This is a genomic window from Coprococcus sp. HPP0074 (genome assembly GCF_964238105.1).
Lineage (GTDB): Bacteria > Bacillota > Clostridia > Lachnospirales > Lachnospiraceae > Faecalimonas > Faecalimonas umbilicata.
In genome coordinates, this window is sequence record NZ_CAXSKS010000002.1 from 312018 (window position 1) to 356145 (window position 44128).

Consider the following 44128-nt stretch of genomic DNA (forward strand, 5'->3'; position numbering starts at 1 on the left):
TACAAATGCCCTTGACTCTTCAAATTCTTCTTCGGTCTCTCCTGGGAATCCGACGATTATGTCTGTAGTCAATGCCGGATTTTCAAAATATTTACGGAGCAGCATGCATTTTTCAAAATATTCTTCTGCTGAATATCTTCGGTTCATCCGCTTTAAAGTCTCCTCGCAGCCACTTTGCAATGACAGATGAAAATGCGGACAGATTTTTGGAAGTGCAGACAGCGCCGACGCAAATTCTTCTGTGATAATGCGGGGTTCCAACGATCCGAGTCGGATTCTCTCGATTCCTTCGATTGCATGAACCGCCTGGATCAGCGAAAGTAACGTTTCCTTTTCTTCAAAGTCAACTCCGTAAGAACTCAGATGAATTCCTGTGAGCACAACTTCCTTATAGCCATTGGCCGCAAGTGCACTCACTTCTTCCACAACTTCTTCTTTTCTTCTGCTTCTGACACGACCTCTCATGTATGGGATGATGCAGTATGTACAAAACTGGTTACAGCCGTCCTGTACTTTAATATATGCCCGTGTGTGTTCTGCAGTCTTGGTCAGATAGAGTTCTTCGTATTCTTTCGTGTGATTGATATCAATGACTTCCTGCTGCACAAACACACCGTCTGCTTCTTTTCGTTTCTGCTCATACTCCTCAAGAATCTCGATCAAATTCTGCTTCTTATTATTTCCGATGACAATATCAATACATTCATCGATCTTATCGCTGTTTTCCTGCGCCTGCACATAACATCCCGCCGCCACAACGATTGCATCTGGATTCATCTTTTTTGCCCGATGGATCATCTGTCTTGACTTTCTGTCAGCCATATTGGTCACCGTACATGTGTTGATAATATAGATATCCGCCCCTTCCTGAAACGGAACAATCTCATAGCCATTCTGCTCCAACAGTTCCTGCATCGCCTCTGTCTCGTATGCATTGACTTTACATCCAAGATTATGTAATGCTGCTTTTTTCATCTTTTTTCCCTTTCTTTTTCTGCTTCTATGTAATTGTTATCCAAAATCACGAAAATTTCTCCATTTCTTTGGCACTTTGTTTCTTGACTTTTATACCCCCAAACTTTAAGATAAGGGTAGAACAAAATTCAAGGAGGATTATTCAATGAAAACAGTACAAATTTCATTAAATTCAATCGACAAAGTAAAATCTTTCGTAAACGAAATCACAAAATTTGATCACGATTTCGACTTAGTATCCGGAAGATATGTGATTGACGCAAAATCTATCATGGGTATTTTCAGCTTAGACTTATCAAAACCGATCGACTTAAACATCCACGCTGAAAAAGACCTTGATACTATTTTAGAAGCGCTTGCTCCATACTTAGTATAAGTTTTCAACAGTCACCTACGACTTTGATAAAGAAGTATACAGATATTCTCCGGAATGTCTGTAAGAAAATATAGATATGTTCCGGCCGGCTCCGGTCAGGAACATATCTATTTTTTTACTATTTTACAACAATCGTCTCCACAGTGTTCACAGCTGCCTCAAACAGTTCATCAATCTTTTCTGCAAGATTTTCTTCTGATCTGCGGATCACATTGATATTCGGTTTTGTCACCGGATGTTTTGCGACAAAGATCGTACAACAATCCTCAAACGGAAGAATAGACGTCTCGTAAGTATCGATTTTCTCTGCAATCTCCACGATTTCCTGCTTGTCAAATCCAATCACCGGACGGTATACCGGCAGTGTACATACATCATTGGTTGCTGCCAGACTCTGCATCGTCTGGCTCGCCACCTGTCCGATACTCTCCCCTGTGATCAACCCAAGGCATCCGCTCTCTTTTGCAAAATGTTCTGCAATCTTCATCATATAACGACGCATAATAATCGTCAGCTCATCATGCGGACACTTATCATAAATATACAGCTGAATGTCTGTAAAGTTGACAATGTGCAGCTTAATCGGTCCTGAATACTTTGCCACTAATTTCGCAAGATCGATTACTTTCTGTTTTGCACGCTCACTTGTATACGGTGGTGCATGGAAATAAGTTGCCTCCAGCCCGACTCCTCTCTTGGAAATCATATAACCTGCTACCGGGCTGTCAATCCCACCGGAGAGCAGAAGCATCGCCTTTCCGTTTGTTCCCACCGGCATTCCACCTGGTCCCGGAATGATTTCTGAATAAATGTAGATCTGTTCGCGGATTTCGATATTAAGCTTGATCTCTGGCTTGTGCACATCTACCTTGATTTCTGGAAATGCCTCTAAAATAGCCTCTCCAAGATCGCAGTTGATCTCCATAGAATTCTTCGGATAACTCTTCTTGCCTCTTCTTGCCTCTACTTTAAATGTTGTATTTTTATCTGGATACATCTGATCCATATAATCTACAACATCTTTTTTTAATTGTTCAAATCCCTGGTCTTCCACATGGACTACCGGACAGATTCCCACGATTCCAAAAACTCTCTTTAAACTTGCGACAGTCTCCTCGTAGTCATACTCTCCTTCACATTCTACATAGATTCTCCCCTGAGATTTGTGGATATCAAAAGTTCCATCCACATCTTTCAGCGCATAACGCATCTGACGGATCAAGGCATCCTCAAAAAGATATCTGTTTTTCCCTTTGATCCCGATTTCTCCGTATTTTATCAAAAATGCATGAAATATCATTTTTCTTATCCTTTCTTTTGCATATTATATCAATGTCTTGTATACCTTCTCAGCATCGGTACACAATTATATAATGTTTCCAGTGTATAGTCAATTTCCTCTTCGGTTGTAAATTCGGAAAGACTGAATCGAAGCGTCGCATCGAGGTATTCTTTCTTCACACCGATTCCTTTCAGCACACCGCTGATTGCCGGATGATTTGATGCACAGGCAGAACCAGAGGACACATAGATTCCTTTGTCTTCCAACGTATGAAGCAGCACTTCACTTCGGATTCCAGCTACACCGACACTGATAATATGCGGCGCACTCGTCTCATCTGTCACTCCATGGATTACTACATCATCGATTTTCTGGATTCCTTCAATGAACCGATTTTTCAGCGCACGCATCTTTGCGGTCTTTTCATCCAAATCCGTATAAATCTCTTTGACGGCTCTTCCAAGTCCAGCAATCCCCGGAACATTCTCCGTGCCGGAACGAATATTTTTCTGCTGTTCTCCTCCGAAAATAATCGGATGGATCTTCACCTTCTCGTTGATATAAAGCGCTCCGATTCCTTTCGGTCCGTGGATTTTATGTCCGCTCACAGACATCATATCAACCCCGATCCGCTTTGGATAAATCCGATATTTTCCAAATCCTTGAACTGCATCCACATGAAATAAAATTTTATTGTTGTACCCCTTAATGATACGCGCTGCTTCCTCAATTGGTTGAACCGCTCCCATCTCATTATTCACATACATGATCGATACGAGGATTGTCTCCTCACAGAGCGCTTCCTGCAGTGCGGAAAGCTTCACCTTTCCTTCTGCATCCACAGGAAGATACGTCACGCGAAATCCTTCTTCTTCAAGATAATGCATCGTATTTAAAATTGCCGGATGCTCGATGGACGAAGTGATCAGATGTCTCCCTGCCCGATGATTTGCCCTTGCAGCACCGATCAGCGCAAGGTTATCGCTCTCAGTTCCTCCGGAAGTAAAAAAGATTTCTTTTTCCTGCACTTTCATCGCCTTTGCAATGATTTCCTTTGCTTCCTTGATATATTGTTCTGCCTCGACTCCTTTTCTGTGCATAGAAGATGGATTTCCGTAATCTTCACACATTACTTTTCCAACAATGTCCCGCACACATTCATAACACTTTGTTGTCGCCGAATTGTCCAGATATATTTCCATAGTTTTCTCCTGTTTTCTTTTACTATCAGATTATGTCATTCCTGTTCCAGATGATACATCAGCACAGACAACATCGTCATCCCCGCCGTCTCTGTGCGAAGGATCCGCCTTCCAAGCGTGATCGGATATGCTCCTGCCTCCATGGCAAGCTTCACCTCTTCTTGCTCAAATCCGCCTTCCGGACCAATAAAAATCCCAACCGACTGCCCCGGCTGTATCGCTTGGATCCGCTCTTTTGTAGCCTGCATTCCCTCCGCCAATTCATATGGGATCAGAAGAACATCAAGGCTTTTCGCATAAGAAAGCGCTTCCTGAAAGTTCATCACTTGTTTTATTTCCGGGATCACATTTCTCCCAGCCTGTTTTGCAGCGCTCTCTGAGATCCCGCTCCACCGTTCTCTCTTCTTTGCCGCCTTTTTCTGATCCAGCTTTACCACTGCCCTCTTTGTCGCAACCGGAATCACTTCCCATACCCCAAGTTCTACCGCTTTCTGGATGATCAACTCCATCTTATCGCTCTTTGGGAGCCCCTGAAACAGATAAAGTTTTGATGGAAGTTCATTTTCCGCTTCCCGTTCCTCCAAAATCCGAGCCGTTACCTTGTCTGCCTCCAGTGATTCGATCTCACAGAGATACTTCTTATTGTTGCCATCACTGATTTCCAACTGCTCTCCCGTCTTCATACGAAGTACATTCTTCATATGATTGACGTCCGATCCGGTAATCTCAATGTATCCATCCCTCACTTGATCTGGCACTACAAAAAAATGCTGCATGTTCTTCTATCCTCTTTCTTAGAAATTTTTTCTTGCGGTAACAGATACCCACTCTCCTTGATAGGTCACTTCCAGCACTTCCAGCCCCGCTGCCTTCACTGCCTCTACAACAGTATCTTCCTTGTCATCGATGATTCCGCTTGTAATATAGACACCACCTTTTTTCAGCTGGTTTAAGATCACTGGTGTCAGTGGCACAAGAACGTCCGCAAGAATATTTGCCACAACAATGTCATACTTATCATAGCCGACTTTATCCTGCACTTCCTTATCATCAATAATATTGCCAATCATGACTTCATACTGGTCTCTAGTAATTCCATTGACTTCCATGTTTTCATAAGTAGCATCGATTGCACACGGATCAAGATCTGTTCCCACAGAATAAGCTGCGCCAAATTTTAAGGCAAGCATGCCAAGAATTCCGCTTCCACATCCTACATCAAGAATTCTTGTCTCCTTTGTCACATGTTTCTTCAGCTGACGAATACAAAGCTGTGTCGTCTCGTGCATTCCTGTTCCAAATGCTGTTCCCGGATCGATATGAATGATCATCTTATCCTCATCTTCCGGTTTTACCTTTTCCCAGGATGGAATAATTAAAATGTCATCGACATAGAACTGATGAAAATACTGCTTCCAGTTATTTACCCAATCCAGATCTTCTGTCTGAGACTCTTCGATCGTCCCTTCTCCTACATTCGCATAGGCACGCATCGCTTCAAACTCATTTCTGACCTTTGCAAGCATCTCCTCTTTATCCACATCCTCCTCAAGATAGAAGCTGAGGTAAGCAATTCCATCATCACTCTCGATCTGCGGCAGGATGTCTACAAACATCTGCTCTTTATCAGCCTGTGTAAGCGGCACTTTATCCTCAATCTCCACACCTTCAATTCCCAGATCCATCAACATACTGCTGACAAGGTCTTCCGCCTCTGTTGTTGTCTTTAATCTGAATTTGTTCCATCTCATAATCATTCACCTCTTTAAAAATCTAATCTGCATCTTCTCCCAATAACAGATTTCTTATCTTCTCTGCTCTGCCTATTTTTACTTTACTGTATTAGAAAATCCCCAGGTGCTCCAGAAGAATCTTTATTCCCATTAAAATCAGGATCAATCCTCCTGCCAGTTCCGCTTTGGACTTATATTTTGCACCAAATACATTCCCAATCTTCACCCCGCCTACGGACAGTAAAAATGTTGTCACTCCGATAAATGCAACTGCCGGGATGATGTCCACCTGCAAGAATGCAAATGTGATCCCAACTGCGAGTGCATCAATGCTGGTCGCAACCGCAAGCACAAGCATCTCCTTCACCTTAAGAGAATCTTCTTCCATCCCGCACTCTTCGCCGTCTTCCCGCGATTCTTTGATCATGTTCAGACCGATGATCCCAAGAAGTACAAATGCAATCCAGTGATCGATCGAAGTGATCACATGGCTGAACTGCACACCCAATGCATATCCCAAAAGCGGCATCCCCGCCTGAAATATACCAAAATAAAGTCCGACAATGCCAGCCTTTGTCCATGTACATTTCTTCATCGCCAATCCTTTGCAGACTGACACTGCAAACGCATCCATGGAAAGACCTACCGCGATCAAAAATAATTCTATGATTCCCATTGTTTTCTTCCTCTTCTTTTGTTTGCTCTGCAAGGTCTTCCAAAATCTATTTTTAGACCTATCAATTTATCATAACATAAAAAGGAAGTTTCTTCTACACTATTTTGAAGCTGTTGCTACTCTTCACAGATCTCCCGAACTTCATCATGCATCTCTCCCGCATATTGTTCTTCTGTCATCGTCACAAGAACATCTCCTGCTCTGATCATTGTGTTTCCTCTCGGAATAATCTCTCTTCCGCTTCTTTGAATCGACACAAGCAGGCAGTGATCCGGCCACTGGATTTCTCCAACCTCATGATCCGCTGCCGCTGAACCAAACATCACAGACTGCCGCATCAGTACTTTCTCCCTGCTTCCTTCTTCTTTCAGTTCTCCTCTGCCCGCGAGCAGGCGTTCCAGAAGGCTTTCGTAGATCGGATCAGACTTTAATAACGTCGCCACAATATATGCCACGATCGAGATGATCGAGAGTGACAGCATCTGGCTCACTGACCCAGTCATCTCAAAGATCAGGATGATTCCGGTCAGCGGCGCACGCACGATCGCGGTGAAATAGCCTGCCATTGCAAGTAAGACAAAATTATTGATATAATCCGGGTCCATTCCAAAGTAATTGACACCGATCATTCCAAAGATTCCCCCAGTCAATGCTCCAAGCACAAGCAGTGGAAAGAAAATCCCTCCCGGCGCCCCGGAACCGAAACAGACTGCCGAGAACACAAATTTCGCTGCGAGCAAAAAGATTGCTCCCCCTAGCAATAGCTTATGATCTGTCATCAGATCGATCAGTTCATGTCCGCTTCCAAGTAATTCCGGCGCTGTAAATGCAAAAATTCCGGCAAGCGTAAATGGAATAAGCAGTCGTGTCACTTCATTTAACCATGAGACTTTTTTATACATTGCCTGCACCGTCAGCGTAAACCAGTTGTAAAATGCACCGAAGCATCCAAGAATCACTCCAAGCACAACGATCATCCAATAATAATTCTGTGGAAGTACATTTCCGATATCAAACTGAAATACCGGTTCTATCCCGATAAACTGAGAAGAAATATAATCTGCAGTAATCGATGCGGTCATCACCGAAATCAGCACAGATACCGAGAAATTTTTATGCACTTCTTCAAGTGAGAACATCACCCCCGCAAGAGGCGCATGAAATGCCGCCGACAGCCCGGCGCTCGCCCCACAGGTCAACAGAAACTTTTCTTCCGTCCGATCCCGCTTTAACAGTTTTGAAATCCCTTTTCCCGTCATTGCTCCAAGCTGGATCGACGGGCCTTCCCTTCCAAGCGATAATCCCGCCAGCAGTGACAGAAATCCTCCTGCAAATTTTGCTGGCAGCACACGCCACCATTTCTGCGATAATTTTCCCGCCATCTCTCCTTCCAGCTGTGGGATCCCGCTCCCTGAGATCATCGGCTCCCACCGGACAAGCAATCCTACAAGAACTGCCAACACCATTAAGACAAGCAGCCATCCTGCCATCCGCACCGGAGACTGTCCCGCAAAGGTGATGATCTCATCCATCCACTTCCCGGCATACTTCAATGCAATGCGGTAGGCAAGGACGATCAGACCGCCAATCATCCCGACAAGCAGCCCCTCTCCGATCAAAATGACCGGGAGATGCTCCTCTCTTTTAATCATCTGCGATGTATCATGCTTCATCTTTTTCCTCCTTACATGCTCATTTTCCTGTCCGCCGTCTTACTTCCTTGAAACAGACATCACTTTTCAATTTCCTCAAAACTATTTAACTCCAAAATTCCGCCATTGTCTACCCTGAAAATGCGATCGGCATTCTGGATTGTCGATAACCGGTGTGCGATCACGAAGGAGGTTCTTCCTTTTAATAACACTTCAATTCCTTTCTGCACAAGAAGTTCTGTATGCGTGTCAATACTAGATGTCGCCTCATCCAGTATGAGTATTTTAGGTTCTGACAGCATCGTTCTTGCAAATGCGAGAAGCTGTCTTTGTCCCGCTGAAAGTCCTGCGCCGCGCTCTTTTAACTCTGTATCATATCCCTTCTCCATCTTCATGATGAATTCATGGGCATGGACTGCTTTTGCTGCCCGGATGATTTCTTCCTCACTGGCTTCTAACCTTCCATATCGGATATTTTCCCGAATCGTTCCCGAAAACAAGAAGACATCTTGTGTCATAATTCCCATCTGACTTCTAAGACTTTCAATCGTCACACTCTTTACATCCCTGCCATCAATACAGACCTGCCCGTGCTGAATATCATAAAAGCGGCAGATTAGATTGACAATCGTTGATTTTCCTGCTCCGGTCGGTCCGATCAGCGCCACTGTCTGACCAGGCTCAATCTCAAAGCTGACATCCTTTAATACTTCCTTTTCTTTCTCATAGGAAAAGGTTACATGCCGAAAGCTGACAGCACCTGTGATCTCCGGCATCTCGCAAGCTGTCTCCCCGTCAGTCAGGTCCGGCTTCGTGTCAAGAATCTCAAAAATACGCTCTGCTCCTGCAATATTCGTCACAAGCTGATTATAGAAATTACTGAGGTTCATGACCGGTCGCCAGAACATTGAAATGTATGTTCCAAATGCGATCAGCGTTCCGACCTGCAGCATTCTGTCAAGAATCATATTGACCCCGAAAAAGTATAGTACCATTGTTCCAAGTCCCCAACAGAAATCTACAATTGGACCAAACGCATCTGCATAGCGCACTGCATCTACAAAGGAGTCCTTATGCTCCTGTAATAATTCTTCAAAAATCTGTTTCGTTTCCTGCTCCGCCCCGAAGCTCTGCACAACATACATCCCTGAAATATCTTCATGGACAAATGCATTCATATTCGATCCTTTTTTTCGGTGGATCTGCCACCGTATATGAGATTTGCTCTGCACAAAGGCAACTCCGAGGATCATAAGCGGCAAACTGGAGAGCGCTGCCGCTGCCAGCTTCCAGTTTTTGACAAACATGATCCCGACCACCGACAAGATTGTGATAAAATCCGGAATCAGTGTCGTGACACTGTTTGACAGCACCTCCTTCAAAGAATTGACATCCCCAATGATCCTTGCAAGAATCTTCCCGGTCGGTCTGCTGTCAAAAAATTGAAAACTCAGTGTCTGGATATGCGTATACAATTCTTCACGAATTGTGAGAAGCACCTCATTTGACACCTTCGCCATAATATACATACGCATTTTCACAAGCAGGACAAGTGTCAGGTTCAAAAGAACTGCCACAATGCCAAGCCTTTTTAACCCATGCCAGTCTTCTCCTGCAATATAAACGTCGATCGCCTGTTGGATGATCAGCGGATTGATCAGTGTGATCACAACTGATACAAGCATAATCGTCAGCACTGCCACGACCTGCTTTTTATATGCGAGCAGATAATAGAACATCCGCGCCAGAGTCTTTCTCTTTGACACTGTCTGGACCTGCTCATCTGTTCTCGTTGCATTTACCGCCATCGTTTTTCTCTCCTTCCTTTAAATAACTTCCCCCTGTATCTGACAGGTCTGATAATAAATTCCCTTTTTCTCCCATAATGTTTCATGCGTTCCCCGCTCTGCCACTTTTCCATCTTGTAAAATCAGAATTTCATCTGCATCTCGCACTGAAGAAACCCGGTGTCCGATGATAATCTTTGTCACATCTGTCACATTCCGTAGGTTCTCTTGGATTTGACGCTCGGTATCCATATCGAGTGCAGAAGTCGAATCATCTAATACGAGGATCGGCGCACGTTTTGCAATCGCCCGGGCAATGCTGATTCTCTGTTTCTGACCACCGGAAAGCCCTACCCCGCGCTCACCGATCAGCGTGTCATACCTGCTTTCCATACGCTCTACGAAATTTTTTGCCTCCGCACAATCAAGAGAGGCAACCACTTCTTCCCGCAAAACTTCTCCCCGCTTTCCAAACCGTACATTTTCTTCCACCGTATCTGAAAACAAGAAGACATCCTGCATAACAAGCGCAATGCTTCTTCTCAACTGATGAAGTGGGAGTTTTCGAATATCCTTCCCATCCAAAAGGACCTTTCCTTCCGTGACATCATAAAACCGCTGAAGTACATGGATGACAGAAGTCTTTCCCGCACCGGTTTCTCCCATAATCCCGAGCGTCTTTCCTGCCGGCAGATCAAAGGATATGTCTCGCAAAATGGAATGTCCGTCAAGTTCCAAAGAAACATGTTCAAATGTGATATTCCCCTTTACATTCTCCAGTCTTTCCGGGCTCTTAGGCTCTGTAATTTCCGGATATTGTCGGTAAATCTTCTTCAGCTTTTCATTGGATGCAACTGCCGCCGCAAAGTCATTGAACAGCCATCCTAGCATCTCCATCGGCCAGACGATGTTCATTGAATATTCCACAAATGCCCCGAGCGTTCCCAGTGTGATTTTTCCCTCTATCACACGGTGTCCGCCAAAAATAATAACAATAACTGGAAGCAGCTTTGTGATTGCCTGAAATAATGGCTGGTATCGAACCAGCACTTTAGACTGCTTCATATTCAGTTCGTAATAACGCTTGTTGTGAGATAAAAATTTTCTGATCTCAAATTTCTCCCTTGCAAATGCTTTGACGGTACGCACTCCGGCAAGATTTTCTTCCGCCACCGTATTCAGAGCAGCATTTTCTTCACTAATCTCCTCATACACATTTCCAAGCTTCTTTTCCATCATAATTGCAAACAGCGCTACCATTGGCATTGCGATCACCGGAATAAGAAACAAACCTCTGTCAAGGCGATACATACAAACCAAAATCACACTGGTATGAAAGATGACTTCTACGAGCAACATGCTGATATAAGTCAGTGATCCCCATATTTTATCTACATCATCTTTGACCCTCGACATCAGTTCTCCAGTATTTGTATTGTTAAAATACCGCATGGACAACGACTGGATATGATCAAACAGCCTTCTTCTAATATCCATCGCGATCTCCGATCCCACCCGGTCAAAAGTAAATTCTTGAAGATATCCAAAAACACATCTTCCTACTCCGATGAAAAAGACCCCAAAAAGTAGCATTGGAAAAATTTCCTTCTGTCCCTTTCCAATCACATCATCAATCATACGCTTTGTAATCTGTGGAGACAGCATGTCAAGACTGACCTTGATGACCAAGCAGCCGATTGCAAACGCATACACATACCACTTTTCCAACAGATATTTTGATATTTTTTTCATAAGTTTCCCCGTTCTCCTTTCCTCTCTTATACAACAGACCTTTTTCGCTCCTAAGAATCTTTTTCTCTTCCAAAGCGCCACACTTCTGTGCTCCGCCAGGAATCTACTGAAAATTTTGATTAAAAGATGAAATTTCCCACAAAAAAAGGACATGCCTGGTGCACATCCTGATTTTCCCTATTGCGGATCAAACTTCCTCTATAAGATGTGCTTCTTCTATGTTTTCTGCAAGATTCTCCCAGAACAGATATCTCTCCAAAGATATCCACCCAGAAACGCTTCTTTTCCAGGAAATTCCTGAAAAAAGAAAGCTGTGGCACGCATACCACAGCTTTTGCACAAAAAGAAAGCACTATCTTTCTATTCTTACTTTACTCTAAAAAAGATTCTCCTGAGGTAAACGTTCCAAACGGTTGCTGTATATTGTTGTACAATCCATTGAATTTATTGTTCTCTTTGCGTTCATAGTTTTACCTCCTTCTTTTTCTTATTTAACGCTGTTTTTATTATAAAACTGTCGACAGTATCTGTCAATATTTTTTATAAAATTATGGAAATTCACAAAAAATCATGCTCTTTTTGATCAATTTGCATAATACGACTCCATGATGGCATTGACTTTTGACACAACATAATTACTTCCACCTTTTTTCTGTACATCTTCTACCATTCCGATTACAGACAGCGGCCGCTCTTCCCCCTCTGTCGTTTCACATGCAAACCATCCATATTCAAGAGCTCCTGCATCCTCCTGACTTCCTTTTGTCTCGGCTGTTCCGGTCTTTCCAAGCAAGGAAACTCCCTCGATTCTTCCGCCTGCTCCAGTTCCAGTCGGATTCTCAATAACCTGCACAAGATCACTCTGAATCTGTTTTGCCGTCTCCTTCGTAAATACATCTTTTTTCCAATACTCTGCTTGCTGTCCTTCCTCCATCTGTAGTACCGGAAGAATCATATTTCCCTCATTGACAAATGCAGAGTAAATGGACGCAAGATGAATTGGATTGACAAGTAATTCTCCCTGCCCATATCCTGTATCTGCCAGCTGAATTTCAGAAGAAATCTTACTGTCTGTTCCAAATGTAGATACTTGTGCACCGATGTCAAATGGCAGTTCTTCTTCAAATCCTGCCTGGCGCATGCCCTCGATCATCGTATCCGCCCCAATATCAAGCGCTGCACGTGCAAAGTAAATATTATCCGAATAGACAAGCGCATTCTGCAAGTTGACCTCGCTTCCATAATCGGTCAGTGTTGTAACCATATATTCTCCCCAACTTGCATCTTTCTGCCAGCTTAGTCCCACATATCCTTTGTTTTCATTTGGATCAAGCTTCCCTGCATCCATGCCAATTGCTGCCGTGATCGGTTTAAACGTAGATCCTGGCACAAGAGCCGCATAGAATCGGTTCAAAAGCGGTCGGTTTGGATCTTCATTTAATTCTGTCCATCTCCGATCGGAAATTCCATAGACAAACTCATTCGGGTCATATGCCGGCGTACTCACAAGTGCCATCACTTCCCCGGTTTTTGGATTTATGGAAACAGCCATCGCAGCATCTCCTTGAAACTGTTCGTACGCTTTCTGTTGGATTGCAGCATCGATAGTCACCGTCACATCTTGTCCATCTTCTTTTTCCTTCGCAGCTAAAAGAATCTTTGTCTTGCCATTCTGATCTGCTGTGTAGATTTCATAGCCATCGGAACCCTTTAGTGTTTTCTCATAGGCAAGTTCCAAACCTGATTTTCCAATCACACTATTTTCATGATACCCTTCCGACTGTTTTTCTTCCAGTTCCTCTGCACTGATCGGCTGCACATAGCCAGTCAGATGTCCTCCTGCTGCTCCAAGAGGATAGACTCTTCCTTCCGTCTCAGAGATCATAACTCCTTTGATTTCCAGCAGACGCTGTTCTTTTTCTTCATTCCCTTTTGCCATCGACTTTAATGGCACAAACACGTCATCTGTCACCCACGCAGCGCTGAGCTTTGTTTCTATCTCTTCCTCTGTCATATCCATTTCTGCTGCAATTTTTTCAATTGCTCCCGTCTTATCCTCATCCATCTTTCCCGGGACCACACCGACTTGAAGTACAGTTCCATTGACTGCAAGCCCATTTCCATTCCGATCCAATATATTTCCCCTGCGTGCCGAAACCGTGGACACGACAATTCTGTCATCTTCCCTCAATTCCGGGAAAATCAATGACGGTTCCCATACAAGTTTCCAGTCACCGCCTTTTTCTTTGACCAGACTTGCTTCATTGTAAAATGCTTTTTCTCCTGCCACAGTTTCCATCTTCGTCTGATAAGATACTACGGCTGTCTTCTCTTTGTCCTTCTTTTTCTTCTCCTTGTCAAACTTCACTTGAAGTCCACTCATCTGGATCCCTTCATAAATATTTTTGTTTTTCTCAAGGAAAGCTTTCTTTTCTATTCCGCTTGTGTCACTGACAAACGCATACATCTCTTCATACTTTCCTTTGGAAAGTAATTCAAAATATTCTTTCATAACCATCTTCGGAGTCTGTCGGATGTCTGCAACATTCAACATCACCCCGGTTGCGATCACTCCAATAACCAAAAGTACAGAAACCCCGAGCCACACCCAATTGAAGCTTTTCTCTTTCCTTCTGTAATTCTGTATCTCTTGTTGTTTTTTTGTACCCTTATTTTGTGTTCTCTTCTCTGACATGAATACTCCCTTCTACTTTTTCTCAGCCTCTTCCATATAAGTTGGAAGCATATTCTCCTCCGACTGAATAATCCTATTTCCAATATACTGGAAACTTCTCTCCCCTCGTTGCCTTACGGTCACTTCATGTACGAACGCACAATCTGTCATCCGTTCTTTCCAGACCGCCTCCACCGTTATGGTCAATGTTCCATCTGGATTTTCCTTATAAGCCGTCACCTCCGGCACCGGCACATTTGTAATATTATATCTTCGATACAACATTTCTTCCCGTTTATAACAGTTCTTTTCTTTCTGATACTCCTGCCTTCCCCCAAGAATTTCTACCGGAACCGAAAGGTAACTCTGCACTACCGACTCAAATTCCTGCGCCGGAATCCCCTCCGGATATACGTCATCTGCCGGATAATTTCCATTCTGTATCCGGTAAAACTCTTCAAACAACGACCGAAAATCCAGTCTGTCATAATTCTTCTCATTCCACTCCTCAAAAAATAATCCTCCGTTGTAGTACCCACTTTGTGGAACATAACGTTTACACAATTCTCTTAACTCATCCGGAATCGGTTCCATCCGAACTGCATCGACTGCATCCTCTCCATCATAACCTGCCGGACGATATTTCTTATAGATTAAATATCCTTTCTCGGTTACCTTCCACTCCTTTGCTGCATAACGCTCCATATACGAGATAAACTGATCTTCTTTCTCTCTGCTTAGGACAACATTCGTTATGATCAGGTTTGTTCCATCAAAAGTCAGATCGGTCTGCCGGATTCCGTTTCTTTCCAGCGCCCGGTAAAACCGTACGGTTCCCTCTCTGCCGGATGCTATCTCTTCGCAGAACTTTCTTAGCTTCTTCGGATTCTGCAAATTGGTCTGATTATTTTCATCTATTATAATATACCCCCGTTTCCCCATTTTTTCTACCATCTCTTTCAAAGAAATCTCCGGCTTTTCCTTATAAATCTTCTGATAATCTTTTGCCGCTGTTTCCGCTTCCGCAAGCAGGATCTCCTGCTCTGATTTCGGAATCTCCCCGGACACTTCTACTTTTGCCTTCTCATCTGTGCGATCACATCCCTGCACGCAGGCAGACAGCAGAAGTATTGTCAAAAACAGTAAAACACACTTGCACACACACCGCTTCTTTCTCTCTTTTCCTTGTCCTGTCTCCATTCCTATCTCCCCTTTCTTTTGCCTCCGTCTTTTCAGAACAAACCACCGCTACCAGCTCCTTTGACCCTATACGGTTATTATTCTTACACTTGTAATATTTTGCCGTAAAAAGATAAGAAAGCGCTCCGCTTTCCTTTCTTTTATATTACATTTGTAGTATTTAATTGTCAATCCCTTTTCTGCAAACTCTTTTCTCTATTCTGCCTGCGTCAGAATCTCCTTTTGCTCTTCCTCCGTGAGCATCTCATTTTTTACCATCGTCTCTAACACTTGCTGCTGTCTCTGTTTGGCGAGTTCCGGATTTTTAGTCGGCGCATAGACCGATGGTGCATTTGGGATTCCCGCCAGCAACGTACTCTCATAGTCATTCATCTGTCCGGGTTCTTTTTGAAAATATCCAAGACTTGCCTCTCTTACACAGTCATATCCATCCCCAAAATAAATATGATTTACATATAGTTCTAAAATCTCCTCTTTTGTAAATTCTTTTTCCATCGCAATTGCCATAAATATCTCGGCAATCTTCCGCTCAACTGTTTGATCCATGTCAAAATAGAAATTTTTTGCCACCTGCTGAGTAATCGTGCTTCCTCCCTCCAAAAGCTTTCTCGCACGGATATTGTGATAGAATGCCCGCGCAATTCCAATAGGATCAATTCCTTTATGTCTGTAAAACCGTTTATCTTCCACTGACACAACTGCTTTCTTGTAAATATCCGGGAGCTGCTCTGCCGATACGAAATTTTCATCTTCCACTGTTTCCTTCCGGATCTGCACAAGACTCTTCTCTTCCAGCGCCTCCTGATACATCCGATATCCCTTCCCGGCAACAAATCCCCCTGCACAGACAATGATCAGAAGCATCCCTACCAGTATTCTGCGAATCCGTTTCATACGCCTCTCCTCCTTTGTATGTCCTGCTTTTCACTTTCTTACCATGTCACCTTCAGCTTAAAATCTTGATCAATTTTGCACTGTCCCAGAGACAGACGCACCCCCTGGGTACGCAACAGACGGCAAATTTCATGAAAGATCCGCAACACACTGTTCTCATTTGCCATGTTCTCCCTATATTTTTCGTAATAAGAACGCTTTGTGAACATCGTAAGTTTCGGCAGTGATGTCTTAATATTTCGAGCCACGATCTTTTCCTGCCCAATAAAATGAAACTCATTGATCCATCCTTCATGAGAACCATTATCAAGATTCCTCGGTATCTCCCCAATTTCTTCTTTCGTCTCCTGGATCAGTTCATAAATTCCGTATACAGTATCTCGATCCACCTTAAACATCTGCATCAGCTGAATATCATCAAACAATTTATAAGTACAATATCTCAGATTTCCATTTCCAAAAAGTTCCAGAGAAAATCCACCGTACTCGCCTTCCCAACCCACAACCGGACTTGTCTGATAGGAAAAAATCTTCATCTCCTTTGTCAATGTCGCCATTTACTTCTAACCCCTTTTTTATTCTGCTTTACTTCTCAATCTATACTATCGCCAGAAGCGATAACAGATGGAACGATTTTTCTTTCTGAAAAAGTTCTTCCAACCGTTTTAAATTCGTATCTGAGTGCTCCACTTCCTTGGCATACCTGTGTGCAATCTCTGCCACCTCTTCCACCTGTGGAAATTTCCCATGTGAAAGGAAGGAGGCAAACACCATCTCCTGAATCAACAGTGTGCTGGCGACTGCAAATTTCGCCTTCTCGTATACCATCTCATCATAAACAGCTCCGCAGAAATATGTGAAGAGAAAATATACCATCAGCTGTTCCAGATAAATTTCCCAGCGCTCTTCTTTGCAAACTTCTCTTTCAAACCGCGCAAATGCTTCCTGATAAAATGCCTCACCTTGTCCAAACAGCTTCTGCTCCACAGATTCTATATAGGGCTTCCAATCCGCCTTTAACACTTCCAGTTTTCCAAAGACTTGGAACATCTGACTCATTATCTCATAACGTGATCTGCTTTTTGGTCTAATTTTCTCTAATTTTTCTCTGAATCTCTCACGATTCTTCTCCTTTTGATAACGCTCAAGCAGCTGATCGATCTCAAAAAGAGCTTCTCCCCGGATTCTTCGCTGTACATCATGGGCGATCGCCAGCACCTTCCCGATCCGAACTTCCATTGACTCCTTCCGATCTTGGAGAATACCGATCATCGCCTCCCGAACATCCATCAGTTTTGTAAATAAGAAAAAGTCAAAGGATTCATACGTTTCTTCTCTGTCATCTTCTTTGTTCAAAAAACGAACCGGTTCTTTGCCGCCAAGTATAATCTTTGCTGCTTCCACACATGAGAGGGAAAGAGAGATTTCTCGGATCCCCTCATATTCCTCGATATGACGGGGATACATTCTGCAAGTCCGGCAAAGCATCTTCTCTCCCTTCTCCGCGTACAGATCACACAGATTTTCCTCATTTAAAAAAGCGCACCTTCCCTTATATTGTAAAAAAGCGCCTTCCTTCCAGTCCACAGAATTTTTCATACGGTTTCCAAATACGCCTGGTATCTTTTTATATTTTCTAAGTGACTTGTCATCGATCATAATCTGCCATCCGGCACAGCAGGTGTCTGTACACGCAGATGCGATACACTGAAACTTTCTATAATAATGCGGCACGGTATATAACATGTTTCCTTCTATCCTTTCCATTCATTGCCTTTCCTCTATCTTATTTCCCTAAAAACTAAATGTCAAGCAAAAAGGAGAGTGTTAAAATTCCACTCTCCTGCAATAACTCCAAAGTCCCGCTGCAATCAGGAACAGCACCCCTGCTTCTGCCACTCCAAGAACTCCCACCGAAACATCTCCCACAAAAAATATGAGTCCCATAAACAGAATGCTCACAATGATTCCAAAAATCAAGGCAAAAAAGGAAGCTGCACTCTGCTTGACTACGGTTGTCTCATTTGTCCAGTTATAAACCGGCAGCTTCAAATTGATAAACAATCCCCACACGGTCCCCGCAAAAGCTGCCGCCACCGGATAGACAAACAGTGTGATAAGTGTCATTCCCGTAACACGAAACCGCACTGCGAGAAGTGTAGAACTAATCAGTGTTGTCGGAATCTGAAGCAACAAATTGAACAACATTTTTCCTTTATAGATTTCTTCCTTCGTAATTGGAAGTGATTTGAGAATCCACAGATTTTTCCCTTCCAGGGACAGGGAAACACTTGTCGTACATGTCATCATGATCAATGCCCCAAGAATCAGTGGGAGGATTCCCTTCAACATCTGTTCTGGAATCTGCACTCCGAGCATCCGCTTTAGATCTGCATCTGACACAAAGAATGACGCCACTGCCAACATCAGACTCATGAGCACACCGATTCCCATATTCACACAGTAAATGGTAGAACCAAAAAACCGCCTTATCTCCTTTTGGCAGATCGCCGTCACCGGATGTTTTGCTGTAATTTTCTCTACTTGATAATTCCCCTTTGTCCGATGTGTCATCAATGCGGTATTTATTTTTTTGTAATTTTTTGATACAAGCACAACAAAAATCAGATACACTCCCACTGACAAAGCAACAAACAGAAAGAAATCCATCAGCCCCGCCCCTGTCACGCCTCTGAAGAACCAATTCGCCGGGGGATACATTTGATAGATACTGTCTCTCAGTGCTTTACCGATCATCCCAATCTGTTCTGGTGTAAATCCTTCCTCTGGAATCACAGCTGTACTTCCAAAAGAGGCAATCAGTACTGACATAGTAAGCAATACTGTAAGAACTGTGGACACTGCATTTGCACGGCGAAATCTCGCTGAAATAAATATAATTCCGGCTCCTACAAGTGTCGCTGCCGTTGTCGGAATCAGAGGAATCAAAAAGATTCCGGTAATCCATATCAGAACTGCCATGACAGAGCTCTCTGCCCAAAGAAAATAGCCAATCCCCATCGGTACAAGCACAAATGCTGTCATCCCCAGATGAAACAGATACATGAGGAGAAAACGGCTCGCGATCACTGTCCGTGTCGGCACTGGAAGGGACATCAGCATCTCATAATCCTTATAAGCAAACAATATCCCGTTCGTCTTCAGCATCGAGAAAAAGAATGTCACGATCCCCGGCAGTATGACCGCACATCCGGGAACCAGTTCTTCCATTCCAAGGAATCCAAGACCAAATGCCAACCCAAAAGAATAAGACGCCAACATCACAAGAAGCATCACATATATAGCTGCCAGAAAGATCTGTTTTACTCCCCACTTCTTTTTTAGACCTAGATTCTGAATCTGTATTTTCACTAACAGAAGACATTTACTTCTCATGCTCCGTCACCTCCATAAAGAGATGTTCGAGAGATGCATCTTTCAGGATCGACTCCATCTCTCCAGAAACAACCAGTTTTCCATCTTTGATGATCGCAACCTTGTTGCAGAGTTTCTCCGCCACATCCAGTACATGGGTGGAGAAAAAAATAGCCGCTCCTCTTTGACACATCTCGTGCATCGTGTTTTTCAAAAGCAGCGTTGCCTTCGGATCCAGCCCAACAAATGGTTCATCCAAAATCATTAACTTTGGCTCATGAATCAACGCCGAGATAATTGCCAGTTTCTGCTTCATTCCATGAGAATAGGATGCCACCGGGTCTCCGAGCGCACCCGTCAATGCAAACTGATCCCCATACCTCTGAATCCGCTCTTTTCTCACAGACGCTTCCACCTCAAAAATATCCCCGATAAAGTTCAGATACTGAATTCCTGTCAGATGTTCGTAAAGATCCGGATTGTCCGGAATGTATGCCATACACTTTTTGCAAGCAACCGGATTCTCTTTGATGTCTATCCCGTCAATCGTGATCGTTCCCTCCTCAAACTCCAGCACACCTGCCACCGATTTGATCGTGGTACTTTTCCCGGCTCCGTTATGTCCGATGAACCCATAAATATCTCCTGCTTCCACAAAAAGATTCAGATCATCCACCGCCTTTTTTCCACCTTTATATCTTTTTGAAAAATGTTCGATCCGCAACATACTTTCTTTTCCACCCTTTCTCTCTAGTCTCCCATGCACTCTCTGTCACTCTTACTTTGTTTGTATTATTGTTTTAATACAATATACCTTCTTTCTTTTCGGATGTCAAGACATGATTTCCCTCCAGGTATTTCCGCGGAGATACTCCGGCAGCCTTTTTAAATGCTTTACTAAAATGATATTCATCACAATATCCGACTGCCGCCGCAATCTCACTGGATTTCATCGTTCCTGTGAGCAGAAGCTCCTTTGCTTTGTTGATCCGTATCCGATTCAGATACTCAAAAATTGTAATTCCCGTCTGCTTTTTAAACATTCGATTTAGATAGTCAAAACTCATACTGCACAAATTCGAAATCCGCTTCCCGGTAATCTTCTGTCCATAAGCGCCATATAGAAAATTTAGGATCAACTGAACTTTCTCTCTGTGCTGCACTTGAAGCGGGTCATCTTCTCTTTCATTGAATACCGTATGCGAATAGTATGCGCCCACTTCAGTAAGTACCTCAATCAATTTGCAGGAACAAATTAACTTAAAATGTTCTTTCCGATAGACAAATGCATCGATTGCCTCCTCGATCAGCCTCTGAATCTTCTGCCGGATCCCCGGACTGTCTATTCGCATTGTCTTCGGAAAAATCAATTTTGATTTTTCATAAAATTCATATCCAAGCGGATCGCATTGATAGAACAACTTGCGGTTTTCTGATAATACTTCTCTGATTTTTCCTTCTTCCGTACAGGAAAGTTCCTGTAACGTTTCTGCCCCAAAATGAATATAGTAATAGGAACATTCTGATTCTCTGTAACCAACATGAGTCATACCGGGCTGCAATAAAATATATTCCCCTTCTCGGATTACATACTTTCTGTCTCCCTCTTTTAAATACATCGTCCCACGTCTGACAAAATACAAAATATATTCCTCTGCTGTCCGCAGAAAATGTATCCAGCCTTCCTGCATATCGGTTTTGTTCATGTATGATATCTTCGGAATCTGATCTGTTTTCAGGCAAAAATACATGTATATCATGCTCCTTTCAATTTTTCTCCATGTGATTTTCTATTTCCAAGGATATCTAAAATATCGCTATTTTACAAGAACTATGCGTTATTTTACATGTACAAAATGAAAACTTTGTTCTATTCTATCACTTGCAATACCAATCATATCATTCAGAAAGGAAATTTTTATGGAAAAAGATCTGACAACCGGAAATATTTTTCAACGTATTTTAATTTTTGCATTTCCGATTTTCATCGGGAATGTATTTCAACAGCTCTATAATATGGCAGACAGTATTATCGTCGGCCGTTTTGTCGGAAAGGATGCCTTTGCCGCAGTAGGTTCCACAGGTTCGTTAAACTTTCTCATTATCGGATTTGTGCTCGGGTTAAGCAGCGGTCTCTGCATCCCCGTTGCACAACGCTATGGTGCAAATAAATTATCGGACATGCGCAGAAAGATCGCTGCCGCAGTGCAAATTTCTATCGTGCTCGGCATTGGGCTGACTATCGTCATCGCCTGCTCTACAGGAGCACTTTTACGCTTGATGCAGACACCGGACAGTATTTATAAGGATGCTTACACTTATATCTTTATCATTTTTCTCGGGATTCCTGCCACGCTTCTTTATAATGTACCTGCAAATATTTCTCGTGCACTGGGCGACAGCAAAATTCCACTGTACTTTTTGTTGGTTTCCGCATTTATGAATGTCATTCTGGATTTGATTTTTGTCTGTATCTTTCATATGGGCGTTTCTGGAACCGCGATCGCAACCGTGATTTCTCAGGCATTATCCGGTATTCTCTGCATCGTCTATCTGAAAAAGAAGTACGACATCCTCACATTCCAGAAAGAAGAATGGGAAATTGACCTCCATTCCATCCGTCAGTCCACGATCATCGGAATCCCAATGGGACTGCAGTTTTCCATCACAGCAATCGGAAGTGTTGTCCTCCAGAGTGCAGTAAACCTGCTCGGCGCCGATGCCGTTGTGGCAGTCAATGCTGCTATGAAGATCTTGATGATCTTTACACAGCCGTTTGAAGCTCTTGGCGCAACACTTGCGACCTACTCCGGCCAAAACCTCGGAGCCGGCAAAATTGACCGAATTCAAAATGGCGTGAAAATTTCTATAATTTTCTCTGTCGTCTGCTCTATCGTGCTGATGATTCTGATCAATCTTGTCTGTCTGCCGATGTCTCTGCTCTTTATGAAGCAAAGTGATATGACTCCGTATATCACAGAATGCATCCAGAAGCTTCTGTTCTTTAACAGCTGTACTTTCTTTCCGCTTGCTTCCCTGCTGATTTTCAGAAATACGCTGCAGGGACTTGGACACAGTGTGATTGCTATGGGAGCTGGGCTTTTTGAAATGCTTGCCCGGACAATCGTTGCATTCTTGTCATCCGCTTTCGGTTACACTGCCATCTGTTTTGCGAATCCGGCAGCATGGATCGCAGCAAATATCATCCTCGTTCCTCTTTACATTTCTACCATGAAAAAATTAAAAAGGCAGAATTTCTCTTAGCATCGCAGCAAAACACCGTTCCTATTCATTCAAAAAAGGATTTTGCAAAATCTTCTCAATGAAGATCTGCAAAATCCTTCTTTCTCTTTCTATTCTATTTCTTCTTTCCATTTTTCCGAATGTACTCACGAAGGTCTTCCAATGCATCTTTGTACTTTCTAGACTCCAGCTTCGGAAATGCCCGGATGATTCGCTTCATATGCGCCGGATTTCTCAAAATCAGCTCCCGATAATGTTTCCGCAGTCCAATGATCTGCTCCCGCATATCTTCTGAAAGATCCTTTCTTCTCTCATGGAACTCTGCTGCCCGCTCTTTCAGACGGTCTGCCATCTCTTCTTTCAGTTCCAATGCCTCTGTGACATCTTCGTAAATATTTTCCCCAATCTCATCTGAGATCCGATGAAGTTCTGTGGCAATTTCATTCATCTTGGCCAGCTTTCGATTCATCTTCAAAATATCTGTCACTGTCACATATAAATCTACAAACAAAGTTACCCCAAACAACACAATGCATGTCCAGCCCACAAATTCCGGCAAAAAGTCCAGTGCTTTATGGATCAACGGATGTAAAATCTTCACGATCAGTACACATGCCACACCCCAGATCAAAGAAAACAAAAGACACACATATCCATTCAGATTGAGTGGCATGGAAGAATAATCCCACCACTTATTATGAAACAGTTTATCCAAAATAAATCCAGTAAACCACTCCAATGCTGTCACAAGTACAACGGAGGAAATATATAGCAGGATCAGATTGTCTTTGAGCCCATCCAGACAGGACACAACAACAGCCACCCCTACTCCATAAATCGGACAGATCGGACCATTTAGAAATCCTCTGTTGACAAACTTTCCTTCCTTGACACCTGCAAATGCAACTTCCGTACACCACCCAAGAAATCCATATACAAAAAAATATAGCAAGATAAAATAAACCGACATACTCTCACCCTTTCTTTTCCTTCTGCTACTTACCATATCACATGTTCAACATCATTCTGCCTTAAAGATAAATTTCATTATATAGAGGAACTTCTTCTCTGTAAATATCTTTTTGCAATTTCCATTCAGAAATTCTTGTACTTTCCCCGGTTCTTTATTATAATGATAATGAATAATCATTATCATTAACACAATTACAAAAGGAGAAACATGATCCTATGCAGTTAAAACAAGGAAAAGATAACACGACTTACATTGTAGAGGCGATGGATCTCGAACTTCCACTGGAACGTCGGCTGGAAGCACTTGGTCTGACCCCCGGAACCCGCATCACTATTTTAAATAATCAAAAACGTGGCTCCATGACTGTAAAGTTCCGCGGCACAAGATTTGCTGTCGGAAAGCGGATTGCAGACCATATCACAGTAAAGGAGGCAGCTTCCCATGAGTAAAACGATCAATGTCGGATTCATCGGCAACCCAAACTGTGGGAAAACCACACTTTTTAATGCCTTTACCGGGGCGAACCTCAAGGTGGCAAACTGGCCTGGCGTCACGGTCGAGAAAAAAGAAGGCTATACAACTTATGAGGGAGAACAGTTCAAACTGGTAGATCTCCCGGGAATTTACAGTCTAACTTCCTATACAATGGAAGAAAAAGTTTCACGCGAATGCATCATGAGCGATGAGATTGACGTCATTGTGGACGTAGTAGATGCCTCGTGTCTCGAGCGCAACCTGTATTTGACGCTTCAGCTGATCGAGCTTGGGAAACCGGTCATTCTTGCGCTGAACATGATGGACATCGTCGAAGAACGTGGAATGGAAATTGATCTGCACAGACTTCCGGAAATGCTCGGCATTCCTGCCATTCCGGTTTCTGCACGAAAAAAAAGCGGGCTCTCTGTTCTGATGCACGCAGTATCCCATCATGCAGACCATGCGATCCAGAATCCTCTGATTCATCATCATCACGACAAACAGAGCCGGCATGAACACAATCATCATACAGAATATGCGATGGTCTATTCAGATGCGCTTGAAGATAAGATTGATGTGATCATGGATGCACTCGCCTGCTCCTACCCAACGCTTGAAAACCCTCGATGGCATGCAATCAAACTCCTTGAGAAAGATGAATCTGTCACAGCGGCCTTTCCTCTTCCAGATCTTGAGAAGATCATCGACCGCAGCTATGAACAGGAGATCATCAATCAAAAATACGATTTTATCGAGGAGATCATTCAGGAGATATTGGTCAACAAATCAGAAAAAGAAGCTTTTACCGAGAAATTAGACCACTTTCTCACACACAGGATCTGGGGACTTCCGCTCTTTCTCGGAATTATGGCACTTGTCTTTCTGCTGACCTTTACCGTCGGCGACTGGCTCAAAGGATATTTTGAAATCTTTCTGGAATCCTTCTCGGCAGCAGTGACAAGCGGACTTACCTCCCTACATGTAGGCGACATGATGATTTCCCTAGTTGTAGATGGTATCATCTCCGGTGTCGGCGGAATTCTGACTTTCCTGCCAAACATTTTCATCCTGTTTCTCGCGCTTGCCTTTTTGGAAGACAGCGGCTACATGGCTCGTGTCGCCTTCGTCATGGATGATATTATGGGACATCTCGGACTTTCCGGACGTGCTTTCATTCCGCTTCTGCTCGGATTTGGATGTTCTGTTCCTGCTGTCATGGCCTCCCGTGCACTGGAACACCGCAAAGACCGGTTGAAAACTATTTTGATCACACCGTTTATGTCGTGCAGTGCAAGACTTCCAATCTATGTATTGTTTTCGCAGATGTTCTTTCCAAAACATGCGATGCTTGTATCTTACTCTATGTATCTGCTCGGAATCATCGTTGCGATCACTACTGCTTTTGTCTTATCCAAATTAGATGGAAGCAAAGCCGAACATGCACTTTTAATCGAACTTCCGGAATATAAGTCTCCAAATGCCAGAACAATCGCAATCTATGTTTGGGAGAAAGTAAAGGACTACCTCACGAAAGCCGGAACAGTCATCTTTGTTGCTTCCGTTATCTTATGGGGATTATTAAACTTTGGTCCTTCCGGATATGTAACAGATATTTCAAACAGCTTTGGATCTATCATCGGGAAAGCAGCTGTTCCTCTCTTTGCACCAGTCGGACTCGGATACTGGCAGATTGTCGTTGCCCTGATTGCAGGAATTGCAGCAAAAGAAGTCGTTGTATCAAGCTGCAGCGTTTTATTTGGGGTACAAAACATTACAACTACAGATGGTATGAGTACCATGGTTGCAACACTCGGCGCTCTTGGATTCGGGGCAGCAAATGCCTATGCACTGATGGTATTTTGCCTTCTTTATATCCCGTGTACTGCTACCATCGCAACGATCAACCGGGAAGTAGAGAGCAAAAAACTGACAGCACTGATCATTTTCTTCCAGTTTGCTGTCGCATGGGTTATGAGCTTCCTCGTATACCATATCGGACTGTTATTTTAATTTTTCAAAAATATGGAAATTTTCTAGATAGGTGTAGTTGAAATGACAGTCCATCTGATAAGATCAGATGGGCATGCTCCACAGATGGTATAAGATTCCAGCACAGAGAAATGGTCCAAATGCAACAACTGAATTTCGTTTGATCTTACCATTTGCCATCCCGGCAAGAATATAGATCCCACATAGAATAATGGCAGCAGTCAGGGAATACAGGCTTTTTACAGGCCCCAGCAAACTTCCCACTGCTGCCATTAATTTGATATCTCCTCCTCCAAAGGCTCCTGGACTTAAAATCGTAATCAGCACAAGCACCCCACTGGCAGAACACACTCCGGAAATCACATAAAAAAGAAGTCTTCCCCATTCACCTTGATCCAGGCAAAAGAATAACTGCATGAGACAATAACAGAACAATATTGTGACATCCTGATTGAAAATCTTCTGTTCTTTCCAGTCTGTAACTGCAATTTTGGTCAGCATCCCTGTGATGATCATTTGATTAAAAAACTTCATCGTCCCTCCTTGCAAACGATTGATCTGACTTTCCGAACAAAAGCTTTATTTATTCAAATAATGGAGCTCGATCGGATCGATCGGATCGATCGGATTCTCCTCTTTTCCTTTTACTTTTCTTTTATAATATTTCAAAAGCCCTCCGCCTTTGTTATAAATCCAAAAAGAATACGTGAGAAGTTTTCCAGCCTTTCCCATCTTTTCTTTTGTCGTCTTATTATAGAGTGTTCCACCTGCTTCTAAAGGACCTTTCTTACGGATCAAAGAAATCAGCTCTGTCTCACAAGTAACCCTCTCCGGAAGAATGGTCGCTCCTTTTCCGACACATTCTGGCTTGTGGGCATCACTGCCTCCGATTCCCGGCTTCTGATACTTCTGCGAAAGCCGCAGTGCTCCCTCATTTGACTCCACCGATTCGCACGCATTAAACGCTTCCATAAAATCAAACCGCTTGATCAGTTCCGGATTCTTAAAATATCGTTTCGTATTCGTAAAACTCAAATATTTTCCTCCGCACGGGTGTGCCGGTCCCAAAATTCCACCATTTCGATGTACAAAATCAATCAAGACTGCTGCCGGAAGTCCTCTCATCTCCAGCATCCGCATCTTAACTCCTTCCGGCATGATTACAATAATATGTCCCGCATCACTTGTATCATATTCAATTCCTTTCAGGACAACAAAATCTGTATGTTTTTTCCCTTTGATATGTTCCTTCCAGTATCGGTACCCCTTGTATGTGTTGTGATCCGTGATCAACATCCCGTCAAAACCTTTCTCTTTCAACAGGGTAATATATTCTTCCAGACTTACCTTACTATCCACAGAACCTTCTTTTACGTGACAATGCATATCAATCTTCATAAGCCTGCCTCCTTGTCTTACTATCTACTTTTATTATACCCTTTTTTCTGTAAAGTTCAATGATAGAACAAAAATATTAGAAAGATTAAAAAATTAAAAAATCAGGATAAACTGTTCTGTCTTTTCCCAATTTATCCTGATTCTTATTAATATTTTTATTGGTTGAATGTTATGTTCCTCACTCGCATCCTAATTGATCACAACTCCACTCTATCGCACCATATTCTGATACTGTTCCGCAATATTCAACACATGATCGCCGATTCTTTCAAAGTCTGTCAACAGTTCCGAGAACAGAATTCCCGCCTCTGCATTGCAGGATCCTGACTTCATTCTCTCAATCTGTTTCTTAAGGTACATTTCTTCAAGATCATCGATCTTTTGCTCATTCCGCGCAGCCTTCTCAAGAAATTCCTTTCTGCTTCCATTGTGCATACTGATATCTGCCAGCGCTTTCTCGCAAATTTTCTTCATCTGTCTTACTTCCTCCAAAGCTTCTTGTGACAGATGGATTCCCCATTCGTTCAGATTCTTTGCATATCCTAAAATATTCATTGCATGATCTCCGATCCGCTCAATATTGCCTACAATAATATAGTAACTACTCATACTCTTAGATCCTGCAACCGACTTTTCTCCGGACATCTGGCGAACAATGTATTTTGAAATTTCTGCATTCAGATAATCAATATACTCTTCTCTCTCTTTTAAAGAATCCCATGCTCCTAAATTTCCAGTCAAGACTGCATCGTAACTTTCCTCTATATTTTGAGCAACCATTCCGCGCATCCGATCCACTTCCTGCTCCAATTCTGAGAGCGCAAGAGCCTCATTTCCTACTGAATAGCTGTTTTCAAATACTTTGATATGTTTGAGTCCTCGTTCTTCTATTGTCTCTTCTTTTCCCTCCGGAAGGATCAATACTGCCAATTTTGCCATATAAGTTCCAACTGGAAGTAAGATCAGTGTTGTCACAATATTAAAGATTGTATGAACATTTGCAATCTGAGCTACCGTGTTGCCCGGCGAAAGTGCCTCCACCCATGACACAAACGGTGTCAGCATACTGATAAATGTAAATAAGATCGAACCAAAAATATTGAACATCAAATGGATCACGGTCGCGCGCTTTGCATTTGTCTTTGTACCGATAGATGCCAGAACTGCTGTAATACAAGTTCCGATATTCTGTCCAAATAATACATAAACAGCACTTGACAGCGGAATCACACCTGTCCCTGCCAATGCCTGTAAAATTCCTACCGAAGCAGAGGAAGACTGGATGACCGCCGTAAAGATTGCTCCTACTAAAATACCTACAACCGGATTACTTGCTTTTGTCATAAAGTTGACAAATGTCTCGGACTGCTGGAGCGGCTGCATTGCATCTCCCATCATTCCCATACCGATGAACAACACTCCAAGTCCGGCGAAAATCTCACTGATATGGCGTACTCGTTCATTCTTCACAAATGTAATCGCTGCGACACCTCCAAATGCGATCAGCGGTGCGATTGCTCCGATGTCAAGTGCGATCAGCTGTCCTGTGATCGTTGTACCGATATTGGCTCCCATAATCACCCAGACTGCCTGATTCAGTGTCATCAGACCCGAATTGACAAATCCCACCACCATAACAGTTGTAGCAGATGAAGACTGAATCACGGCTGTGATCACAGCCCCAACTACGACACCTTTGATCCTATTGGATGTCAGCTTCTCCAAAATACTTTTCATCTTATTGCCCGCTGCCGTCTCGAGCCCATTACTCATCATCTGCATTCCGTATAGAAACAGCGCCAAACCTCCAAGCAACATTAAAATATCTTCCATTCTCATTTCTTTTGTTTCCTCCGAATATATCTCATTTCTTTTCTCCAGACATTTCTAAAATGCCTGCAAATCTCTTTTCCTATCTATTCATCGGAATCCTGATTTTTCCATCTCCCAAATGTATGATCTCCATCCGCGTCTGATGATACCAGACTTTTCTCTTCTGAACCCCTATAATATCGGGAATCACCCAGACACTGCACATGGACCATAAAAGAACTCCTGTGAGCCATTGTTGTAATGGTATATATTGTTGTAAAAAACTTCCTTCATTGCTTTTCTTCTGTTTCATATCTTTGGTACAGAGTACCGCCCGGTACAAGCTGGCATCAAAGACTTCCTTCTGCTCCATCCACACACTCTGTACAAAAGACTGACCATGCTTTGCCGGATATGCCGACATGTTTCTGACACTTCTCGCCTCTACATTTATTTCCACAAAAAAAAGCAATGACAAAAAGAAAATTGTCAAAACAGCTTTTGTTCTTTTCTTCATGGCACTGCCTCCCTGTCACTGACTCTCTATGATTCTCTATGACTTCTGTAATTCAAGAGTATCATAATTAATTTCACACTGTCAATTACAAGTTAAATCGATGTAAAATTTTAGTAAATGTGTAGATTTGTCTTTATAAAATCTGCTGCAAATCATTCATTTTTTCTACTTGTTTCCAAAGATAACCTTTTGTCTCTTCATCCGGAAGTGTCAGATCCGGTATCATAACTACCCGGCAGCCTGCCCCATACGCCGATTTCACTCCATTAGGGGAATCTTCCACAGCCACACATGCTTCTGCTTTCACCCCAATCTGATCGCAGGCATACAGATAAATATCCGGCATTGGCTTCCCGTTCTCTACCATATTGGCACAGACAATCCGGTCAAACATTTCTGTAATTCCAATTTCATCCAGATATGCTTCTGCCCGTTCTCGATCCGTCGCAGTTGCCACTGCGAGTTTGTATCCTTTTTCCCTTAAATAGTTCAAAGTCTCTTTGACTCCCGGCTTGATCTCCACCCCATTCTTTGCCAAATGCTCCGCCATGATTTCTTTTCTTCTCTCCCTCACAGCAACGTAATCAAATGTCTCCCCATATATTCCTTTTAACCACGGCTCTGCAAATTTTCCCGAAAAACTGCGAATCATCAATGCATGCTCTCTCTTCATCGGCATTCCCAATTCTTCCGCTGCCTGACACCAATATTTCACAAGATATTTTTCCGTATTGATCAACACGCCATCCATATCAAATATAACTGCTTTTATCATCGTTCCTTCTCCTGCTCTCATTTTTACATAGTAAGAGTAGGTATCAATCACTTTGCTAATCAATACCTACTCTTACTTTGATTCTTCAATCATTCATTTTACCTCATTTTCTGAATACTGTGTAGTCTTAATCCTTCTTTTCTTTCGATAATGCGTCATACAAATCTTCTATTCATACAGCACACCATCCAAAAATCTGAATCTTAACTGATACATAGCTTCCATTCTTTTGTGTCTGACTTTCTGATCTTCTTTCGGGTATACATCCAACTTTTTATCATTTGTCAGATTTTCTTACTCTTTCTGGTGGTCCGTACCTCCTTATCTTAGATTGTGCAAACATCTTTGCTTCTACTATTATATAACTCCGTCCGTTAAAGTTATATCCGTTCCACATAAGAAATAAAAATAATGACAGGTCTTTCAATTTCCTTTCTGTTTCTTATTTATATTTGTTATGTTTATGACTATATAATAACATACTTTTCAGATTTGTCAATACTTTTTTCAGATTTTTCGAATTTATTTTCTATTTTTTCTATTTTTATAGTTTTTCTTTCATTGTTTTCTATTAAAAAGGACATATCTGCTAAAATCACTTTGCAGATACGTCCCACATTCTAAAAAGGAACTGCTCCTGTATCGATTCCATTGATCACGTAGTACACCGCATTTTCCTCTGGTTTTACATAAAGTGTCATTGTCTTGATCTCACCGATCCGACGTCCAGATTTTGTCCACGCTTTTTTCACTGCCGCGATCATATCTTTTTCTTCTACCTGTTTTCCCTTGTATTCTACTACTACAGAAGTCTTCATCTCCTTTTTCGGAGCTGCTTTTTTTACTGCTTTCTTCTCTTCTGTCTTCTTTTCTTCCACGGCATCTTTTTTCTCTACTGTCTCAACTGCTTTTTCCTCTACTGTCTCTTCCTCTGTTGCCATCACAACTTCTTCTGCACTCTGTACTGCAGCTTCCGTTGCTTTTTTTGCAGTCGCTTTTCTCTGTTCTGTATTGTTCTTATTGTTCATTTTTCTTGCTGCTTTTCTTGCTACCATTTTGATTTCCTCCTAATACATATCTAGCGACATTTTTACAACAAAATTTATTATAGCACAGGTTTTTCCACTTGTCATCTATTCCTCAAATTCTACGAGAAGATAAAATCCTCTGTCATTTTGCTGAATTTCCCGGATAATCCCTTCTCTGGATTGAATCCTGGCATTGCTTCTGTAAATACCAGACATTGCCACCGCCGGCTCCACTACATAGCTGTACAGACTTCCATTGACCCTCTCCGTCACTTTCACTTTCTGACCTTCTTCCACAAGTCCTTGCCGTTCCATCTTGAATTTTTCCTGTCTCATAACCACTTTTCCTTTCTGTTCTTGTCTAACGTCAGATCAACCTCTTTCTCTCCCATTTTCCAGTCAGATATCTCGCAAAGGATATGATGTAGTTTGTCATCCATCCAAGCGGAACCGCATACCACACTGCCTGAACGCCCCAGAGCGGCGCACAAATAAAGGCAATACTCACGCGGACTGCAAGATTGCAGAGATTAGCAAGTGTAAATACAACCACATCTCCTGAACCTCGCAACACCCCATCCGTCAGCGCTTTCAGCCCAATACATACAAAGAAATATGCGATAAAAGACAGATACGAACTTCCTGTCTGAAATGCAAGAGAGCTTTCATTGCCTCCCACAAACATGGAAATAATCTGCTTTTTCAGCAGAAGTAATGTCACACAGATTACTACTGCAAATGCAAATACAATCCCGTGTGCTATCCGATATCCTTTCTTTACATGATCGGTCTGTCCTGCGCCGATATTTTGGGCAGTAAAAGTAGAAATAGCATTTCCCATTGCAATCATCGGCACAATGCAGATGGACTCAATCCTCATCCCCGCGGAATATCCTGCCACAACGGATGATCCAAATCCATTCACAACTGACTGCACAAGTAACATTCCGATAGATACGATTGACTGCTGAATAATGGAAGGAATTGCTATTTTTACCATATTTCCAAGAATTTTCATATCGTATTTTTTCGGAGTATCCTCCCCCTCATATTCTTTCAGTCTGCGGAGCAGGATCCAAAAGGAAAGCACCGAGGCAATTCCCTGGGCAAACACGGTTGCCACTGCCACTCCCGCGACTCCCTTCTGGAATACAATTACCGCCACAAGATCCAACGCAATGTTCAGTACTGTAGAAAACATCAACAAATACAGCGGGATATTTGATTTTCCCAGCGCATTGAAGATTGACGAAAGTACGTTGTACATAAATAAAAATGGAAGCCCCATAAAATAAATATTCAGATACAACACAGCATCTTCCAAAATGTTTGCCGGCGTCTTTAACGAAGACAAAATCGCCCTGTTCGCAAACAATCCAAACCCTGCAAGTATCACACTGATTGCAAGAAATGTCAAAAGTGCGGTAGAAATTGCGGTCTGCATCTTCGTATATTCCTTCGCCCCGAGATATTGGGAAATAATGACTGAGGCTCCTACCCCGCCTCCAATGGCGATCATAATGAACACGGTCGTCAATGAGTACGAGGCGCCAACGGCTGCAAGTGCATCTTCCCCGACAAATCTGCCGACAATCACAGAGTCCGCCATATTGTAAAACTGCTGGAGCAGATTTCCCAGGATCATAGGCACCGCAAAAAATATCAGCGCCCTCCCAGGATGTTTTCCGAGCATATCAAACTTTTCCATCTGTTTTCTTTTTTTCTGTTCTGTTTCTTTCTGCATGTTTCCTCCTACACTACCAATTCCGCCTGACTTCCCTGGTTTGTTTTATGAATATAAATTTTTTTATCAATACGCTTTCTAAGTTCTTCCACATGGGAAATAATACCGATCAGGCACTTTCCTTTTGACATTTGATTCAAAGTGCGAATTGCCTGCTCCAGTGTATCCGCATCCAGAGAACCGAACCCTTCATCAATAAACATAGTCTCCAGCTTCACCCCTCCATTATGCTGCTGCACAATATCAGACAGTCCCAACGCCATCGCCAGAGATGCTACAAATGACTCTCCGCCGGACAGTGTCCGCACATCTCGGTTTTTCGCAGTTCGGTAATCATAAACAAACAGATCCAACCCTCTGTTTCCCACAGTTTTTTCCCCGCGTTTCAACTCAAACTGCTGATGCATCATCATGGTCAGTCGCTTATTTGCCTGCGCAATGATCTGGTCAAAATATACCCCTTGAATGTACGTCTCAAATTTGTAATTTCCATTTGCCGCTGCATGGATCCGACGAATCTGGACAAACGCTTCCTCCGCCTGTCCCAGCTCTTTTTCCCGCTTTTCCAGTTTTCGGACACACTCCGCATTTTTATCGGACCGAAGTAAGTAAACCTCATACGCTTCGTGGAACTGTGCACAAGCTTCCTTCATAAAAGCTTCCTTCTCTGCTCTCTCCCCTTCCTGTTCTGTTCCGGATAAGATTTCCAACCGGAAGAGCTCTTTCTCCTGTTCCTTCAAGAGATTTTGCAGACGATCTCCTTCTTCTTTCGCCACCCGAAGTTGTCCTTCTGTCTTATCCGCCAATTCTTTCGATGCCAAATACTGCTTCTGTGTAGCTTCGGTATCTCTTCGGATTTTCTCCAGCGTTTTGATACACGCAGTAAGCTGGGACTCCAACTGCTCTTTCGCGGATGTCACCTGCTTTTCCATCACTTCCAGTGTGCTTTTATCAGACAAATACTTTCCAAGCAGCCGCTCTCTGTCTTCCTGCAGCTGTTTTTGTCTCTCTTCCTGTCCTTTTTGCCTTGCTTCAATCATTTCCAGCTGTGCGTTCCATGCCTCTTGTTTTTCTTTTTGCTTCTCTAATTCCTCATGTTCCTTCGTTAACTCTTCTATCCGGTTTGTGATTTTTTCAGTAAGCTGCTCTAGATATTCCGCAATCTCTTCAAATCTTTTCGTCTCCCACGATGCTTTTGACAATTCACTCAAACGCTGTCTCAGATGATTTTTCTCGGTTTCCACCGCCGCCTCTGTTCTCTGAATCTGTTCTTGTGTATGATCGCAGGCTTCCTTTGCCCGCTCAAGTTCTTTCTGCGCCCGCTTCACTTCCTCCGCAGTCGGCACACCACTCACCCTTCCTGCCGGAGATGGATGAGAAATAGAACCACAAACAGGGCAAGGACTTCCATCTATCAATTCTGCTGCAAAAATTCCCGCCATATGCGCCCTGCTCTTCGTATCCAATTCATTGTACTTCTGATTTGCCTCATCTTTCCTGCAAAGTTCTCCTAGCAATCGTTTGCGAACTTTTCCTAACTCTGTCTCCTTCTTGTAGATTTCTTCCTGCATGTATCGAAGGCGTTTTAAAATTTCTTCCTGCGCCTTCCACTGCTCTCTGCGCTGTCTGTTTTGTTCCTGACGGATTGGAAGTGTTTCCCACAATTTCAACTGTTCTATAATCTTCTTCTTTTCTTCTGCCATCTTTTCCGCTGATAGTTTTTCCTGCTGGATCTGTGCTTCCTTGTTCTTCCAGTCTGCCTCGCTTTTTTTACAGTTGCTTCTAATCATTTCTAATTTTCCATGGATCTCTAGCTGCTTCTGAATCTGATCTTTCTCTGCGATCCACGGTGTCTGATCGATACCTGCCGCTTGCTGATAAGCTTCCTGTGCAGACTGTACCTGCACGGCCAGACGCTCCCTCTCCTGAAAAAACTTCTCACAGTCTTCTTGATTTCTCCTCTGGCGTCCTTTTTCTCTGTCATAATCCTGCAGTTTTGTCAGATGCTCTCTCATACGTTCTTCCGCAGCACGAAGTTTTTTTAATTCTGCTACATCAGTGGCATTGACTACTTTCAGATCACGAATAATCTCGTCTAGCACTTCCAGTCTTCTTTCCTTCACATTCCTTTTTAAGCGCTCCCAACATTCTTCTGCCTCTGGCTGCTTCTTCTCACAAGTTTCTTCCTCCGGAAGCCGTATTTCTCCTAATTGCTCCTCTGCCCCTTGTCGGAGGCTTTCGTATCTCCGTTTCCTATCAAGATAAGTTGCAGAAATCTTTTCCTGAAGATCAAAGAAAATCTGTGTATTAAAAATAGTCCGGAAAATCTTTTCCCGCTCTTTTGTCTCTGCATGCAGCAATTTCAAAAAATCTCCCTGTGCAAGCATGGCAATTTGTCTGAACTGTTCTAGTGAGATTCCAAGCAATTCCCGTATCTTCCCAGGAAATAGGATAGTTCCTCCCTTTGTCTCCCCATCGATATCTTTTGCCGTCTTTAACCGAGTTCCATCTGGAAGTAGCATCTCCACCGTGGCAGCAGTCTTTGTCGCATATCCATCCCGAAAATATGCAGGAGAGCGCGTGATCGTATATTGCTCATTCTGGTGTTCAAATGTCAGGCTCACATACGTTTTGTTTTTCGCATCTGCATAATCACTTCGCAGCATCTCTGGCTTCCGCCTTTTATTTCCGCTGCTGGTCTCCCCATAAAGCGCATAGGAAATGGCATCAAAAATCGTTGTCTTCCCCGCACCGGTATCTCCCGTGATCAGAACAAGTCCGCTCGTCCCAAACTGCTCAAACGGAATCGTCGTCTCTTCCAGATAAGTTCCAAATGCATTCATCGTCAGTGTGATCGGTCTCATTATCAGCTTTCTCCTCCCTCTAAAAGTTCTCTCATCATCTGCTCCACAAGCATCTGGTCTTCTTCCGCCAGCTTCTCCCCGCTTCGCTCTTCAAAAAACTCCGCAAACAACTCCATCGGCGAGCGGTCTGCAATCTGCTCTGCATTTTTGATCCCTTCTAAAGCGGCACGCATCCTTCCTTCAAATTCTACTGTCAGCAGGTTCGGATATTTCACTCGAAGTCTTGGTACTACATCCACCTGATCTTCCCCGTCAGTCAGTACTACCTTCACATACTCTTCGCACCCTTCTCCACCAAGAACCTCCTGCAATGATCCAGATACTGTACAAAGTCCATGGCGTGGATGGATTGCAAGTGTATCCACCACAATCTCTTTTCCTTGTTCGATTGTGAGCATTGTCACTGATTTTTCGCCCTCATTTTTATCAAATGAGTACGGGAATAATGTCCCGCAGTACCGGATAGTCTCCCGTTTTACTTTTTGTGCCCGGTGAAGATGTCCAAGAGCCACATAGTCAAACAGATCAAATGCATCGGCACCGATATTGTCAAGCCCTCCAACCATCACAGTCTCCGACTCAGAAGAAACTGCCCCGGTAATAAACTGATGAGCGACAAGAACATTCACAGCCTCCGGGTTGACATCTACATGAGAAAGAACTGTTCGCACCGCCCGGTCATAACTGTCAATCTCTTCCTCCGGATAATACGGACGCACATCAAATGGCTTTATATAAGGAAGTAAATAAACAGAAACTTTCTGCCCATCCTTGTTGAGTTCTACCGGCTCCAGTTTCCCGTCAAAAATCCCCTTGATAAAAATATTTTCTTTCTGTAAAATCCGGCTTGCAAAATGGATCCGCTCAGACGAATCGTGATTTCCGCTGATCAAAAAGACGGAAATCCCCCGGTCAGCCAGTTCACTTAAAAAAGTGTCAAATACTTTTACCGCCTCTGCCGACGGCACTGCCTTATCATAGATATCTCCCGCGATCAGGATTCCATCCGGCATATGAAGATCCACAAGCGCAAGTACTTGTGCCAGGACAATTTTCTGTTCCTCCAGAAGATTGACCTCATGCAGAATTTTTCCGATATGTAAATCTGATATATGAAATAATTTCATCTTTTGCCACTCCATTTTCCTCATACTTATTACACATACTTATTATTTTGCCCATTCTATTATATTGGATTTTTCTTGCAGTTACAACTGTTGTCTGCACTTCTCCCTTACTGACTTCTCAAAATATTCTATTCTGATCAGATCACAACCGTCCCTATCTGCAACTGATTTATAATCTCTGCTTATTATTTCTCTTTAAAAATAATTATCCATTTCCCAGCATCCCCCTTTGCTTTCCTTTCTGAATCGTGCTAAACTTATTCTGTCAATGAAACATATTTCAAATTTACACATAGAAAAGGAGACGAACACATGGGAGGATTTTTTGGTGTTGCCGCAAAATCAAACTGTACGCTTGATTTATTCTACGGTGTTGACTACCACTCACATTTAGGAACACGACGGGGAGGAATGGCTACTTTTGGTCCAAGCGGTTTCAGCAGAGCCATTCACAATATCGAGAACTCACCATTCCGTACAAAATTTGAACGAGATGTAGAAGAATTACAGGGAAATTTAGGAATTGGCTGTATCTCTGATTTCGAACCGCAGCCGCTTCTAATCCAGTCTCATCTCGGAAGCTTCGCGATCACAACGGTCGGCAAAATTAATAATATGGACGAACTTTTAGACAAAGTGTATGCCCATGGACATACACATTTCCAGGAGATGAGCGGCGGACAGATCAACGCAACTGAATTGATCGCTTCCCTGATCTGTCAGAAAGATTCTCTTGTAGAAGGAATCCAGTATGTACAGGAAATCGTAGACGGCTCTATGACACTGCTTCTGATGACAAAAGACGGTTTGTATGCCGCAAGAGACAGACGCGGGCGTACTCCGCTTGTCGTAGGACATAAGAAAGATGCCTACTGTGTCTCCTTTGAAAGTTTCGCATATATCAATCTCGGCTACAGCGACTACAAAGAATTAGGACCTGCTGAGATCGTTTACATCACACCGGATAGTGTCGAGACTGTCAGTGAACCAAAAGAAGATATGAAGATCTGTTCTTTCCTTTGGGTTTACTATGGATACCCGACCTCTTCCTACGAAGGCGTCAATGTAGAAGAAATGCGTTACAAATGCGGTGGAATGCTTGCAAAACGTGATGCACTTGACGATGTCAGACCAGATGTTGTCGCCGGAGTTCCAGATTCCGGAATTGCCCATGCCATCGGCTATGCCAATGAATCCGGTATTCCATTTGCCCGTCCGTTTATCAAATATACACCGACTTGGCCGCGTTCTTTTATGCCGCAAAATCAAGAACAGCGAAATCTGATTGCCCGCATGAAACTGATCCCGGTACAGTCTCTGATCGAAGACAAGAGTCTCCTTCTGATCGATGACTCCATTGTGCGCGGAACTCAACTTCGTGAGACAACAGAATTTCTTTACAATAGTGGGGCAAAAGAAGTCCATGTACGCCCTGCCTGCCCGCCACTCTTATTCGGCTGTAAATATTTAAATTTCTCTCGCTCCAAATCCGAACTGGATCTGATCACAAGACGTGTGATCCAAGAGAAAGAAGGCGATGATGCACAGAAATATTTAAGCGAATATGCAGATCCAAACAGTCAGCGCTATGCCGACATGCTGGAAGCGATCCGCAAAGAACAAAACTTTACTACACTCCGCTATCACAGACTGGATGATCTGATTGCATCCATCGGGCTGTCTCCTTGTAAAGTATGTACTTACTGCTTTAACGGAGTAGAATAGTCACAGAAAATTTTAAAGAACAAAAGAATTTTCTTTCTATTTTCTTTTGGACTTGTTATAATGAAGAGCGTGCACAGATCCTCTGGCACGCTCTTAGTTTGTTCAAAAAAATTTAGATAGATAAGGTGGTTAGATTATGAATAAAAAAGAAGTATCCGAAATCAAAAAGCAATTTACGCCGGACAACTGCGCGATCACCCGCATCTGTGGCTGCTATGTCGACGGCGAAAAAAATAAAAAAACACAATTAAAAGAAGCATTTCTCTCTCTTCCTGAAGAAGAAATCTTCAAATATTTTGAACTATTTCGTAAGACACTGTCCGGCACGATTGGAAAAAATCTGCTCAACATGGAATTCCCTCTCTCTGCGGAAAATGCGGGAGGAACTCAGGATTTTCTCCTGAAACTTCGTGCCAGCCAACTGACCGATGATGCGCTTCTGGATACATTCTACGACCGGATCATCGAATCTTACAACTATGGCGAGAACTACCTGATCCTTGTCATTCACGCCGCCTATGACATTCCGGGAAAATCCAGTGATGGGAGCGAAATGTTCGATGCCTCCGATGAAGTATATGAATATCTGCTCTGCAGCATCTGTCCGGTAAAACTGTCTAAACCAGGGCTTAGTTACCATGCAGAAGATAACACCTTTGGCGAACGCGTCCGCGACTGGATCGTAGAAATGCCGGATGTCGGATTTCTATTTCCTGCCTTTAATGACCGGAGCACCGACCTGCACAGCATTCTTTATTACGCCAAAAATGCCGAAGAACTCCGTGCTTCTCTTGTAGAAAATCTACTCGGTGCCATTCTTCCATTATCTGCCGGAGGACAGAAAGAAACTTTCCAGACACTGATCGAAGAAACACTCGGAGAAGAACGTGACTATGAAGTGGTCAAAAATATCCACGAGAATCTCTATGAAATGCTTGAAGAAAAGAAAGATTCCCCGGAACCGGTTACCCTTGACAAAACAGAAGTAAAAAAACTTTTTGCCCACAGTGGTGTGACCGAAGAACATTTGGAAGACTTTGACCGGAACTTTGAACAGGCAACTTCATCTTCCTCGTCCGAACAGCCATCTTTTCTTGCAACTAACATTGTCAATACAAGAAAGTTTGAGATCCGCACCCCAGATGTTGTGATCAATGTCAACCCGGAACGTTCCGACCTGGTCGAAACAAGAATTATTGATGGGCGCCGCTGCATCGTGATTGGTATCGATGACCATGTGGAGATCAATGGAATTTCCGTTAAGGCAGTTGCCAAAAATCAAAATGAAATTTTTTAATAAATACTCATTTTACAAAGAAAAGTATTCTGATTAATTTTATCTATCTGCTTTTCAGAAAAAGACCAGTCAGAATCCGATTTACCTGACTGGTCTTTCATTGTTCAAAGTAGATTTTCTATTTTTTTCATCAAACAAGATTTCAAACTCTTTTAAGATTTTATATATATACTTTTATTAGTATTTATCTATTATCCTATTTTCATATCCATTGAAATAAAAAACCATTATATTTTCTTTTGAAAATATGCCGACATTCTTCCTTCTTCCTCAAATACTTCTTTCCTCTCAAATCCATTTTTCTCCAGTACCCGGATAGAGGCTACATTATTTAAAAATGTAAATGCTCCAACAGTCTCTGGCTGGAACTTTTCGGAGATTTTTTCCTTTACTTCTGCCGCAGTTTTTCCATCATCTTAGTATAATTTTTCCGTTCATGCGGAAACATGCACTGGCTACAATCTTTCACACCTTTTTCTGTGTATCTGAAATTTCCACCACACTCTGCTCCTTTTAAGTACAGTGGGCAGAAACAAAACAGACAGTTAAAATTGTCCGGATCGTCTGTCTTATGACATGGGAAATACTCACATTGCTTATGGGAAAAAAATTTATAAAATTCTGACATAGTTTCTCCTTTTTCTTCTGTTTACCTGATTTGTTTTCGTTATCTTCTCTCTTCACTCCACTCTAATATAACTCCTGTGTTAGCGTCAATCTCAAATTCGTATTCTCTCTGATTGTAGATGATGTCCCCTTCATATTTATACTGTCCATCATCGTTGTCAAGTTCCATCCGGATATCAGACTCTGTCGCCCCCGGAACTCTTTCTAATGCCGTTTGCATTGCCTGTTCCTGGCTGACCGCCACATTTGCTCCTGCGCTTTGTGACTGATTATTTTGCGTATTATTCTGCTGTCCATTTTGTGCTGCCTGTGCAGATTCGTTCCCCTGCGTATCCTTATCTTGTGCTGCCGTATTGGAAGCGACACTTTCTGTATCAGCAGTTAAGATTGTCCCGTCTTCCGCTGCGATTTCATAATCGTATTCTGTTCCATTTGCATCGAATTGAATTTCATAGATCATTCTTCCGTCATCTCTGTCTTTCGATGTTTTTAGTCTTGTCGCTTCCTCCTTCGTCACACCCGCATCTTGAAGTGCCGCTTCCAGTGCTGCATCTTTTCCAATGTCCTTTCCACCTGTGAACCCACATCCCGTGGTTGCTCCTAATACACTGATTGCTACGATTCCTGCTGCCATATATTTTTTCATCATATCTGTTTTCTCCTTTTCTTCTTTTTTTCTTTCTTGTTTCTTACTTTGTATCTGAATCATACAGTAGAAACATTAAAAGAACATTAGAAAATACTTAAAAAGGAATATAAAATGTAAATCTGCTTCCTTCCCCTTCTCTGCTCTCAACAGACACTCTGCCACCGTGCGCTTCGGCAATCCATTTTACCATAGAAAGTCCAAGCCCAAAATGGCTTCCATCTGTGCGCGAAGTGTCTGCACGGTAAAAGCGTTCCCAGATATGTTCCATGTCATGCACAGAAATCCCAATTCCATTATCTTCCACGATTCCGACTACATTTTCTTCCTTTACCTGCAAAGAAATTTTTACAATCCCACCTTCTCTTCCATAAAAAACAGCATTGGATACGAGATTGACAACCATCCGGATATAGAAACTTTCATCCACTTGTGCATAAATATCCGGAGTAATCTCAGTTCTGACCGTAATTTCTTTTTCCTCTGCGATCATCTGCTGTTCTTCCGCAATGATCTGTGTCAGTTCACTGAGATTTACCCTCTCTTTATTCAACTTCTGCCTTCCTTCATCTGCCCGGGATAACAAAAGCAGGCTGGAAATCAGCCCCGCCATCTCTCTCGCCTTTTTTGCAATCAGCTCAATCTGCTCTCTCTGTCTGTCCGTCAATGTTTCCTCGGAAAGACATGCATCACACTGTGCCAGCATTACACTCACCGGAGTGCGCAGTTCATGAGAAACATCGGAAGTAAACCGCTTTTCTCTTTGAAATACCATTTCCAGCTGTTCCAGCATCCCGTCAAAGGTCTGTGCCAAATGGTAGATTTCATCTTTACTTTCTTTTTGCTCCTCTGTCAGCCCTACTCGTTTGGACAGATCTGCATCCGATTGGATCTGCCGGACCGTGTCTGTCATTTTTTTTACTGGGAGCAATGCCCTTTTCGTAAACTGATAACCCAAAAATGCTGCTGCCAATGTGAAAAGCGGGAGCAGGATCACTGCAAACCGCATCGTAATCTGAAAGCTTTCTTCTGCATCATTGATGGACGCCATCCCCCTCACATAAACATTCTGCCCGTTTTCCAGCCGATACAACACATCATACAAATACCATTTCTGCTTATTCTCTTTGATCTCACGCATAGTTCCATCTTCAAGCGCATAGGCATTCTCGATTCCATACGGAACTTTTCCATATAGAAAATACCCGCTTTCATCGTACAGAGACAGATAAATCCCCTTTTCTACAGAATAAAAATCATTGTCTACTTCCAGCCTGCCATCTTCTATTTCAATCTCCTCAACACTCTTTTGCACAGAGTTCTCCAGCTGATTTTTCACAGAAGCCAGCACTTTTCTGCCACTCATAGAGAATAAAATTCCAAGTGTGGTGCAGGTAATCAAAAGCAGGAATGTTGTGTAGAACAATGTCAGTCTTGCTTTTAATGTCCATCGCTTCATACTTTCTCCTTCAGCACATATCCGGCGCCACGAACTGTATGGATCAATTTTTCCTTGAACGGTTCGTCAATCTTTTTTCGCAGATAGCGAATGTATACATCAATCACATTAGAACCGCCCGCATAATCATAATTCCACAAGTGCTGCTCCAATTTTTCCCGCGACAATACAATTCCTTTGTTCTGAATCATATAGCGCAGCAAGGCAAACTCCTTGCCGGACAGCTGGATTTCCTTCCCATCCCGAAATACTTGATGCGTATCTACATGAACTTCCAAATCGCCTTCTCTATAACACGAATCCTCTGATTTCTCAGGCCGCCTCAAAAGTACCCGGATCCTTGCAAGTAATTCCTCAAATGCAAATGGCTTCACGAGATAATCATTGGCACCTGCATCCAATCCCCGCACCCGGTCCTCAACACTGTCTTTTGCCGTCAAAAGAAGCACCGGGACATGTTTATTTTTCTGGCGAATTTCCCGAAGTACCGATAGCCCATCCTTTTTTGGCATCATAATATCAAGAATTACGACATCATACTCTGCCCCTGCAAGATAATCAAGAGCTGCCTCCCCATCCATACAGGAATCCACACTATAATGCTGTGCCATCAGCCGCTGCGCCAGAATCTTATTTAAATCTCTTTCATCCTCTGCAATCAAAATCCGCATCTCGTTTTCTTCCTTCTTTCTGCTTCTTTTGGTAAATTATAACACAGCTGCCTGTTTTCGTCATTTTCTTTTCCCTTATATTTTTTCTATACTCTCCACACATCGGGTAGGAGGTAAATAATTATTTTATTTACCGTCCTCCCACACCACCGTACATACGGTTCCGTATACGGCGGTT

Annotated in this window: 39 protein-coding genes (1 of these 39 running past the window's edge); 6 read left to right on the forward strand and 33 right to left on the reverse strand. The window is 42.8% G+C overall.

The window, feature by feature from the left end:
• A protein-coding gene (gene mtaB, locus ACESPO_RS04135) for a tRNA (N(6)-L-threonylcarbamoyladenosine(37)-C(2))-methylthiotransferase MtaB (protein ID WP_499788504.1) crosses the window boundary here: on the reverse strand, positions 1-975 show its 5' portion. 342 nt of this gene lie to the left of the window's left edge; the window shows 975 of its 1317 coding nt (coding positions 1-975); it begins with the start codon at positions 973-975; the stop codon falls past the left edge of the window.
• Between the two features lie 145 nt (positions 976-1120).
• Between mtaB and ACESPO_RS04140 the strand changes: the two genes are divergently transcribed.
• Complete coding sequence (locus tag ACESPO_RS04140; RefSeq protein ID WP_008976280.1) at positions 1121-1351, forward strand: HPr family phosphocarrier protein; 231 nt, start codon at positions 1121-1123, stop codon at positions 1349-1351.
• 118 nt (positions 1352-1469) lie between these two features.
• On the opposite strand, the gene thiI is transcribed toward ACESPO_RS04140, so the two are convergent.
• The 16 genes from thiI to ACESPO_RS04220 all read right to left on the reverse strand — a co-directional run bounded on the left by thiI (position 1470) and on the right by ACESPO_RS04220 (position 21284).
• The gene (thiI, locus tag ACESPO_RS04145) at positions 1470-2651 is read right to left on the reverse strand and encodes a tRNA uracil 4-sulfurtransferase ThiI (protein ID WP_008976281.1); all 1182 of its coding nucleotides are present in this window, start codon (positions 2649-2651) and stop codon (positions 1470-1472) included.
• A gap of 29 nt (positions 2652-2680) precedes the next feature.
• Positions 2681-3835, reverse strand: coding sequence for a cysteine desulfurase family protein (locus tag ACESPO_RS04150; RefSeq protein ID WP_016439261.1), 1155 nt, complete (start codon positions 3833-3835; stop codon positions 2681-2683).
• Between the two features lie 35 nt (positions 3836-3870).
• Positions 3871-4611 (reverse strand): 16S rRNA (uracil(1498)-N(3))-methyltransferase, encoded by a 741-nt coding sequence (locus ACESPO_RS04155; RefSeq protein WP_499788505.1) that lies wholly within the window; start codon positions 4609-4611, stop codon positions 3871-3873.
• Positions 4612-4629: 18 nt separating this feature from the next.
• Positions 4630-5586, reverse strand: a complete 957-nt coding sequence (prmA, locus tag ACESPO_RS04160; protein ID WP_499788506.1) for a 50S ribosomal protein L11 methyltransferase — start codon at positions 5584-5586, stop codon at positions 4630-4632.
• Between the two features lie 91 nt (positions 5587-5677).
• A complete protein-coding gene (locus tag ACESPO_RS04165) occupies positions 5678-6244 on the reverse strand; it encodes a manganese efflux pump MntP (protein ID WP_008976285.1) in 567 nt (188 codons plus the stop codon).
• Positions 6245-6360: 116 nt separating this feature from the next.
• Positions 6361-7917, reverse strand: coding sequence for a ClC family H(+)/Cl(-) exchange transporter (locus tag ACESPO_RS04170; RefSeq protein ID WP_016439263.1), 1557 nt, complete (start codon positions 7915-7917; stop codon positions 6361-6363).
• A 59-nt stretch (positions 7918-7976) separates the two neighbouring features.
• On the reverse strand, positions 7977-9704 hold the full coding sequence (locus ACESPO_RS04175) for an ABC transporter ATP-binding protein (protein ID WP_009262789.1): 1728 nt from the start codon (positions 9702-9704) through the stop codon (positions 7977-7979).
• Between the two features lie 18 nt (positions 9705-9722).
• Positions 9723-11435, reverse strand: a complete 1713-nt coding sequence (locus ACESPO_RS04180) for an ABC transporter ATP-binding protein (RefSeq protein ID WP_499788507.1) — start codon at positions 11433-11435, stop codon at positions 9723-9725.
• Between the two features lie 583 nt (positions 11436-12018).
• Positions 12019-14130: a penicillin-binding transpeptidase domain-containing protein gene (locus ACESPO_RS04185; RefSeq protein WP_499788509.1), complete on the reverse strand. Its 2112-nt coding sequence runs from the start codon at positions 14128-14130 to the stop codon at positions 12019-12021.
• Between the two features lie 12 nt (positions 14131-14142).
• Positions 14143-15309: a DUF6070 family protein gene (locus ACESPO_RS04190; protein ID WP_499788510.1), complete on the reverse strand. Its 1167-nt coding sequence runs from the start codon at positions 15307-15309 to the stop codon at positions 14143-14145.
• Positions 15310-15504: 195 nt separating this feature from the next.
• Entirely contained in the window at positions 15505-16203 is a 699-nt protein-coding gene (locus ACESPO_RS04195; RefSeq protein ID WP_119987085.1) for a transglycosylase domain-containing protein, read from the reverse strand.
• Positions 16204-16241: 38 nt separating this feature from the next.
• Complete coding sequence (locus ACESPO_RS04200; protein WP_008976292.1) at positions 16242-16760, reverse strand: hypothetical protein; 519 nt, start codon at positions 16758-16760, stop codon at positions 16242-16244.
• Between the two features lie 40 nt (positions 16761-16800).
• Positions 16801-17970 carry a flagellin lysine-N-methylase gene (gene fliB, locus ACESPO_RS04205; RefSeq protein WP_499788512.1) on the reverse strand — a complete coding sequence of 390 codons (1170 nt, stop codon included), beginning with the start codon at positions 17968-17970 and terminating at the stop codon, positions 16801-16803.
• Positions 17971-18030: 60 nt separating this feature from the next.
• The gene (locus tag ACESPO_RS04210) at positions 18031-19599 is read right to left on the reverse strand and encodes a putative ABC transporter permease subunit (protein ID WP_349160136.1); all 1569 of its coding nucleotides are present in this window, start codon (positions 19597-19599) and stop codon (positions 18031-18033) included.
• On the reverse strand, positions 19589-20305 hold the full coding sequence (locus ACESPO_RS04215; RefSeq protein ID WP_009262797.1) for an ABC transporter ATP-binding protein: 717 nt from the start codon (positions 20303-20305) through the stop codon (positions 19589-19591). Before ACESPO_RS04215 ends, ACESPO_RS04210 begins: the two co-directional genes overlap by 11 nt.
• A 73-nt stretch (positions 20306-20378) precedes the next feature.
• On the reverse strand, positions 20379-21284 hold the full coding sequence (locus tag ACESPO_RS04220; RefSeq protein ID WP_349160135.1) for an AraC family transcriptional regulator: 906 nt from the start codon (positions 21282-21284) through the stop codon (positions 20379-20381).
• A gap of 214 nt (positions 21285-21498) precedes the next feature.
• Here ACESPO_RS04220 and ACESPO_RS04225 point away from each other — a divergent pair, with 214 nt between their 5' ends.
• On the forward strand, positions 21499-22842 hold the full coding sequence (locus ACESPO_RS04225) for an MATE family efflux transporter (protein ID WP_117576345.1): 1344 nt from the start codon (positions 21499-21501) through the stop codon (positions 22840-22842).
• A gap of 94 nt (positions 22843-22936) precedes the next feature.
• Here ACESPO_RS04225 and ACESPO_RS04230 read toward each other — a convergent pair whose 3' ends face one another.
• Positions 22937-23791 (reverse strand): putative ABC transporter permease, encoded by an 855-nt coding sequence (locus tag ACESPO_RS04230; RefSeq protein ID WP_336304749.1) that lies wholly within the window; start codon positions 23789-23791, stop codon positions 22937-22939.
• A gap of 218 nt (positions 23792-24009) precedes the next feature.
• On the opposite strand from ACESPO_RS04230, the gene ACESPO_RS04235 reads away from it, so the two are divergent.
• Positions 24010-24243, forward strand: a complete 234-nt coding sequence (locus tag ACESPO_RS04235) for a FeoA family protein (RefSeq protein WP_008976299.1) — start codon at positions 24010-24012, stop codon at positions 24241-24243.
• Positions 24236-26281, forward strand: a complete 2046-nt coding sequence (gene feoB, locus ACESPO_RS04240) for a ferrous iron transport protein B (RefSeq protein ID WP_008976300.1) — start codon at positions 24236-24238, stop codon at positions 26279-26281. The genes ACESPO_RS04235 and feoB overlap by 8 nt, the downstream gene beginning before the upstream one ends.
• Before the next feature lie 63 nt (positions 26282-26344).
• On the opposite strand, the gene ACESPO_RS04245 is transcribed toward feoB, so the two are convergent.
• From ACESPO_RS04245 to ACESPO_RS04295, 11 genes are all read right to left on the reverse strand, one after another.
• Complete coding sequence (locus ACESPO_RS04245) at positions 26345-26794, reverse strand: prepilin peptidase (RefSeq protein ID WP_009262801.1); 450 nt, start codon at positions 26792-26794, stop codon at positions 26345-26347.
• Positions 26795-26839: 45 nt separating this feature from the next.
• Complete coding sequence (locus tag ACESPO_RS04250) at positions 26840-27658, reverse strand: PHP domain-containing protein (protein ID WP_008976302.1); 819 nt, start codon at positions 27656-27658, stop codon at positions 26840-26842.
• Positions 27659-27868: 210 nt separating this feature from the next.
• On the reverse strand, positions 27869-29497 hold the full coding sequence (locus ACESPO_RS04255; protein ID WP_336304746.1) for a Na/Pi cotransporter family protein: 1629 nt from the start codon (positions 29495-29497) through the stop codon (positions 27869-27871).
• Positions 29498-29570: 73 nt separating this feature from the next.
• Positions 29571-29987, reverse strand: coding sequence for a hypothetical protein (locus ACESPO_RS04260; protein ID WP_499788514.1), 417 nt, complete (start codon positions 29985-29987; stop codon positions 29571-29573).
• A 133-nt stretch (positions 29988-30120) separates the two neighbouring features.
• On the reverse strand, positions 30121-30762 hold the full coding sequence (locus tag ACESPO_RS04265; RefSeq protein ID WP_016440144.1) for an HAD family hydrolase: 642 nt from the start codon (positions 30760-30762) through the stop codon (positions 30121-30123).
• 467 nt (positions 30763-31229) lie between these two features.
• Positions 31230-31361 (reverse strand): hypothetical protein, encoded by a 132-nt coding sequence (locus ACESPO_RS04270; protein ID WP_270456742.1) that lies wholly within the window; start codon positions 31359-31361, stop codon positions 31230-31232.
• Positions 31362-31382: 21 nt separating this feature from the next.
• Positions 31383-31817 (reverse strand): DUF6465 family protein, encoded by a 435-nt coding sequence (locus ACESPO_RS04275; RefSeq protein ID WP_336304744.1) that lies wholly within the window; start codon positions 31815-31817, stop codon positions 31383-31385.
• Between the two features lie 78 nt (positions 31818-31895).
• On the reverse strand, positions 31896-32126 hold the full coding sequence (locus tag ACESPO_RS04280) for a hypothetical protein (RefSeq protein ID WP_008976307.1): 231 nt from the start codon (positions 32124-32126) through the stop codon (positions 31896-31898).
• A 31-nt stretch (positions 32127-32157) separates the two neighbouring features.
• Complete coding sequence (locus tag ACESPO_RS04285) at positions 32158-33534, reverse strand: MATE family efflux transporter (protein ID WP_499788515.1); 1377 nt, start codon at positions 33532-33534, stop codon at positions 32158-32160.
• Between the two features lie 8 nt (positions 33535-33542).
• Positions 33543-36398: an AAA family ATPase gene (locus ACESPO_RS04290; protein ID WP_336304742.1), complete on the reverse strand. Its 2856-nt coding sequence runs from the start codon at positions 36396-36398 to the stop codon at positions 33543-33545.
• Between the two features lie 2 nt (positions 36399-36400).
• Positions 36401-37525, reverse strand: coding sequence for an exonuclease SbcCD subunit D (locus ACESPO_RS04295; protein ID WP_009262808.1), 1125 nt, complete (start codon positions 37523-37525; stop codon positions 36401-36403).
• Between the two features lie 312 nt (positions 37526-37837).
• Here ACESPO_RS04295 and ACESPO_RS04300 point away from each other — a divergent pair, with 312 nt between their 5' ends.
• Positions 37838-39250 carry an amidophosphoribosyltransferase gene (locus tag ACESPO_RS04300; protein WP_008976311.1) on the forward strand — a complete coding sequence of 471 codons (1413 nt, stop codon included), beginning with the start codon at positions 37838-37840 and terminating at the stop codon, positions 39248-39250.
• 136 nt (positions 39251-39386) lie between these two features.
• A complete protein-coding gene (locus ACESPO_RS04305) occupies positions 39387-40547 on the forward strand; it encodes a DUF4317 domain-containing protein (RefSeq protein ID WP_499788516.1) in 1161 nt (386 codons plus the stop codon).
• A gap of 388 nt (positions 40548-40935) precedes the next feature.
• On the opposite strand, the gene ACESPO_RS04310 is transcribed toward ACESPO_RS04305, so the two are convergent.
• The 4 genes from ACESPO_RS04310 to ACESPO_RS04325 all read right to left on the reverse strand — a co-directional run bounded on the left by ACESPO_RS04310 (position 40936) and on the right by ACESPO_RS04325 (position 43950).
• Positions 40936-41175, reverse strand: coding sequence for a cysteine-rich small domain-containing protein (locus ACESPO_RS04310; RefSeq protein ID WP_008976314.1), 240 nt, complete (start codon positions 41173-41175; stop codon positions 40936-40938).
• Positions 41176-41214: 39 nt separating this feature from the next.
• Positions 41215-41823 (reverse strand): PepSY domain-containing protein, encoded by a 609-nt coding sequence (locus ACESPO_RS04315; protein WP_336304740.1) that lies wholly within the window; start codon positions 41821-41823, stop codon positions 41215-41217.
• 94 nt (positions 41824-41917) lie between these two features.
• Positions 41918-43279: a sensor histidine kinase gene (locus tag ACESPO_RS04320; protein WP_336304739.1), complete on the reverse strand. Its 1362-nt coding sequence runs from the start codon at positions 43277-43279 to the stop codon at positions 41918-41920.
• A complete protein-coding gene (locus ACESPO_RS04325) occupies positions 43276-43950 on the reverse strand; it encodes a response regulator transcription factor (RefSeq protein WP_336304738.1) in 675 nt (224 codons plus the stop codon). Before ACESPO_RS04325 ends, ACESPO_RS04320 begins: the two co-directional genes overlap by 4 nt.
• Positions 43951-44128 lie beyond the last annotated feature (178 nt).

Excerpts from the sequence above, each read along its gene's own strand:
- ACESPO_RS04250 (WP_008976302.1), bottom strand. The coding sequence starts at position 27,658 with ATGAAGATTGATATGCATTGTCACGTAAAAGAAGGTTCTGTGGATAGT.
- ACESPO_RS04230 (WP_336304749.1), bottom strand. The coding sequence starts at position 23,791 with ATGTCGGTTTATTTTATCTTGCTATATTTTTTTGTATATGGATTTCTT.
- feoB (WP_008976300.1), top strand. The coding sequence starts at position 24,236 with ATGAGTAAAACGATCAATGTCGGATTCATCGGCAACCCAAACTGTGGG.
- ACESPO_RS04260 (WP_499788514.1), bottom strand. The coding sequence starts at position 29,987 with ATGAAGAAAAGAACAAAAGCTGTTTTGACAATTTTCTTTTTGTCATTG.
- ACESPO_RS04275 (WP_336304744.1), bottom strand. The coding sequence starts at position 31,817 with ATGGTAGCAAGAAAAGCAGCAAGAAAAATGAACAATAAGAACAATACA.
- fliB (WP_499788512.1), bottom strand. The coding sequence starts at position 17,970 with ATGGAAAGGATAGAAGGAAACATGTTATATACCGTGCCGCATTATTAT.
- ACESPO_RS04150 (WP_016439261.1), bottom strand. The coding sequence starts at position 3,835 with ATGGAAATATATCTGGACAATTCGGCGACAACAAAGTGTTATGAATGT.
- ACESPO_RS04225 (WP_117576345.1), top strand. The coding sequence starts at position 21,499 with ATGGAAAAAGATCTGACAACCGGAAATATTTTTCAACGTATTTTAATT.
- ACESPO_RS04180 (WP_499788507.1), bottom strand. The coding sequence starts at position 11,435 with ATGAAAAAAATATCAAAATATCTGTTGGAAAAGTGGTATGTGTATGCG.
- ACESPO_RS04195 (WP_119987085.1), bottom strand. The coding sequence starts at position 16,203 with ATGAAACGGATTCGCAGAATACTGGTAGGGATGCTTCTGATCATTGTC.
- ACESPO_RS04280 (WP_008976307.1), bottom strand. The coding sequence starts at position 32,126 with ATGAGACAGGAAAAATTCAAGATGGAACGGCAAGGACTTGTGGAAGAA.
- ACESPO_RS04255 (WP_336304746.1), bottom strand. The coding sequence starts at position 29,497 with ATGAGAATGGAAGATATTTTAATGTTGCTTGGAGGTTTGGCGCTGTTT.
- ACESPO_RS04295 (WP_009262808.1), bottom strand. The coding sequence starts at position 37,525 with ATGAAATTATTTCATATATCAGATTTACATATCGGAAAAATTCTGCAT.
- ACESPO_RS04215 (WP_009262797.1), bottom strand. The coding sequence starts at position 20,305 with ATGTTGCGGATCGAACATTTTTCAAAAAGATATAAAGGTGGAAAAAAG.
- ACESPO_RS04285 (WP_499788515.1), bottom strand. The coding sequence starts at position 33,534 with ATGCAGAAAGAAACAGAACAGAAAAAAAGAAAACAGATGGAAAAGTTT.
- ACESPO_RS04220 (WP_349160135.1), bottom strand. The coding sequence starts at position 21,284 with ATGAACAAAACCGATATGCAGGAAGGCTGGATACATTTTCTGCGGACA.
- ACESPO_RS04290 (WP_336304742.1), bottom strand. The coding sequence starts at position 36,398 with ATGAGACCGATCACACTGACGATGAATGCATTTGGAACTTATCTGGAA.
- ACESPO_RS04140 (WP_008976280.1), top strand. The coding sequence starts at position 1,121 with ATGAAAACAGTACAAATTTCATTAAATTCAATCGACAAAGTAAAATCT.
- ACESPO_RS04185 (WP_499788509.1), bottom strand. The coding sequence starts at position 14,130 with ATGTCAGAGAAGAGAACACAAAATAAGGGTACAAAAAAACAACAAGAG.
- ACESPO_RS04310 (WP_008976314.1), bottom strand. The coding sequence starts at position 41,175 with ATGTCAGAATTTTATAAATTTTTTTCCCATAAGCAATGTGAGTATTTC.
- prmA (WP_499788506.1), bottom strand. The coding sequence starts at position 5,586 with ATGAGATGGAACAAATTCAGATTAAAGACAACAACAGAGGCGGAAGAC.
- ACESPO_RS04245 (WP_009262801.1), bottom strand. The coding sequence starts at position 26,794 with ATGAAGTTTTTTAATCAAATGATCATCACAGGGATGCTGACCAAAATT.
- ACESPO_RS04190 (WP_499788510.1), bottom strand. The coding sequence starts at position 15,309 with ATGGAGACAGGACAAGGAAAAGAGAGAAAGAAGCGGTGTGTGTGCAAG.
- ACESPO_RS04305 (WP_499788516.1), top strand. The coding sequence starts at position 39,387 with ATGAATAAAAAAGAAGTATCCGAAATCAAAAAGCAATTTACGCCGGAC.
- ACESPO_RS04175 (WP_009262789.1), bottom strand. The coding sequence starts at position 9,704 with ATGGCGGTAAATGCAACGAGAACAGATGAGCAGGTCCAGACAGTGTCA.
- ACESPO_RS04155 (WP_499788505.1), bottom strand. The coding sequence starts at position 4,611 with ATGCAGCATTTTTTTGTAGTGCCAGATCAAGTGAGGGATGGATACATT.
- ACESPO_RS04300 (WP_008976311.1), top strand. The coding sequence starts at position 37,838 with ATGGGAGGATTTTTTGGTGTTGCCGCAAAATCAAACTGTACGCTTGAT.
- ACESPO_RS04315 (WP_336304740.1), bottom strand. The coding sequence starts at position 41,823 with ATGATGAAAAAATATATGGCAGCAGGAATCGTAGCAATCAGTGTATTA.
- ACESPO_RS04210 (WP_349160136.1), bottom strand. The coding sequence starts at position 19,599 with ATGAGAAGTAAATGTCTTCTGTTAGTGAAAATACAGATTCAGAATCTA.
- ACESPO_RS04235 (WP_008976299.1), top strand. The coding sequence starts at position 24,010 with ATGCAGTTAAAACAAGGAAAAGATAACACGACTTACATTGTAGAGGCG.
- ACESPO_RS04200 (WP_008976292.1), bottom strand. The coding sequence starts at position 16,760 with ATGGCGACATTGACAAAGGAGATGAAGATTTTTTCCTATCAGACAAGT.
- ACESPO_RS04325 (WP_336304738.1), bottom strand. The coding sequence starts at position 43,950 with ATGCGGATTTTGATTGCAGAGGATGAAAGAGATTTAAATAAGATTCTG.
- ACESPO_RS04320 (WP_336304739.1), bottom strand. The coding sequence starts at position 43,279 with ATGAAGCGATGGACATTAAAAGCAAGACTGACATTGTTCTACACAACA.
- ACESPO_RS04265 (WP_016440144.1), bottom strand. The coding sequence starts at position 30,762 with ATGATAAAAGCAGTTATATTTGATATGGATGGCGTGTTGATCAATACG.
- ACESPO_RS04165 (WP_008976285.1), bottom strand. The coding sequence starts at position 6,244 with ATGGGAATCATAGAATTATTTTTGATCGCGGTAGGTCTTTCCATGGAT.
- ACESPO_RS04170 (WP_016439263.1), bottom strand. The coding sequence starts at position 7,917 with ATGAAGCATGATACATCGCAGATGATTAAAAGAGAGGAGCATCTCCCG.
- thiI (WP_008976281.1), bottom strand. The coding sequence starts at position 2,651 with ATGATATTTCATGCATTTTTGATAAAATACGGAGAAATCGGGATCAAA.